54 protein-coding genes and 2 pseudogenes (2 of these 56 running past the window's edge) are annotated in these 57436 nt (G+C 55.0%); 23 read left to right on the forward strand and 33 right to left on the reverse strand.

Annotation, left to right across the window (positions count from 1 at the left end):
- Both NH395_RS14505 and NH395_RS14510 read left to right on the forward strand, forming a co-directional pair.
- Positions 1-4: the 3' portion of a tartrate dehydrogenase gene (locus tag NH395_RS14505; protein ID WP_253025835.1), read on the forward strand. Its footprint begins 1073 nt before the window's first position; the window shows 4 of its 1077 coding nt (coding positions 1074-1077); the start codon falls outside the window, past its left edge; its stop codon occupies positions 2-4.
- 183 nt (positions 5-187) lie between these two features.
- Entirely contained in the window at positions 188-1216 is a 1029-nt protein-coding gene (locus NH395_RS14510) for an SMP-30/gluconolactonase/LRE family protein (RefSeq protein ID WP_253025837.1), read from the forward strand.
- An 86-nt stretch (positions 1217-1302) separates the two neighbouring features.
- Here NH395_RS14510 and wrbA read toward each other — a convergent pair whose 3' ends face one another.
- The gene (gene wrbA / locus NH395_RS14515) at positions 1303-1902 is read right to left on the reverse strand and encodes an NAD(P)H:quinone oxidoreductase (protein ID WP_253025839.1); all 600 of its coding nucleotides are present in this window, start codon (positions 1900-1902) and stop codon (positions 1303-1305) included.
- A gap of 183 nt (positions 1903-2085) precedes the next feature.
- Here wrbA and NH395_RS14520 point away from each other — a divergent pair, with 183 nt between their 5' ends.
- From NH395_RS14520 to NH395_RS14550, 7 genes are all read left to right on the forward strand, one after another.
- Complete coding sequence (locus NH395_RS14520) at positions 2086-2526, forward strand: hemerythrin domain-containing protein (RefSeq protein WP_253025841.1); 441 nt, start codon at positions 2086-2088, stop codon at positions 2524-2526.
- A 240-nt stretch (positions 2527-2766) separates the two neighbouring features.
- Positions 2767-3756, forward strand: a complete 990-nt coding sequence (locus NH395_RS14525) for a succinylglutamate desuccinylase (RefSeq protein WP_253025843.1) — start codon at positions 2767-2769, stop codon at positions 3754-3756.
- A gap of 188 nt (positions 3757-3944) precedes the next feature.
- Positions 3945-4715 carry an ATP-binding cassette domain-containing protein gene (locus NH395_RS14530; protein ID WP_253025845.1) on the forward strand — a complete coding sequence of 257 codons (771 nt, stop codon included), beginning with the start codon at positions 3945-3947 and terminating at the stop codon, positions 4713-4715.
- A 15-nt stretch (positions 4716-4730) separates the two neighbouring features.
- Positions 4731-5435 carry an ABC transporter permease gene (locus NH395_RS14535; RefSeq protein WP_253025847.1) on the forward strand — a complete coding sequence of 235 codons (705 nt, stop codon included), beginning with the start codon at positions 4731-4733 and terminating at the stop codon, positions 5433-5435.
- A complete protein-coding gene (locus NH395_RS14540) occupies positions 5435-6166 on the forward strand; it encodes an ABC transporter permease (RefSeq protein ID WP_253025849.1) in 732 nt (243 codons plus the stop codon). The genes NH395_RS14535 and NH395_RS14540 overlap by 1 nt, the downstream gene beginning before the upstream one ends.
- 110 nt (positions 6167-6276) lie before the next feature.
- Positions 6277-7044: a transporter substrate-binding domain-containing protein gene (locus tag NH395_RS14545; RefSeq protein ID WP_253025851.1), complete on the forward strand. Its 768-nt coding sequence runs from the start codon at positions 6277-6279 to the stop codon at positions 7042-7044.
- Between the two features lie 185 nt (positions 7045-7229).
- Positions 7230-8009 carry a TraX family protein gene (locus tag NH395_RS14550; RefSeq protein ID WP_253025853.1) on the forward strand — a complete coding sequence of 260 codons (780 nt, stop codon included), beginning with the start codon at positions 7230-7232 and terminating at the stop codon, positions 8007-8009.
- Here NH395_RS14550 and NH395_RS14555 read toward each other — a convergent pair.
- From NH395_RS14555 to purE, 4 genes are all read right to left on the reverse strand, one after another.
- Entirely contained in the window at positions 8002-9243 is a 1242-nt protein-coding gene (locus tag NH395_RS14555) for a GGDEF domain-containing protein (RefSeq protein ID WP_253025855.1), read from the reverse strand. The two genes, NH395_RS14550 and NH395_RS14555, sit on opposite strands and share 8 nt — an antisense overlap.
- 125 nt (positions 9244-9368) lie before the next feature.
- Positions 9369-10979: a sensor domain-containing diguanylate cyclase gene (locus tag NH395_RS14560; RefSeq protein ID WP_253025857.1), complete on the reverse strand. Its 1611-nt coding sequence runs from the start codon at positions 10977-10979 to the stop codon at positions 9369-9371.
- A gap of 158 nt (positions 10980-11137) precedes the next feature.
- Positions 11138-12277, reverse strand: a complete 1140-nt coding sequence (locus NH395_RS14565) for a 5-(carboxyamino)imidazole ribonucleotide synthase (RefSeq protein ID WP_253025859.1) — start codon at positions 12275-12277, stop codon at positions 11138-11140.
- Between the two features lie 11 nt (positions 12278-12288).
- Entirely contained in the window at positions 12289-12804 is a 516-nt protein-coding gene (gene purE, locus NH395_RS14570) for a 5-(carboxyamino)imidazole ribonucleotide mutase (RefSeq protein ID WP_253025861.1), read from the reverse strand.
- A gap of 210 nt (positions 12805-13014) precedes the next feature.
- On the opposite strand from purE, the gene NH395_RS14575 reads away from it, so the two are divergent.
- Positions 13015-13287 carry an XRE family transcriptional regulator gene (locus tag NH395_RS14575; RefSeq protein ID WP_066321667.1) on the forward strand — a complete coding sequence of 91 codons (273 nt, stop codon included), beginning with the start codon at positions 13015-13017 and terminating at the stop codon, positions 13285-13287.
- 97 nt (positions 13288-13384) lie between these two features.
- On the opposite strand, the gene chrA is transcribed toward NH395_RS14575, so the two are convergent.
- Positions 13385-14581: a chromate efflux transporter gene (chrA, locus tag NH395_RS14580; RefSeq protein ID WP_253025863.1), complete on the reverse strand. Its 1197-nt coding sequence runs from the start codon at positions 14579-14581 to the stop codon at positions 13385-13387.
- A 68-nt stretch (positions 14582-14649) separates the two neighbouring features.
- Positions 14650-16335, reverse strand: a complete 1686-nt coding sequence (gene ilvD / locus NH395_RS14585; RefSeq protein ID WP_253025865.1) for a dihydroxy-acid dehydratase — start codon at positions 16333-16335, stop codon at positions 14650-14652.
- A 231-nt stretch (positions 16336-16566) separates the two neighbouring features.
- Between ilvD and NH395_RS14590 the strand changes: the two genes are divergently transcribed.
- A complete protein-coding gene (locus tag NH395_RS14590) occupies positions 16567-16881 on the forward strand; it encodes an addiction module antidote protein (protein ID WP_253025867.1) in 315 nt (104 codons plus the stop codon).
- A gap of 83 nt (positions 16882-16964) precedes the next feature.
- Here NH395_RS14590 and NH395_RS14595 read toward each other — a convergent pair whose 3' ends face one another.
- Entirely contained in the window at positions 16965-17483 is a 519-nt protein-coding gene (locus tag NH395_RS14595; protein WP_253025869.1) for an RES domain-containing protein, read from the reverse strand.
- On the reverse strand, positions 17480-17908 hold the full coding sequence (locus NH395_RS14600; protein ID WP_092826789.1) for a DUF2384 domain-containing protein: 429 nt from the start codon (positions 17906-17908) through the stop codon (positions 17480-17482). Before NH395_RS14600 ends, NH395_RS14595 begins: the two co-directional genes overlap by 4 nt.
- A 149-nt stretch (positions 17909-18057) precedes the next feature.
- On the opposite strand from NH395_RS14600, the gene recC reads away from it, so the two are divergent.
- From recC to recD, 5 genes are read left to right on the forward strand one after another with little or no spacing between them, the layout of a single operon-like run.
- A complete protein-coding gene (gene recC / locus NH395_RS14605; protein WP_253025871.1) occupies positions 18058-21642 on the forward strand; it encodes an exodeoxyribonuclease V subunit gamma in 3585 nt (1194 codons plus the stop codon).
- 54 nt (positions 21643-21696) lie between these two features.
- On the forward strand, positions 21697-22005 hold the full coding sequence (locus NH395_RS14610; RefSeq protein WP_253025873.1) for a nucleotidyltransferase domain-containing protein: 309 nt from the start codon (positions 21697-21699) through the stop codon (positions 22003-22005).
- The gene (locus NH395_RS14615) at positions 22002-22529 is read left to right on the forward strand and encodes a hypothetical protein (RefSeq protein WP_253025875.1); all 528 of its coding nucleotides are present in this window, start codon (positions 22002-22004) and stop codon (positions 22527-22529) included. The genes NH395_RS14610 and NH395_RS14615 overlap by 4 nt, the downstream gene beginning before the upstream one ends.
- A complete protein-coding gene (gene recB, locus NH395_RS14620; RefSeq protein ID WP_253025877.1) occupies positions 22526-26428 on the forward strand; it encodes an exodeoxyribonuclease V subunit beta in 3903 nt (1300 codons plus the stop codon). Before NH395_RS14615 ends, recB begins: the two co-directional genes overlap by 4 nt.
- A complete protein-coding gene (recD, locus tag NH395_RS14625) occupies positions 26425-28779 on the forward strand; it encodes an exodeoxyribonuclease V subunit alpha (RefSeq protein WP_253025879.1) in 2355 nt (784 codons plus the stop codon). Before recB ends, recD begins: the two co-directional genes overlap by 4 nt.
- Before the next feature lie 272 nt (positions 28780-29051).
- Here recD and NH395_RS14630 read toward each other — a convergent pair whose 3' ends face one another.
- The 6 genes and pseudogenes from NH395_RS14630 to NH395_RS14660 all read right to left on the reverse strand — a co-directional run bounded on the left by NH395_RS14630 (position 29052) and on the right by NH395_RS14660 (position 36466).
- On the reverse strand, positions 29052-32543 hold the full coding sequence (locus NH395_RS14630; protein WP_253025881.1) for a P-loop NTPase fold protein: 3492 nt from the start codon (positions 32541-32543) through the stop codon (positions 29052-29054).
- 66 nt (positions 32544-32609) lie between these two features.
- Positions 32610-32894 carry a hypothetical protein gene (locus NH395_RS14635; RefSeq protein WP_253025883.1) on the reverse strand — a complete coding sequence of 95 codons (285 nt, stop codon included), beginning with the start codon at positions 32892-32894 and terminating at the stop codon, positions 32610-32612.
- Entirely contained in the window at positions 32894-33214 is a 321-nt protein-coding gene (locus NH395_RS14640) for a DUF427 domain-containing protein (protein ID WP_253025885.1), read from the reverse strand. The genes NH395_RS14635 and NH395_RS14640 overlap by 1 nt, the downstream gene beginning before the upstream one ends.
- A 378-nt stretch (positions 33215-33592) precedes the next feature.
- A pseudogene (locus NH395_RS14645) lies at positions 33593-34584 on the reverse strand (cysteine synthase family protein).
- Positions 34585-34598: 14 nt separating this feature from the next.
- Positions 34599-35585, reverse strand: coding sequence for a hypothetical protein (locus NH395_RS14655; protein WP_253025891.1), 987 nt, complete (start codon positions 35583-35585; stop codon positions 34599-34601).
- Complete coding sequence (locus tag NH395_RS14660; protein WP_253025893.1) at positions 35579-36466, reverse strand: DMT family transporter; 888 nt, start codon at positions 36464-36466, stop codon at positions 35579-35581. The genes NH395_RS14655 and NH395_RS14660 overlap by 7 nt, the downstream gene beginning before the upstream one ends.
- Before the next feature lie 134 nt (positions 36467-36600).
- On the opposite strand from NH395_RS14660, the gene NH395_RS14665 reads away from it, so the two are divergent.
- On the forward strand, positions 36601-37524 hold the full coding sequence (locus NH395_RS14665) for a LysR family transcriptional regulator (protein ID WP_253025895.1): 924 nt from the start codon (positions 36601-36603) through the stop codon (positions 37522-37524).
- Between the two features lie 737 nt (positions 37525-38261).
- Here the strand turns inward: NH395_RS14665 and NH395_RS14675 are convergent.
- The 14 genes and pseudogenes from NH395_RS14675 to NH395_RS14740 all read right to left on the reverse strand — a co-directional run bounded on the left by NH395_RS14675 (position 38262) and on the right by NH395_RS14740 (position 48505).
- Complete coding sequence (locus NH395_RS14675) at positions 38262-38999, reverse strand: hypothetical protein (RefSeq protein ID WP_253025897.1); 738 nt, start codon at positions 38997-38999, stop codon at positions 38262-38264.
- On the reverse strand, positions 38996-40639 hold the full coding sequence (locus NH395_RS14680; RefSeq protein ID WP_253025899.1) for an RNA-directed DNA polymerase: 1644 nt from the start codon (positions 40637-40639) through the stop codon (positions 38996-38998). The genes NH395_RS14675 and NH395_RS14680 overlap by 4 nt, the downstream gene beginning before the upstream one ends.
- Positions 40640-41140: 501 nt before the next feature.
- Positions 41141-41410, reverse strand: a complete 270-nt coding sequence (locus tag NH395_RS14685; protein ID WP_253025901.1) for a DUF427 domain-containing protein — start codon at positions 41408-41410, stop codon at positions 41141-41143.
- A 115-nt stretch (positions 41411-41525) separates the two neighbouring features.
- A pseudogene (locus tag NH395_RS14690) lies at positions 41526-41735 on the reverse strand (alkylphosphonate utilization protein); the annotation flags it as partial.
- Positions 41736-42150: 415 nt separating this feature from the next.
- The gene (locus NH395_RS18495; RefSeq protein ID WP_253025903.1) at positions 42151-42285 is read right to left on the reverse strand and encodes a zinc ribbon-containing protein; all 135 of its coding nucleotides are present in this window, start codon (positions 42283-42285) and stop codon (positions 42151-42153) included.
- Positions 42286-42462: 177 nt separating this feature from the next.
- Positions 42463-42996 carry a hypothetical protein gene (locus NH395_RS14700; RefSeq protein WP_253025905.1) on the reverse strand — a complete coding sequence of 178 codons (534 nt, stop codon included), beginning with the start codon at positions 42994-42996 and terminating at the stop codon, positions 42463-42465.
- Positions 42997-43079: 83 nt separating this feature from the next.
- Positions 43080-43559, reverse strand: coding sequence for a hypothetical protein (locus tag NH395_RS14705; RefSeq protein ID WP_253025907.1), 480 nt, complete (start codon positions 43557-43559; stop codon positions 43080-43082).
- 156 nt (positions 43560-43715) lie between these two features.
- Positions 43716-44243, reverse strand: a complete 528-nt coding sequence (locus NH395_RS14710; RefSeq protein ID WP_366066001.1) for a uracil-DNA glycosylase family protein — start codon at positions 44241-44243, stop codon at positions 43716-43718.
- 78 nt (positions 44244-44321) lie between these two features.
- The gene (locus NH395_RS14715; RefSeq protein ID WP_253025911.1) at positions 44322-44657 is read right to left on the reverse strand and encodes a hypothetical protein; all 336 of its coding nucleotides are present in this window, start codon (positions 44655-44657) and stop codon (positions 44322-44324) included.
- Positions 44658-45195: 538 nt separating this feature from the next.
- Positions 45196-45840: a hypothetical protein gene (locus NH395_RS14720; protein ID WP_253025913.1), complete on the reverse strand. Its 645-nt coding sequence runs from the start codon at positions 45838-45840 to the stop codon at positions 45196-45198.
- 105 nt (positions 45841-45945) lie between these two features.
- Positions 45946-46368 (reverse strand): GIY-YIG nuclease family protein, encoded by a 423-nt coding sequence (locus NH395_RS14725; protein ID WP_253025915.1) that lies wholly within the window; start codon positions 46366-46368, stop codon positions 45946-45948.
- Between the two features lie 215 nt (positions 46369-46583).
- On the reverse strand, positions 46584-46907 hold the full coding sequence (locus tag NH395_RS14730; protein WP_253025917.1) for a DUF427 domain-containing protein: 324 nt from the start codon (positions 46905-46907) through the stop codon (positions 46584-46586).
- Between the two features lie 117 nt (positions 46908-47024).
- Positions 47025-47360, reverse strand: a complete 336-nt coding sequence (locus NH395_RS14735) for a zinc ribbon domain-containing protein YjdM (RefSeq protein WP_253025919.1) — start codon at positions 47358-47360, stop codon at positions 47025-47027.
- A gap of 95 nt (positions 47361-47455) precedes the next feature.
- The gene (locus tag NH395_RS14740; protein ID WP_253025921.1) at positions 47456-48505 is read right to left on the reverse strand and encodes a DUF2235 domain-containing protein; all 1050 of its coding nucleotides are present in this window, start codon (positions 48503-48505) and stop codon (positions 47456-47458) included.
- A gap of 443 nt (positions 48506-48948) precedes the next feature.
- On the opposite strand from NH395_RS14740, the gene NH395_RS14745 reads away from it, so the two are divergent.
- The 6 genes from NH395_RS14745 (at position 48949) to NH395_RS14770 (ending at position 55228) form a co-directional block, all read left to right on the forward strand.
- Positions 48949-49686 (forward strand): FadR/GntR family transcriptional regulator, encoded by a 738-nt coding sequence (locus tag NH395_RS14745; protein ID WP_253025923.1) that lies wholly within the window; start codon positions 48949-48951, stop codon positions 49684-49686.
- 195 nt (positions 49687-49881) lie between these two features.
- The gene (locus tag NH395_RS14750; RefSeq protein WP_253025924.1) at positions 49882-50832 is read left to right on the forward strand and encodes a tripartite tricarboxylate transporter substrate binding protein; all 951 of its coding nucleotides are present in this window, start codon (positions 49882-49884) and stop codon (positions 50830-50832) included.
- 85 nt (positions 50833-50917) lie between these two features.
- Positions 50918-52456 carry a tripartite tricarboxylate transporter permease gene (locus NH395_RS14755; protein ID WP_253025925.1) on the forward strand — a complete coding sequence of 513 codons (1539 nt, stop codon included), beginning with the start codon at positions 50918-50920 and terminating at the stop codon, positions 52454-52456.
- Positions 52453-52908: a tripartite tricarboxylate transporter TctB family protein gene (locus tag NH395_RS14760; protein ID WP_253025926.1), complete on the forward strand. Its 456-nt coding sequence runs from the start codon at positions 52453-52455 to the stop codon at positions 52906-52908. Before NH395_RS14755 ends, NH395_RS14760 begins: the two co-directional genes overlap by 4 nt.
- A 12-nt stretch (positions 52909-52920) precedes the next feature.
- A complete protein-coding gene (locus NH395_RS14765) occupies positions 52921-54087 on the forward strand; it encodes a mandelate racemase/muconate lactonizing enzyme family protein (protein WP_253025927.1) in 1167 nt (388 codons plus the stop codon).
- 79 nt (positions 54088-54166) lie between these two features.
- Positions 54167-55228, forward strand: coding sequence for a tartrate dehydrogenase (locus NH395_RS14770; RefSeq protein WP_253025928.1), 1062 nt, complete (start codon positions 54167-54169; stop codon positions 55226-55228).
- A 329-nt stretch (positions 55229-55557) separates the two neighbouring features.
- On the opposite strand, the gene NH395_RS14775 is transcribed toward NH395_RS14770, so the two are convergent.
- The 4 genes from NH395_RS14775 to NH395_RS14790 all read right to left on the reverse strand — a co-directional run.
- Positions 55558-56109: a GNAT family N-acetyltransferase gene (locus tag NH395_RS14775; protein WP_253025929.1), complete on the reverse strand. Its 552-nt coding sequence runs from the start codon at positions 56107-56109 to the stop codon at positions 55558-55560.
- Between the two features lie 227 nt (positions 56110-56336).
- Positions 56337-56477, reverse strand: coding sequence for a type II toxin-antitoxin system RelE/ParE family toxin (locus NH395_RS18500; RefSeq protein ID WP_253025943.1), 141 nt, complete (start codon positions 56475-56477; stop codon positions 56337-56339).
- 254 nt (positions 56478-56731) lie between these two features.
- Positions 56732-56992 (reverse strand): GFA family protein, encoded by a 261-nt coding sequence (locus NH395_RS14785; protein ID WP_253025930.1) that lies wholly within the window; start codon positions 56990-56992, stop codon positions 56732-56734.
- Between the two features lie 142 nt (positions 56993-57134).
- Positions 57135-57436, reverse strand: partial view of a GNAT family N-acetyltransferase gene (locus tag NH395_RS14790; RefSeq protein ID WP_253025931.1) — the 3' portion only. 130 nt of this gene lie beyond the right edge of the window; 302 of the gene's 432 nt are visible here — the last part of the coding sequence; its start codon lies beyond the right edge, outside the window — the gene reads right to left on this strand; its stop codon occupies positions 57135-57137.

Consider the following 57436-nt stretch of genomic DNA (forward strand, 5'->3'; position numbering starts at 1 on the left):
CTGACGTCGTCATGGCAACGTATTTGCGTAGGCGTCCACTTACATAGCAACTGGCTGCCCGAACAAGCTCAACCGGGCAGCCAATGTATGACTTCCACATCTTTATGTTCTACATTTTCCTGAGAGCGCGTGAAGCCTGCTTCACTTCGCTCATAACAAGTTCTCAAACAACAATCAGGACAATGCTATGAAACTCGGACGCCGTCAGTTTCTTTCGGCAACGGCCACCCTGGCCGCCGTCAGTACATCACCTCTGCTCTTTGCCTGGCAGACCGCAAAAGGCCCCACCCCGGAGCGTTATCCCATCGATGCCTGGCAGGTCGAGGATCCACGTTTTAGTGATTACATGATTTTCAACAGTCCTCTGGAGCGACACTGGAGCGGAGGGCTTTGGGCAGAAGGACCCGCATGGAACGCCATCGGTCGTTATGTCGTGTTCAGCGACATCCCCCGTGCCAAGCAGATGCGCTGGGACGAAGCCACGGGGCAAGTCAGCGTTCTAAGGGACAATGTCGGGCACTCCAACGGCAACACCTTCGATCATCAGGGCCGACTCATCGCTTGTGAACACTACCCCTCACGCGTTCTGCGCTACGAGTGGGATGGCAGCACCACGGTGCTCGCCGAGCGCTTTCAAGGCAAGCCACTCAACGCCCCCAATGATGTCATTGCCCTACCGTCAGGAGGCGTGATTTTCACCGATCCAGGCTATGGTGCTCACTTCGACTATGAGGGTAAAAAACGCGACCTGGAGCTCGACACGGCGATCTATTACGTCGATGACAGCCTCGATGAGCCCATCCTGCTGACCAGTGACATTCATAAGCCAAACGGTATCGTAATGACACCGGATGGCGAGGGATTCTACGCAAGTGACAGCGCGCCTACCCACTTCGACGAGCCCGCGCGCATCATCCGCTGGACGCTCGGCGAAGACGGCCGCAGCGTCAGCGACCGGCAAGTAATCGTGACCAGCGAAGACACGATTTTCGACGGCATGACGTGCGATGTGGATGGCAATATCTGGTCAAGTGCCAATGGTGGAGAAGGTATCGATGGCGTCGTGGTCTTCTCCCCGGAAGGCACCTTGCTCGGACGTGTCTTGCTGCCCGAAGTCTGTTCGAACGTGTGTTTTGCGGGCCAGGATCGTAACCGGCTATTCATGACCGCCAGCCAATCCGTCTACACCATCTATACGGCAACGCGTGGTGCGTAGCCAATGGCTATTTGTTTCTATTGATGACTAAAAAAGCCTCGCCGGATAATTCCGACGAGGCTTTCTTGTGTCACAGATGCAAACGATTAGCTTGCCAGCTTGGCCGCGATGCCTGCGACATGCTCACCCTGGAAGCGGGCAATTTTCAGCTCGCGATCATCCGGCTGGCGAGAGCCGTCACCACCGGCGATGGTGGCAGCGCCGTAGGGCGTACCGCCACTTACCTTGGAAATATCGAACTGCTCTTCGATACCATAGCCAATCGGCACGATCACCATGCCGTGGTGGGCTAATGTGGTCCAGGTAGAGGTGATGGTCATTTCATCGCCACCGCCGGTGCCGGTAGAGGTGAATACGCTGGCCACCTTGCCACGCAGCGCGCCATTCGCCCACAGCCCACCGGTCTGGTCGAGGAAGGTACGCATCTGACCGGCCATGTTGCCGAAACGCGTTGGCGTGCCAAAGATGATGGCATCGTAATCGGCAAGCTCCTGCGGCGAGGCTTCAGGCGTCGTGAAATCCTGCTTGCCACCGGCATTCTTGAAGGCATCTTCCGGCATGGTTTCGGGCACGCGCTTGACGGTAACCTCAACGCCATTGACGCGCTTGGCACCCTCGGCGACAGCCGCCGCCAGCGTGTCGATGTGACCATACATGGAATAGTAAAGCACCAATACTTTCGTCATTGCTCACTCCTTTGCGCTGCAATCAGTGATGTCTGAGTAGATAGGTACAACATAACCTAATGGCACGTATAAAAAAGCGAATGTTTTCGACCGCGAGAATCGATTTCATCGATGCTCTGCCATTTGCGCTTTCGTCATTCGCTGACTAGTTTTATTTCACCCCCCGCATCCATGGAGAAAGGAATGACAATTTTTGAAGCCCTGCGTAAAGATCATGATATTCAGCGTGACCTTCTGGCGCGCCTGGTGGAAACCCATGGCGATAGCGATGAAAGGGAGCAGCTCTACAAGCAGGTTCGCGCGGAATTGAAATTTCACGCCAATGCCGAAGAACGCGCGCTTTACATTCCCATGATGGACGTTGACCTGACCCAGGAAAAAGCCCGCCACAGCGTGGCTGAGCACCACGAAATCGACGAAATGATCGAGTTGCTCGACGACACCGATTTCAGCGCAACCAGTTGGCTGACCCACGCCAAGAAACTCCAGCATCTGGTCACCCATCACCTGGATGAAGAAGAGCACGAGGTCTTTCAGCTCGCCGGACGAGGCCTTGAAGATCCGCAGAAAACCGCGCTTGCCGAAGAATACAATGAAGAAATGCAGCGCCAGCGTTCGGCTTGACCATTGAGAGGATCGATAACGCCCGAGTTGCACAGCAAGTCGCTTCCGGGCGTTTTTTATCGGCAATCTTTCACGATGCCACCGCGCTTTTTCATTCGAACGACGCCAAGGGTTGCCGGTCAAGCGGAAGATGGTAAAGGTAGGCCACGTTTATCAGCTTGTTGCACTGCCAATGACACAACACAACGTTACCCGGCGAAGTTCTCTCTCTGGCGCTGTTACCCGCCACGAGGTGCCAGCATGCTAGGCGAGTGGCTGGACTGGACCCTCGACGATCAGCGCGATACGCCCCGCCAAGGCAGTTTTGCCAGCGGTCGCTTCGACATCAGCGCGCCCGGCGTTCTGCGCCTGACGCCGCACCGTCAACGACCCGATGCGCACGCCTGTATCTTTTCAGCCGCCATTCACGGCAACGAAACCGCCCCTGTCGAGCTGATAGGTGTCTGGCTGAGTGAGCTGGAAGCCGGAACGCTAACGCTCGGCGCCCCGGTGCTGGTGATTCTCGGCAATATTCCCGCCCTCAAGGCCCAGCAGCGCTTCATCCACACCAACCTCAACCGGCTATTTGAGCGCGGGCTCTCTGCCAACGGCGACGAACCGGCCCGAGCACGCCAGCTGATGACCGAGGTTGATGACTTTTTCAGCGACAACGCTGCATTACCCAAGCTCCACTACGATCTGCACACGGCGATTCGCGCCAGTCTCTACCCCCGCTTTGTCGTGGAGCCCTATGGGGATAGCGACACACACGGCGAACAGTGGCAGTGGCTGGCCGCTGCCGACATGCAGGCCGTTTTGCACCAGCACCAACATAGCTGGACATTCTCCCACTACAGCAAGCATTATCACGGCGCTCAATCGTTTACTTTCGAGCTCGGCCGGGTAGCCCCTTTCGGGCAGAACGACATGGCGTCGCTCACGCCGATGCTGGTACTGCTGGGTCATCTCAGCGAAGGCGCCGAGCCGACAAAAAGCGATATTGAGTCGATAACGTTTTATCGCGTTCAGCATGAGTTGATGCGTCACGGCGACAATTTCACGCTGTGCTTCGACGATGACACCCCCAATTTCACCCGTTTTGCGCCTGGAACCTGCCTGGCCAACGACAGCCAAACCGGTGAATATCGAGTGGGCGATACCCCACTCCACGTGGTATTTCCCAATGCCAATGTCGAAATTGGGGCACGCGCCGCGCTCTTGGTGGTTCCCTGCGCGCCACCCACAGGATGAAGGGATGACAACAACAATCCACTGGCGATGATCACCCGCTTGGCGTTGTCTACGACTAACGTCGAGCCACTAAAAACACCAGGAGAACGTGCATCCGCCGTTTAGCCTGATAGAATCGCCCCTTTTTTCGCGCCAGCCGCCATCAACATTCACTGTTGCCGCGGCAACTCAGTATTGGAGCCAAGCACATGGCCGCTACGCCTATTCCTCTTGAAGTGCGACATATAAAAAAACGTTTCGGCGATACGGAAGTTCTGAAAGGCCTTTCCCTACAGGCCCATAAAGGGGATGTCATCACCCTTATCGGGGCATCGGGGTCTGGCAAAAGCACCTTCCTGCGCTGCATGAACCTGCTTGAACAGCCTGACGAAGGCGACCTTTACGTGCACGGCGAACAAATCCGCTTCAAGAACACTCGTCGTGGCCGCGAGCCCGCCGACTGGAAGCAGGTGGTGCAGATGCGCGCCAAGCTGTCGATGGTGTTTCAAAGCTTTAATTTGTGGGCCCACATGACGCTGCTCGAAAACATCATCGAGGCGCCGATCCATGTACTGGGCAAACCCAAGAAGGAAGCCATCGAGCACGCCCATGCGCTTCTCGAAAGGGTCGGACTGACGGCCCGCGCCAATGCCTACCCGGCGCAGATGTCGGGTGGCCAGCAGCAGCGTGGTGCCATTGCCCGTGCGCTGGCCATGGACCCGGAGGTCATGTTGTTCGATGAACCCACCTCGGCGCTGGACCCCGAATTGGTAGGCGACGTCCTCAAGGTCATGCACGGCCTGGCCGAAGAAGGCCGCACCATGGTGGTGGTCACCCACGAAATGAGCTTCGCCCGGGACGTCTCCAGCCAGGTCATTTATCTTCATGAAGGAAGGGTGGAAGAAGCGGGGCCGCCTGAAGAACTCATCGGCAACCCTCAATCTCCCCGCCTGCAGCAGTTCCTGGCCCCTAAATACTGATTCGCGAGGCATACTATGCTTGATCATCATGGTTACGGCCCGCGCTTGCTGGAAGGCGCCGGCGTAACGTTGCAGCTAGCGTTGTTATCACTGCTTCTCGCCGTGGTACTCGGGCTTATCACTGCCAGCGCGAAGATGTCGCGCAGTTGGCTTGCTCACCGTATCGCGACGCTCTACACCACCGTTATCCGCGGCGTTCCCGACCTGGTGCTGATGATGCTGCTGTTTTTCGGCGGACAAATCGGCGTCAACATGATCACCGACTGGCTCTATTATCAATTCGATATCGATATTTTTATTAATATCAATGAGTTTGTTGCGGGTGTGGTGACCATCGGGCTGATTTTCGGCGCCTACATGGGCGAAACCTTCCGCGGCGCCTTCATGGCGGTCGATCACGGCCAAATCGAAGCCGGCAAAGCCTATGGCATGAGCAATTCACTGGTATTCCGGCGGATCCGCTTCCCACAAATGATGCGCCACGCTCTGCCCGGCCTGTCCAATAACTGGATGGTATTGCTAAAGACCACGGCGCTGGTCTCGGTCATCGGACTTTCCGACATGGTCCGAGTGGCATCCGAGGCCTCCAAGGCCACCCGCGAGCCGTTCACCTTCATGATTGTGGTGGCGCTCATTTATCTGTTGATCGCCAGCGTCTCGGAGTGGATATTTGTCCGCCTGCAAAAGCGCTATGATATCGGGTACGGGGAGTCAGACTAATGGAATCCCTACTCAACTGGCTGGAAACCCAGCTCGCCGACAACAGCATTTTCACCCTGCAAACGCTGTCGCACTATGGCGAAGGCCTGACGACCACCGTCCAACTCGTCTTTCTCTCGCTGGTTATCGGGCTTATTGCGGCGGTGCCACTCGCTATTGGTCGCGGCTCCAGGCATGCCTGGATCAAGTGGCCCATCTTTGCATACACCTATGTCTTTCGCGGTACCCCGCTGCTCATCCAGCTCTACCTGATTTATTACGGCGTGGTGTTCGTTGACGGCATTCAGGAGACCTGGCTGTGGGTCATTCTGGAAGATCCTTTTGTACCGACACTGATTGCCTTCACGCTCAATACCGCTGCCTACACGACCGAAATTTTTCGGGGCGCCATCAAGTCCACCTCGAAAGGCGAAATCGAGGCTGCGCGGGCTTACGGCATGTCGCCCGGTTTGACCATGCGTCGCATCATCATTCCCAGTGCCTTCCGCCGCGCCCTGCCCGCCTATGGCAATGAAGTGATTTTCATGCTCCACGCCAGCGCGATCGCAAGCGTGGTCACCATCATGGACCTGACCGGTGCGGCACGCTTTGTCTATGCCCGTTACTATGCGCCCTTCGAGGCCTTCTTGTTCGTCGCGGCCATTTATCTGTGCCTGACCTTTGCCATTCTATATTTCTTCCGCCATCTGGAGAAAAAACTGCTGGCCCATCTACAACCCCAAACAGGCTAGTGTGAAACAAACGTTGGTTCATACGTCGACAAAACATTGTTGTCGGCGCTAAGCTGACGAAGGTTATGTTCCTCACCATACGGTGAATTGCGTCCATCAGGAGACTCATAATGAAAAAAGTCCTAACTCTTTCACTACTTGGCTTGGCGATTGCCGCGTCCAGCGCCCAGGCACAGGATTACGAAGAAGTGCGCATCGGCGTGGATGTTCCCTACGAGCCAATGGAATACCGCACACCTGACGGGGACCTCACTGGCTTCGATATTGACCTGGGCAACGCCCTTTGCGAAGAAATCGGCGTTAGCTGCGAATGGGTCGTTCAAGGCTGGGACGGTATCATTCCGGGCCTGCTGTCACGTAAATACGATGCCATCATGTCGTCCATGACCATCAACGATGACCGTCGCGAGCAGGTACTGTTCTCCGACCCTTACATCACACCGCCGTCCGCCTGGTTTGCGCCTGAAGGTACCGAGCTTGAAAGCATCAGCGAGGAAGCGCTCACCGGCATGACCATCGGTGTGCAGCGCGGCACCCTGCAGGATAACTACGTCACCGACATGTACGGCGATGTAGCGGACATCAACCGCTACGCAACCGCCGACGACATGGTGCTGGACATGGAGTCCGAGCGTCTGGACATCCTGTTCCTCGACTTCCCGGTAGGTAAATCAACCCTGCTGGATAGCGAAGAAGGCGATTACACCGTTGTCGGCGAGATGCTAACCGAGCCGAAAGAATACTTCGGCGACGGTTTCGGCATTGCCTTCCGCCAGCGCGATGAAGCCCTCGCCGAGCAGTTCAACGACGCCCTTGAAACCCTCCGCGAAAACGGCACCTACGACGAAATCTACGCACGTTACTTCGAAGCAGAGTAAGCAACCGCCCCTCCCTGGGATGCTGGGGAGGGGTTTCTACTTTCAGCAAGATCTTGCCTCTACAGCCTCCTACCGACATTCATTTAGCCCTAAATGAACCGACGCCTTATCTATCGGTCTTTGCATTAGCAGCATTTACCCCATTATTGCTAAATCCAACTTGGCGTCATTCACAGGGAGGTACTATGGCGGTTTCAGCGAGACCCTCGTCACACTGGACGGGCTGGGCGCAATGGCTCGCCCTGCTCACCATGACGCTGGACCATGTATCGCGCTATGTAGTCCCGGATGGCTGGGGGATTGATTGGGTGGGATCATCCGTTGGCCGCATTGCCTTCCCACTGTTTGCCGCGATGGTCGCCTGGCACGGCCTGTTCAATACGCGCAACCCGATACGTTACGCACGGCGCATGCTGATTATCGGGGTGATCGCGCAGCTACCTTACATGCTGATGCCGCGTGAATCCGACGCCTTCATCCTCAACATCTGCTTTACCCTGGCTTCAGGCCTGACACTGGGTTCACTGGTACGGTTGGGGTGGCAGCATTATCAGCAGGAAAGCATTCACTTTGGCTGGCTGCTGGGGGGTGCCGCGGCAGGGGTTACCCTATGGTATCTGCTCGGCTTTTGGGTCGAGTATCACCACTACGGGTTACTATTGATTCCCTTGTTGATGTTTGCCATGCAGGCGTTGAACGACGCGGAGGGTGATTTTTCAGCGCGGCTCTGGTCGGGGCTGGCGGCCTTTCCGGCCTTGTGGATAGCGGGCCAGATGAATGCTTCCGACATGGCCAAGTCGTTTACGGTAGGCACCTGTATTGTCGTGCTGGTGATTGCCGCAGGCGCCGCACAGCGCATACCCACCCTCCAGTGGACCATGCCCAGGCGCTTATGGCTGGCCTGGTACCCCGGTCATTTCGCTTTGATCGCGCTGTGGCTGCTGGTCAGTGGCCAGCTCAGCTAGTCGAATCGTCATTGGGTGAACGGAACCGGGCCAGTTTTTTGGCTTCCTCCAGCATCCACGGCTGATAGCGTCGACGCTGCGCGCGGCCTCCCATTTTGGCTTGGTACATGGCCAGGTCGGCTTCTTTCAATAACTCGTCATGCTGACAACCACAAGATTGAAAACAGGTATAACCAATACTTGGCGTTACATCTACCCAGTGGTTATCCAGTCTGTAAGCGCCCGAAAGCGCATGCTGGATCTCCTGCATATAAGCTTCAGACCAGTCGTCCAGCGCCTTTGCCGTGGGGGTGTTAGTCAAGGCCAGTAGTACGAATTCATCACCGCTGAGTCGAGCGGCCATATCACCTTCGTGTAAACACCTCTCCAGGCGGCGCGCCACCTGGATCAGCAAATCGTCACCGGCAGCGTGGCCAAGCGTATCGTTGATCAGCTTGAAACGGTCCAGATCCATGAACAGCAGCAGGCCACTGGCGTACTTTTCATCGGTGCAAAGCGTCTCAAGCCGCTCGATGAACATGCGCCTGTTTGGCAGGTCGGTTAATTCATCGTAGTAGGCCTGGTGGTAAATCGTCGCTTCCCGGGCAGCCATGCTGACCCGCAGTGAAATATTGTCGTGAATGATCATCCCCAGGCGCCGACTGGTGACAATCAACAATCCTAAAAACACCGTCATTATGATGCCCATCATGGTATGGGTAGGCACCTCGGACGTCACGAAACTCCATTGCAGAGGCAGTGCAATCGGCAATATGAATAAGAGTACTATCCACCAAATAGCCGAAATCATAGTCACGCAACCGGCTGCCACACCCGACAGGATGATCGCCAGCGCCGCGACATATTCAGGTCGCTCGGGTGAAAACATAAGCACACCGGCAGTTCCCCAAACGCATCCGGCCACAAAGACGGTGAACGCGAACCCGAATATCCATTTCGGGTGCGCTTGTGATGATGCGTCGGACTGCAGAAACAGGGAAGCCAGACGCAAGCGAACCAGGGAGATGGCGATAATGGCCACGAGCCAACTGATTAAAACGGCGGGGGCGACGACCTCCCACATAATGCTGACTAACAGCACTGCCCCTAGAATACCGGCGTAGACGGGCTGCCACAGATTGTTATAAAGGATGCGCACTTTTTCGCTGGTGAGAGCCCAGTCCTTATCGGGATCTTCACCCTCAAACCGGCGCCGCAGACTCGATAGGATCGCCGCACTAGACAACTGTGGCATTTAAAAATGTCCCCCTACATTGCCGACTTGGCTATCGCGCCTATTTTTTAATCGGCCACTCTACCCTTTTAAGGGATTTGCGAATGCTTGGCGATAAAATCTGGTGTCTGGATTCAACGGGCAATTCAACTCGTCGATTCGCTAGCAGGCGCTTGGGAATTGGCCAGCCGTTGCACTTCATCCAGCATCCATGGCTGGTAGCGGCGGCGCTGCGCGCGCCCTTCCGTCTTGGCCTGGTACATGGCCAGGTCGGCTTCCTTCAGCAGTTCACCATGGTCGCAGCCGCTGGCCTGGAAGCAGGTGTATCCCATGCTCGGTGTCACCTCAACCGAGTGACTTTCCAACCGATAAGGCGCTGACAGGGCTAACTGGACGGCCTGCATATAGTCTTCAGCCCAGTCATCCAGCGCCTTGGGCGTGGTGGTATGGGTCAAGGCCAAAAGCACGAACTCATCACCGCTCAGCCGTGCCGCCATATCGCCTTCATGCAGGCAGCCACTCAGGCGGCGTGCCACCTGGACCAGCAAGTCGTCACCGGCAGCGTGGCCTAGGGTATCATTGATCAGCTTGAAACGGTCCAGATCCATGAACAGCAGCAGCCCGCTGGCATACTGATCATCAGCGCATAGCGTTTCCAGGCGTTCAATAAACATGCGCCGATTGGGCAGATCGGTCAGCGCATCGTAGTAGGCCTGGCGGTAAATGATCGCCTCGTGCTGCTTGCGCTCGGTGAAATCTTCAATCATTGCCACCCCACCGACCATTTCCTGGCGAGCACTATGCACCCCGTTGAAAAAGGCGCGCAGCGGCGTGCCTACAGAAGCGTTGGGGAGTCGATAAGTCCCCTCGTAGTAGCCGGTGCCCTGGCTCAAGGCGTCGATGACCGCCCGGGCAACCGCTTTATCCGCACTTGGCGCCAGCATGCAGTAACCAATCAGCTGACCACGCTCAACGCCAAGAATCTCCAGTAGCTTGCCGTTACAGTCGGTAATGGTGCCCTGATCGTCGAAGTGCAGCACGCCAAGCGGCGACTGATCAAAAATCGACCGGTAGCGGTCTTCGCTTTCCATCAACTGCGCCTCGCGCGATGCCATGCTGACGCGCAGCGAGATATTATCGTGGATGATGCGGCTCAAACGGCGGCTGGTCACGACAATCAGCCCCAGGAATAGCGTCAGCATCGAGCCAATCAGTAACGACAGCGACGATCCAAGCAGAAAAAACTGCAGCATCAGCGGCAGCATGATGGGCAGAACAAACCCCAGTGCCACCCACCAGATGGCTGAAAGCGTTGTCACCCCACCCGCGGAGATACCGGCAACCACAATCGAAAGCGCCGCCACCTGACCAGGGTGGTCCCCGGTGAACAGTGCAAAGCTGCCTAGGCCCCATACGACACCCGCGGAGATGGCGCCCATGCTAAACCATCGCAGCCAGCGTTGGCGCCGCTGCTCCAAGGCCGGTAAGCGATGAAAGCGATAGGCCAGACTAAGGCGCAAGCCCGAGACTAGGACTAACAGTGCCAACCAGCCGCTTAATTTCCAGTGCGCCACGACCGGCCAGAGCGCAGCGACTAACAATATCCCAGCCAGCACACTGGCAAGCACAGGCGACCACAAGTTGTCATATAACAAGCGCACTTTTTCGCTACGCAGGCTTTTCAATGTGACATGGTGGTCACGCTTAAAACGGCTTCGCAGGCCTGACGCGATAGCCGCATTAAAAGGCTGTGGCATTACAAAATCCCTTGAAAATTGCCGAGCTGGCTTGCCTGCCAGTCTTATTGACGAATCAGTCTCACCCTTTTTAGCCGATTTTCTAGTGCTTTGCGACTGAAGTTAGCGATTGGCGCGTCTGCGCACAAAAAAGCCGCCTTGAAAGGCGGCGATTCGGCTTAAAGCGTTGATTCAAAACTCCACGAGACAGGCGGCGCTCCCGGCAACAGGGCCTGGCAGGCACGCACTTTTTCAAGCAGCTCGGCGTGGGTATCCGCCACGATATTGAGATGCGCCAGCTTACGCCCGGACCGCTCGGTCTTGTCGTAACGGTGCAGGTGGGTATTGGACAACGCCAACAGCGCCGCGCTGTCGCCCTCCTGTCCGATGACGTTGACCATGCAGGTGGGCGCAATCGCCTCAGGGCTGCCCAAGGGCAGGCCCTGCACCGCCCGCAGGTGGTTTTCAAACTGGCTGGTCACTGCACCGTTCATGGTCCAGTGGCCCGAGTTATGCACCCGTGGCGCCATTTCATTGGCCAGCAGGCTGCCGTCGCGCGCCTGGAAGAGCTCCAGCGCCAGCACACCCACGTAGTCCAGCTCATCAAGCAGCGAGCGAATATAGCGGTCAGCGGTTTGCTGAACGCTTGCGTCGATATCCGGCAGCGGCGCGACCGAATAGCGCAAGATGCCATCCACGTGCTGGTTTTCCGCCATGGGGTAGAACACCACCTCGCCATCGCGGCTGCGCACGGCAATGATCGACACTTCACGGACGAAGTCGACAAAGGCTTCGACAATCAGCTGGCGGTGGCCGATATCGCGCCAGGCGTCACCTGCCTGTTCGGGCTGTTTGAGCACCGCCTGGCCTTTACCGTCGTAGCCTTCAGTGACGGACTTCGCCACCACCGGGCAGCCCAGCTCGCGGGCGGCGGCTTCAAGCTGCTCGGCACTCTCGACGATGCGGTAAGCGGGCGTGGGAATTCCCAGGTGGTCAAACAGGGCCTTCTCTTCCACCCGGTTCTGGCATACTTCAATGGCGCGGCTGCTGGGGTACACCGGCTTGTGCTGTTCAATGTCGCGCACCAGTTGAACCGGCAGGTGCTCGAATTCATAGGTCACCACGTCGACCTTTTCAAGAAATGCCGCCAGGTGCTGATTGTCAGGGTCGACGATCACCTCGCCAATACCCGCGCTAGGGTTACCCGTGGTATCCAGGAAGGTGAAGCGATTGCCCAGCGGGTAGCCCGCCAGGGCCAGCATGCGGCCTAATTGGCCTGCGCCCAGTACACCGATATTACTTGGAATGGTAGACGTCATCGCAGGCCTCCTTATTCGGCTTCCGGGTCGGGGCGTGGGTCCGGGTTATCGAGCACTTTCTGGGTCTGTTCGGCGCGGAACGCGTCCACCGCATTGCGCACCTCGGTGTCCTGCAAGCCGACGATCTGTGCCGCGAGCAACCCTGCATTGGTCGCGCCCGCCTTCCCAATCGCCAGGGTACCGACCGCAATGCCGCCCGGCATCTGCGCAATCGAGAGCAGCGAATCCAGACCTTTCAGCGACTTGGATTCCACCGGCACACCCAGCACCGGCAGCGGCGTTTGTGAGGCCACCATGCCCGGCAAGTGAGCCGCGCCGCCCGCGCCCGCCACGATGACTTGCAGGCCGCGCTCGGCAGCGCCCTTGGCATAGTCGAACAGCAGATCAGGTGTACGGTGCGCCGACACGACGCGGGTTTCATAGGCCACGCCCAAACGCTCCAGCATGGAGACGGCGTGTTCCATGACCGGCCAATCCGATTTGGACCCCATAATCACACCCACTTTGGGTGCGCTGTTCGATGACATGCCATCACTCCCCGGCCCGTGGCCTTATCAATACGCTCAATATACCCTGCCTCATGCAAGCGGACAGGCGAAAAATTAAGGGGTTAGTCTACCAGAGCCAGGCCCTTTGCGGGGGGCCTTGCGTACCATGAAATTTTCCTCAAAAAAGGGATTGAAATGCCCCTCGGTTGGCGGCATTGTGTCTTTGTCATTTCAGACTGATGGAGCCTCATGAGTACGGCACGCTCAACTGCCCACGCGGATTTGCACGACCCTCCGCGAAGCAGCCCTGACCTCGATGTCAGGGAACTCGAAAGACGTACGCGCTTGATGCGTATTATCACGCGCCTGATTGCGGTATCAGACATGGGAAGCCGTGAAATCGCCCGCCGAGCGGGGTTACCCGTTCAGAAGGTCAGCGACCTGCTCGCTGGAAAGCTTGAGCACCTTAACGTGGATGAACTTCACGTTTTGCGTCGCACCCTGGAAGTGGAGGTGCCATAGCGAATAGATCCTTTACCTCTCCTATCGGATTATTTTTTATCGCTATCACCGGCCGCCCTTGAAGCGGCCGTTTTTGTATCCGCTTTATGCAACAGTATCAGGGCGCAATCAGCACGCCCCCCATTGCCACCACGATCACCACCGCCCAGGCAGGAAGCTTCCAGACGGTTAACAGCAGAAAGCCGGTAAGCGCCAGCGCAAACTCGGGAGCGCCAACAATCGCACTCGTCCATACCGGATCATAAAGCGCCGCGCCCAATATCCCGACCACGGCCGCATTGGCACCACGCATCAGCGCCTGCGCCCACTGCCACTGACGAAAATGGTTCCAGAACGGCAGTACACCCACCAACAGCAGGAACCCCGGTAGAAAAATCGCCAGCAGCGCAAGCGTCGCGGTCAGCAAGCTAACGCCTGACGGTATCAGCGCACCCAGATAGGCCGAAAAGGTAAACAGCGGCCCCGGGATCGCCTGAGCCGCCCCGTAGCCGGTCAAAAATTCGTCGGCGGAAACCCAGCCCGACTGCACCACCTCGGCTTCAAGCAGCGGCAACACCACGTGACCACCGCCGAACACCAGCGCGCCTGAGCGGTAAAAGGCATCGGTGATATCCAGCCAGGCCGCCATGCCCGCCAGCAGCGGCAATAGAATCAGCAGCCCGCCAAACAGCACAAGCGTGATGATGCCGACCTGACGCGACACCGGAAAATGCAGCGGCTCGCTCTCAGCAGTCGCGGCCACGCCACGGCACAGCAACAGCCCGGCGATGCCCCCCAGCACAATGGCGCCCACCTGACCCAGCGGCCCGCTAATGGCGACAACGGCAAAGACGGCGGCCAGCGCAATACCCGCACGGGTAGGATCCGGGCAGAGATTGCGCGCCATGCCCCACACGGCGTGGGCGACAATCGCCACCGCCACGACCTTCAAGCCGTGAATGATGCCGCTGGCGATGGGGCCCTCCAGCACCGCGGCACCAAACGCAAACAGTACCAGCACGATGGCCGACGGCAGGGTGAACGCCAGCCAGGCCATGGCCGCCCCCCAGGGCCCGGCGCGCATCAAGCCAAGCGCAAACCCCACCTGGCTGCTTGCCGGGCCGGGCAGAAACTGGCATAGCGCGACGAGGTCGGCGTAGGCGCTTTCCGTCAGCCACTTCCGGCGCGCGACAAATTCGGTACGGAAGTAGCTCAGATGTGCCACCGGCCCCCCAAAAGAGGTGAGCCCGAGCAGCAGAAACGCCTTGAAGACTTCGCTGACCCGTGACGTGTTGGAGTTCGCTTGCGCCGTCATTGAAACGTTTCCTTTACGCCAATAAAAACGCCAGGTTAACCCTGGCGTTTGACATGCTCATGACAGTACTAGTCGTCGTTGTCGGTGACCGCCCCGGTGCTGGCGGAGCTGACCAACCGTGCGTACTTGGCCAGCACGCCACGGCGGTAACGCGGGGTCGGCTGCCGCCAGGCCGCCCGACGGCGGATCATCTCATCATCGGAGATCGCCACCTCGATAGTATCGGCCACCGCGTCGATGGTGATGGTGTCGCCGTCTTCCACCAGCGCCAACGGACCACCCTCAAACGCCTCGGGGGACACGTGGCCCACGACGAATCCGTGGCTACCGCCGGAGAAACGGCCGTCGGTAATCAGCGCCACGTCGCTGCCCAGCCCACGGCCCATGATGGCCGAGGTAGGCGTGAGCATTTCGCGCATGCCGGGGCCGCCCTTGGGGCCTTCGTAGCGAATCACTATCACGTCCCCGGCCACGACGGTGCCGTCATTGATGCGCGCCTGGGCTTCTTCCTCAGAGCCAAACACCCGTGCCGAACCGCTGAACCGCGTGCCTTCCTTGCCGGTAATCTTGGCCACCGCACCTTCCGGCGCCAGGTTGCCATGGAGAATACGCAGATGGCTTTCGGCTTTAATGGGGTTACCCAACGGCGCGATAATTTTCTGGTCCAGCGGGTAGGGCTCGACGTCGGCGAGGTTTTCCGCCAGCGTCTTGCCGGTGACCGTCAGGCAGTCACCGTGCAGCAGGCCTGCGTCGAGCAGGATCTTCATCAGCGGCTGAATACCGCCAATCGCCACCAGCTCGCTCATCATGTAATGGCCGCTGGGGCGCAGGTCGGCGACGACCGGCACGCGCTTGCCGATCTCGGTGAAGTCCTTGAGCGACAGCTCGACGCCGATCGTGCGGGCCATGGCAATCAAGTGCAGTACCGCGTTGGTCGATCCCCCCAGCGCAATGACCACGGTCACGGCGTTTTCAAACGCCTCGCGGGTCATGATGTCGGAAGGCTTGATATCGTTGGCCAGCAGCGCCAGCACGGCTTCGCCCGCCGCCTCACAGTCCTCGCGCTTGTCGCGGGAAATGGCGTTCTGGGCCGAGCTGCCTGGCAGGCTCATGCCCAGGGCTTCAATCGCCGAGGCCATGGTGTTGGCGGTGTACATGCCGCCGCAGGAACCAGGGCCGGGAATCGCCGTTTCCTCGATGTTCTTGAGCTCGATCAGGTCGATATCGCCGCGGGAATGCGCCCCCATGGCCTCGAAGACCGACACGATATCGGTATGCCCTTCGCCGGGCATGATGGTGCCGCCATAGACAAACACGCTGGGGCGATTGAGCCGCGCCAGGCCCATCACACAGCCGGGCATGTTCTTGTCGCAGCCGCCGATGGCCACCAGGCCGTCAAAGCCTTCGCAGCCCGCCACGGTCTCGATGGAATCGGCGATCACCTCGCGGGACACCAGCGAGTACTTCATGCCCTCGGTGCCGTTGGCGATGCCATCGGAAATGGTGATGGTGTTAAAGATAACACCCTTGCCACCCGCCGCGTCGGCACCATCGCGGGCATGCTCGGCCAGCTCGCCAATGTGGCTGTTGCAGGGTGTTACCATGCTCCAGGTCGAGGCAACGCCCACCTGGGGCTTTTTGAAATCCTCATCATTAAAACCCACGGCGCGCAGCATGGCGCGGCTGGCGGCTTTGCCTGGGCCATCGACCACGGCAGAAGAATGACGGCGGGAATTGTTAGAAGACTCAGTCATGGGGAAATATCTCTCAGCATTGTTCACGGTATCGGCATAGCTTGGCGATATATCGCGCATCCCGCAAGATGTTCATTTAAAGCGCCTTAACAGTATGCTGATTATTGCTTTTTCTTATCATCAAGTGTAAACCAAAGTTGACACTTTCAGCACTGCCAACTATAGCTATCAGCCAGCCCCGCGACATCGAACAGGCCAAAGCCATTGCCACGCAATGGAAGGAGTAATTCTATGACCGTTTCTAACGTCACTTTCAGCCACTACGATACTGCCGATTACCTTCAAACTGAGGAAGATATTGCCGCTTATCTGGACGCAGTGATGGAAGAAAATGATCCAGCACTTCTCGCAGCCGCACTCGGTGATATCGCCCGTTCGCGCAACATGAGCCAACTGGCCAAGGACGTGGGCATCAGCCGCGAAGGTCTCTACAAAGCCCTGTCTGGGGAAGGCAATCCGGCATTTTCAACCATCAGCAAGGTCGCTAACTCCCTAGGGTTGCGCCTATCCATCGAACCGCTTTCACGGCCAAAAGCACATAGCTAACGCGCTTATCGCGCCTCCAGCAAGACCAGTAACTGCTTTAAAACATCGCCAATCCTTAGAGGAATATCTCAAAATACAAGCAATTACTCCCAGGAACGAGCATCATGAGGCAGATCACCGCGCGGATCGTAGGCTTCTAACACATCACTTTCTGCTAGATTATCGGTATAGAGCACAAGGTTCATACCTGACGGGTTTGCTAAAGAAGGAAACAGAACGCCTTTCGCCCCATGTGCTAACGCCATATCGCCTAATAGCCAGCAAGGTGGCTCAATACGTTCATCGAACCAAAGCTTGCGCCAGTCGCAATAAAGTTCCTGCCAGAGTGAATCCCATTGCATGCTATAACCGTTACGAAAATCGACAAGCTGAGTAACGCTTATTGTATAGCTGACGATTAGGCCTGGCGGCATCAAGGCAGACAGCTGCTTGTACTCGGCCAGCGCAGTTTGATCATCAAGCGACAAATATAATGCAGCCACGCCCGGACGGTTTAATCGACCACCATGCTCTTTCGCTCCAGCACCGCTAGTGGGCGAAAATGCCCACTTTGGCACATGCACACGATAGGCCTGAGTCTTTATCGCAGGCAGTACAATCATCCCACCACGCCAGCTTGTAACGCTTTAACATACCGAAGAAGGTCATCGGCGCGGCCTTCGCTCACTAATTGCTCAGGCGTTTTATAATCAAAGGCACCGATAGGCTCATTTCGGAACCAAAACAACGCATCGTGGAAATCACCATTAATATCAGCCGCCGCACCCAATACCCTGAGTGCATCACGAAGGAAGCGTTGAAGCTTCTCTGCGCCCTGCGCTCTAGAGATGGTTGTGCGATGCACGTGCGCGTGACTGGCCAACGTTTGAATATCCATGCTCAGTGCGCTGGCAAACAGCTTAGGATTGATGAGTGGTTGGCCTTCTTCACGAGCGACGCCTTTCAAGTCAGCAAGAAAGCGCGCAAAGGAGTCTGGCGCTTGATAGCCCATCGGTTCGCTATGTGATTCTTCTATTGCCGTCGCCATGAAAGCCTCCCGCTGCGTTTATGCAGCCAAAAAACAACATATATTCATCATAGCAGTTAAAAACCAAGATGCTAACGCATTGAGCGTTGGCCAACTACTTATGGCACCATACCCCTAGCCACCACTACCGCCGTGAAGGAACCTCGCGCATGCCCGCCAATTCGCTGCTTTCGCCAACATCGCTAACACCCGGCTTCATGGTGGTGCATGGCAATCGCCTGGAAGATTTGCGCGGGCTGGCGGTGGAGTGGATGCGCCTGCACCCGCTGGGGCCGCTGGAAAATGAAACCATTCTGGTACAGAGCAACGGCATCGGGCAGTGGCTGAAGCTGGCGCTGGCGGAAGACCCGGACAACGGCGGCGCGGGGATTGCCGCAGCGCTGGACGTCATGCTGCCCGCGCGGTTTCTGTGGCAGGCCTACCGCACGGTGCTGACCCATGTCTCACAGCATGAAGACGCCGTGCCGGAAACCTCGCCGTTCGATAAATCCCGGCTGGTCTGGCGGTTGTTACGCCTGCTGCCGACGCTTGCCGGACGGGAGGTCTTCGCCCCGCTGGCACAGTTCCTGGAAGTCGACCGCGACCAGCGCAAGCACTACCAACTGGCCGAGCGGCTGGCGGACCTCTTCGACCAGTATCAGGTCTACCGCGCCGACTGGCTGGACGCCTGGGCCAACGGCGAGGATGTGCTGATCACCGCCCGCGGCGAAACCCGCCCGCTGGAAGACCACCAGCGCTGGCAGCCCGCCCTATGGCGCATCCTGCGCGAAGACGTGGCCGCCACCCAGGGCGATGCAGGCCTCGACAGCAGCCGCGCCCAGGTGCATCGGCGCTTTTTGAAGGCCACCGAGCAATTGGACGGCCAGACCTGCCCACCGGGGCTGCCCCGGCGGCTGATCATTTTCGGCATCTCGTCGCTGCCCCAGCAGACGCTGGAAGCCCTGGCGGCGCTCTCGCGCTGCTGCCAGGTGGTGCTCTGCGTGCACAACCCCTGCCAGTACTACTGGGCGGATATCATCGAGCACAAGGACCTGCTGCGCGCCAGCCGCTACCGCCAGCGGCGCAAGACCGGCATGCCCGAAGCGCTGGACGTACTGGGCACTGGTGATGCTGACGATGCCCTGCACCTCCACGCCCAGCCACTGCTTGCCGCCTGGGGCAAACAGGGCCGCGACTACCTGCGTCTGCTGGATGAGCACGACGACACGGGGCACTACCAGACCCTGTTCGAACAGCAGGCGCTGCGCATCGACATGTTCGAGCCGTTCTCCGGCGAGCGCGGCTGCCTACTCAGCCAGTTGCAGGACGACATCCGCGAGTTGCGCCCGGTGGCCGAAACCCAGACCCACTGGCCCGCCCTCGACCCGGCGGATGACTCCCTGGTGTTTCATATCGCCCACGGCCCCCAGCGGGAGGTCGAGATTCTCCACGACCAGCTGCTGGCCGCCTTCAGCGCCGACCCCGACCTGCGACCGCGGGACATCATTGTCATGGTGCCGGACATCGACCGCTACGCGCCGCACATCGACGCGGTATTCGGCCAGCTTCAAGGCGACGACCCGCGCTTCATCCCCTACACGCTTTCCGACCAGGCCAGCCGCCATCGACTGCCGATGATGATCGCGCTGGAAAAGCTGCTGCGCCTGCCGGAGCTGCGCCTGTCCGTGAGCGACCTGCTGGACCTGCTCGACGTGCCCGCCCTGCGCCAGCGCTTCGGGCTGGAAGAGCGCGACCTGCCGGTGCTCGAACGCTGGATGGAAGGTGCGGGGATTCGCTGGGGGCTCAACGCCAAACAGCGCGAAACCCTGGAACTGCCCGGCGGGCTCAGCCAGAACACCTGGGCCTTTGGCCTGCGCCGCCTGCTGCTGGGGTATACGGTAGGAGAAGGTAATGCCTGGCAGGGCATCGAGCCCTTCGACGACATCGGCGGGCTGGAAGCGGGCCTTGCCGGCCCTCTGGCGACGCTGCTGGAAAAGCTCGAAGCCACCTGGGAGACCTTCCGCCAGCCCACCGATGCCGCCAGTTGGGTCGAGCGGCTACGCACCCTGCTGGAAACCTTCTTCCTGACCGACGACGCCCAGGAAAGCGTGATGCTCACCAAGCTGGAAAACGGCCTCCAGCAACTGCTGGAAAGCAGCCGAGAAGCCCAGTTGGAGGGCCCGCTGCCGCTTTCCATGGTCCGCGAACACTGGCTGGCGCAGATCGACGAGCACAGCCTTTCCCAGCGCTTTCTGGCCGGGGCGGTGAACTTCGCCACGCTGATGCCCATGCGCGCCATCCCCTTCAAGCGCGTGTGCCTGCTGGGCATGAACGACGGCGAATACCCCCGCTCCCAGCCGCCGCTGGACTTTGACCTGATGGGCAGCGACTACCGCCCCGGCGACCGCTCCCGCCGGGAAGACGACCGCTACCTGTTTCTCGAAGCGCTGCTCTCCGCCCGCGACCAGCTCTACGTCAGCTGGGTCGGCCGTAGCCAGATCGACAACACGCCGCTGCCGCCCTCGGTACTGGTCGGCCAGCTGCGCGACCACCTGGCCGCCGGCTGGCACTTTGAACACGGCGCCCCGCTGCTAGACACGCTGACCACCGAACACCCGCTGCAACCGTTCAGCCGCGCGTATTTCCAGGATGGCGACGACGCTGGGCGACTGTTTACCTATGTTCATGAATGGCGTGGGGCCCATGTATGGCGAGATGAGCACGCGCCGCGTGCCCCCCAGGCCGCCAAAGCGCCGTTACCCAAGCCGGAAAACGCGCCCTCCAGCCTTAATCTCGGCCAACTGGGTGGCTTTCTGCGCGAACCGGTGCGTACCTTCTTCAATACTCGGCTAGGGGTGTATTTCGAGCAGGAAGCCATCGCCGAGCTGGACGCCGAACCCTTCGCCCTGGACGGCCTGCAGAACTGGCAGCTGCAGGACCGGCTCATCGCCGCCCAGCGCCACGCGGTGGACAACGGCGAGCCACGCCTGGAAGCCCTCGACGCCCAGCTTGAACGCTTCCAAGGCCAGGGTGTGCTCGCCATGGGCGCCTTTGGCGAGCGCATGCGCAACGCCCTGGCCGAGCCCATGGACGACCTGTTCAGCGCCTACCAGGACGCGCTGGCCCAGTGGCCCATCGCCTTGCCCGCGCCGGAGCCGGTTCGCGTAGAAAGCGCTGACGGCATCGTGCTGGAAGACTGGCTGAACGAGCTGCGCCAGAACGAGGCCGGTGACCGCTGCCGCCTGCTGCTGCTCAGCAGCAGCCTGATCAGCCAGGGCAGCGGGCGCGGCCAGTACCGCTGGACCCACCTGCTGCGCCCATGGGTCGCCCACCTGGCGGGCAACCTCAGCGGCCCGATGACCACCCAGCTGCTTTCCAAGGCGGGCAACATCGCGCTGGACCCCATCGCCGCCGACACCGCCCGCGCCCACCTGGACACCCAGATGGCCGCCTGGCAAGCAGGCCTTGAAGCCCCGCTACCGCTGGCCCCCCAAGCGGCGTTTGCCTGGTTGACCAAGCTAGGCACGCCGGAGATCGCCGAAGAAAAAGGCCGGGAAAGCGACGCCTACGCCGCCGCCGAAGGCGCCTATGACGGCGGCCGCTTCCAGACCGGCGAAGTCGCCCAAAGCGCCTACCTCGGCCACCAGTGGCCCCGCTTCGAGCGCCTGTTCAACGAGCAAACCCAACACGGCCACCGCTTCGTTACGCTCACCGAGGCGCTCTACGCCCCGCTGTTTTATGCGGTAAAGGGTTAGACTCGATACAGTGCTAGACTTTATCAACAGGCTCAAAGGAAAGGAGAGGCCTCCATGCGACTCACTCAATCACAGCGCTCCACTATCGTCTCTGGTGTACGTGAGTTCATTGGGCCGTCCGTCAACGTCCACGTGTTTGGTTCGCGTCTGGACGACACAAAGCGAGGCGGTGATATCGACCTGCTACTGATCTCCAAGACAGCGATTTCTCTGCTTGCCTCAGCCGAGCTCAAAATGGCGCTGGAGGAGCGGCTACAACTCCCTGTGGATATCGTGACCTACGTATCGACGGATGAGCCAACGCCCTTCCAGGCGATAGCCCTGAGCCAGTCGACGTCAATTGATAGCGAGGAAGCAGCATGAGCCAGGACGTTCTCAGCGATCAGCAACGTTATCTTGCGCAATTACTGGAAGCGATTCAGCGCTGCGCCTGGTTTCTGCAACAGTCTCGCAACAAGGTGACTTGGCCGATTGACGGAGAGTGGCTGGCAGACCACAAAAAAGATGTGGAATTATTTGAAACACTTGCCGCCCTCAATGAACGATTTGCCAAGCTGCAGGATTCCCTGGCATCCGCAATGCGACACAGTGCCTTGCTTGCGGGAGAGTCCACCGAGAGCTTTCTCAAGGTACTTGCGCTGTTTGAAAAACAAGGCGTGATTGATGCGACGAGTGACTGGCAGCGCTGCCGCGCTATCCGCAACATCGCCGCCCATGACTACTCAACGCACTACGCTCAGATAGCAGAACACTTCAATCTGCTGAATGAACTCTCCGACATACTCCTGCATACGTCTCGAAATCTGGTGGCCTGGTGCGCTGACCAACTCCAGATTCGTCCTGCAAGCCAAGATTTCTCCACTGAGTTTGACAATATTTTCCTATGAGTCAGCCCGCACCACTCGATCCATTACGTCTCCCCCTCCACGGCAGCCGCCTGATCGAGGCCAGCGCGGGCACCGGCAAGACCTTCACCATCGCACTTTTATACGTGCGCCTGGTGCTGGGCGGCCAGCACAGCGAAGACGACACCGCCTTTGTGCGACCGCTGACGCCGCCGGAAATCCTGGTCGTCACCTTCACCAACGCCGCCACCCAGGAACTGCGCGAACGTATCCGCAACCGGCTGGTAGAAGCCGCTGCCGTTTTTCGTAAGGCACCTGACGCGAAGGGAGCAGGTCACGGAGAGGGTCTTTTTCCAGGGATGGAAAAAGTAGCGCCCAGGGATGGGTTCACAGCGCCCTCGGAGTGGCCTGCTTCCGAGCCTTCGGACGACCCGCTCCTCCTCCAGCTCCGCGACCAATACGATGAAGCGACTTGGCCAGCCTGCGCCCGCCGCCTGGAACTGGCCGCCGAATGGATGGACGAAGCGGCGGTTTCCACCATCCACAGCTGGTGCTACCGCATGCTGCGCGAGCACGCCTTCGACAGCGGCAGCCTGTTCTCCCTCGACCTGGAAAACGACCAGCACGAGCTGGAACAGGAAGTGGTGCGCGACTACTGGCGCACCTTCTACTACCCGCTGGACGCCGAGGCACTGGGCCACATTACCCGCTACTGGAAATCCCCCGACGAGCTGCACGCCCAGGTCGCCCGGCTGCTCGCCGAAAGCGAGGCCCTCGGCAGCCAGCGCCCCGACCCGGCGGAGACCCTGAGCGCCGCCGAGGCCGAACGCCAGGCAACGCTCAGCACCCTGAAAGCCCCCTGGCCCGCTTGGCTGGACGAACTGGTGCCCGCACTGGAAGACGCCGCCAAGCGCAAGGCCTTCAAAGGCCAAAGCTTCAACGCCAAAAGCCGCGCCAACTGGCTGGGCGCGCTGCGCGAGTGGAGCGAAAGCGACCTGGAACGCCCCGCGCTGACGCCCGCCGCCTGGAAACGCCTCACCCCGGAGGGCATGGCCGAGATCTGGAAAGACGGCGCGCCGCCCTGCCCACAAGCCTTTGAAGCGCTGGCCGAACTGCCTGATGCACTCAAGGCCCTGCCCGAACCGCGCAACGACCTGCTGATTCACGCCGTGCAATGGTGCAAGGTGCGCCTGGAACGCGAGCAGGAACGCCGCGCCGAAATGGGCCCCAACGACCTGCTCAGCCACCTGGACCGCGCCCTGCAAGGCCCCAACCGTGAAGCCCTGGCCGCGCAGATCCTGCGCCAGTTCCCCGTCGCGCTGATCGACGAGTTCCAGGACACCGACCCCATCCAGTACCGCATCTTCAACGCGGTATTCGAGGTCGCCAAGCCCCGCCGCGACGCCGCCATTCTGCTGATCGGCGACCCCAAGCAGGCCATCTACGCCTTTCGCGGCGCGGATATCTTCACCTACCTGCAGGCCCGCCAGAACACCGCCGGCCGCCACGTCACGCTGGGCACCAACTTTCGCTCCAGCCGCGCCATGGTCGAGGCCGTCAACCACTGCTTCGCCTACGCCGACCGGCAACCCGCCGGGGCGTTTCTGTTCCGCGAAGAAGGCGGCGACAACCCGCTGCCCTTCCAGCCCGTGACCGCCAAAGGCCGAGACGAACAGCTGATCCACCAGGGCCAACCGCTGCCCGCCATGACGCTCTGGGCGCTGCCAAGCGATGAGGCGCTTTCCAAAACCGCCTACCAGACCGAAATGGCCGAGCGCTGCGCCTCGCACATGACCGAACTGCTCAGCGCCGGGCAACAGGCAGAAAGCGGCTTCCAGAAAGACGACAAGCTCACACCGCTCAAGCCTTCCGACATGGCGGTGCTGGTCAACGGCCTGCAGGAAGCCCGCGCCATTCGACTGGCGCTGGCCAGCCGCGGGGTCAAAAGCGTTTACCTCTCCGACCACGACAAGGTATTCAGCTCCCCCATGGCCGGGCAGGTAGAGCGCTGGCTGCGTGCCTGCGCCGAGCCGCTGGCCAGCTCCCGCCAGGCCGAAGCTCACCTGCGCGCCGCCCTGGCCACGCCGGTGCTGGGTCTTACCCTGGCCGACCTGGACCACCTGCAACAAAGCGAGCTGGCCTGGGAAGCGCGGGTCGAGCAGTTCAGCCACTACCACCGCCTCTGGCAGCGCCAGGGCGTGCTGCCACTGGTCCGCCGCATGATGGTCGACTTCGACATTCCCGCCCGCCTGCTGGCGGCGTTCGAAGACGGTGAGCGCTTGCTAACCGACCTGCTGCACCTGGGCGAACTGCTCCAGCAGGCAAGCGCTGAACTGGACGGCGAGCACGCGCTGATTCGCTTTCTGTATGACGCTATCGCCGACCCGGAAAGCCACGGCGACAGCCACAAGCTGCGCCTGGAAAGCGACGCCGACCTGGTGAAAGTGGTTACCATCCACAAGTCCAAAGGGCTCGAGTACCCGCTGGTGTTTCTGCCGTTTATCGCCAACCACCGCCCAGTCAGCGACAGGGACCTGCCGCTGCGCTGGCACGACGCCCACGGCAACCTGCAGCTCAGCCTGAGCGCCGATGAAGACACCCTGGCCACCGCCGACCGCGAGCGCCTGGGCGAAGACCTGCGCAAGCTCTACGTGGCGCTCACCCGCGCCCGCCACGCCACCTGGCTGGGGTTGGCGCCGCTCAAGGGGCTGGAAAACAGCGCCATCGGCCACCTGATCAACGGCGGCAAGACCCTCGACCCGGAGGCACTCACCGCCAAGCTGGATGAATTGGTTGAAGGCAGCAACATTCGCGTTGATGCGCCCCCCGAGCCCACGGCGCTGCGCCTTGCGCCGCCCCAGCAAACCACCACCCTGGGGTACGCCCGCACGCCCAAACGCCCCGCCAAGGAACACTGGTGGATTGCCAGCTACTCGGCGCTGCGCCTTTCCGGCACGCTCACAGCCCCCGTACCCACGCCCCTGGAACCCACCACCGCCCAGGAAGCCACGGCGTTCGAGGTGCTGGACGAACCCCAAGATATTTCGCTCATGCCTGATGACATGGAAAGTCTTCGAGCGAAGGCCAGTCTAGGCAATCTTTCGCGAGAAAGCGGAGTTTACGAGGGGGTAAATGAGCATTTCGAGCGAAAGATTAACAACGAATGGCCGAGCGCAGATACTTTCCATCTGCACAAGTTTCCGCGTGGCCCCGGCCCCGGTACTTTCCTGCACGGCTTGCTGGAATGGGCGGGCAGGGAAGGCTTTGACACCGCCGCGACCGACAGCGCTGCCCTTGACGATATGCTCTGGCGACGGGTGCAACTGCGCGGCTGGCAGGCATGGCAAGAACCACTGGCCGGTTGGCTCACCACACTGCTGACCACGCCTTTACCACTGAACCACAGCGACAGCGTGCCGCTCACCGAGCTTGGCAGCTATCAGGTGGAGCTGGAGTTCTGGTTCGCCGCCAAACAGGTCAATACCCAGGCCATCGACGCTCTGGTTAGCAAGCACTTACTGCCTGGGCTTGAACGGCCCGCGCTGGACGCTGACACCCTCAACGGCATGCTGAAAGGCTTTATCGATCTGGCCTTCGAGCACCAGGGGCGCTTCTACGTGCTGGACTGGAAATCCAACTATTTGGGGCCAGATGACAGCGCCTACGAACCCGAGGCCCTGCGCCAGGCGCTGCTGACCAAACGCTACGACCTGCAGGCCGCGCTTTACCTGCTGGCCATGCACCGGCTTTTAAAAGCGCGCCTGCCCAACTACGACCCGCACCAGCACCTGGGCGGCTCGATGACGGTGTTTCTGCGCGGCAGCCGCAGCCCGGGGCGCGGCGTCTTTGCCGAGCCCGCCCCGGTTGAACTGATCGAAGCCCTGGATGCCCTGTTCGCCGGTGAGCCGGTTTCAACCACGTCGCAAGAGGCCACGCTATGAGCCGCAAACGCACCAACGGCCACCCAGGCGACACCCAAACGTTTGACCTGTTCGACGACACCGCCGCCGAAACGAGCAAGGAAAGAGAGCCAAGCGAAGCGAGCGAGCCAACGTCCACGGGGGATACCACGCAAGTAAGCGCTCACCTTGCGCTAAGCGACAAGACCGAACTACTGGCACTATGCGAGCGCTGGGTAGCACGCGGCTGGCTGCGGGATCTGGACCGCGCCCTGGTGCGCTTCCTCGCCATGGAAGCACCGGACGCCCCGCCGCTACTGTTACTCGGCGCGGCGCTCGCCAGCCACCAGCTAGGCCGTGGCCATGTATGCCTGGATCTAAACGCCACGCTCAGCGCGCCGGACTTTGCGCTCTCGCTACCGCCGGAAGGCGACGATCTAAACGACCCGCCGCCGCTACCCAGCAAGGTGCTCGCCACGCTAACGCTCGCCGAGTGGCAAGCCGCGCTCAGCCACCCAATACTTGCCAGCAACGGCCCCGGCAATACCCCGCTGGTCGTCAGCCACAACGGCAACACCACCAAGCTCTACCTGCGCCGCTACTGGCAATACGAACAAACCCTGCACCAGGAAATCACCAACCGGCTCACCAGCGAAGAAGGCACCTGTAGGAGCCAGATTCATTGGTGGTCCGACACATCGGCGATGGGTGACGAACGTCACCCCGAATTACTCACCAACGCCCTAAACATCTTATTCAAACCAACCACCACCCTAGACTGGCAAAAAACCGCCTGCGCCCTCGCCTCACGCAACCGCTTCGGCATCATCACCGGCGGCCCCGGCACCGGCAAAACCACCACCGTGGTGCGCCTGCTCGCCCTGCTGCAAACCCTGCAACTGGCGGAAACCAATGCCCAACCGCTGCGCATCCGCCTCGCCGCCCCCACCGGCAAAGCCGCCGCCCGGCTGAATGAATCCATCGCCGGGCAGGTAAGCCTCTTGCCATTTGAGTCACTAGCTACCTTGTTGGAGCCCAATTCATTGGTGGTCCGACATATCGGCGATGATTGCGGCACAGAGGCCTTAAAAACCTCGATTCCAACCGAAGTCACCACACTTCACCGCTTGTTAGGCGCCCGGCCGGATACCCGCCACTTCCGCCACAACGCCGTCAACCCGCTGGCGCTGGACGTGCTGGTGATCGACGAAGCCTCGATGGTGGATATCGAAATGATGACCGCCGTGCTGCGCGCCCTGCCCGCCCAGGCGCAGCTGGTGCTGCTGGGGGATAAAGACCAGCTCGCCTCGGTGGAAGCCGGTGCCGTACTGGGCGACCTGTGCCGCCGCGCCGAGGCCGCCCACTACACGCCGGAGACCGCCCAGTGGCTGGAAAACGCTACCGGCCAGCCGCTGCCAACGGACTACATCGACGCCCAGGGCCAGCCCCTCGACCAGGCGATTACCATGCTGCGGGTCAGCCACCGCTTTAACGAACACAGCGGCATCGGCCAACTGGCCCAGGCGATCAACCAGCCAAGCCACGCCCAGAGCGACCAGGAAAAACACCAGGCGGTGAACAAGGTACTGCGCCACGGCTACCCGGACCTGCACCACCTGACGCTAACCGACGACGCCGCGCTGGATAAGCTGGTCATTCACGGCAGCCCCGATAAATTCATCAACGGCGGCGAAGGCCGCACCGACCACAACGGCGCCCCCATCGCCCCACCCACGGGCTACCGCCACTACCTGAACGTGCTGAACACCCAGCGCCCGCGGGGTGAATCGTTCGAGGAAAACACGGACGCCTACAACGACTGGGCAAGCGCGGTGCTCAGCGCCTACAGCCACTTCCAGCTGCTATGCGCGCTACGCAAAGGCCCGTGGGGAGTAGAAGGTTTGAACCTGCGCATCGCCAAAACGCTGCGCCACGAAAAGCTGCTGTACGGGAATGATTTCACGCTGGAAAAAGGCTGGTATGAAGGCCGCCCGGTGCTCGTCACCCAAAACGACTACGGCCTGAAACTGATGAACGGCGATATCGGCATTACGCTAGCAGTGCCCGACCCGCGCACACCGGGCAAATCGCTACTTAGAGTCGCCTTTCCCACCAGCGACCCGGAAAAACCCATCCGCTGGGTACTGCCCTCTCGCCTGCACGCGGTGGAAACCGTGTTCGCGATGACGGTTCACAAATCCCAGGGCTCGGAGTTCAAACACACCGCCCTGCTGCTACCGCCCACCATCAACCCCATTCTCACCCGCGAACTGGTCTACACCGGCATCACCCGCGCCCGCGATTGGCTTACGTTGGTCGAAGCCAAAAGAGGGGTGTTGAATGAGGCGGTGAGTAGGGAAGTTATGAGGGTGAGTGGGTTGGGGAGGTTGTAATCAAAACCGACATTACCGTTGGTGGTGGTGAAAGTTTCTCGGCCATAAGCTGTCGTTCGATGACCAGACTCCCGCAGCGCTACAGCTTTCCCGAAGCGTCGATGTGATGTGCGTCGGCGGCAATGATCTTCGCCATAACTAGAACACATGCATTCTCACAGCCGCAGACCATTACGGTCATCAGGAACAAAGCGAAACTTCTTAAAATAGGTGATATCCACTCATGGCTGAATGTCATCTACCGCGCGTGATAATTTAAGATAAACTTTGTGCTAGTCACTTGATTGAAACCAAAACGCTGGATCAAATAATGACTTCGCTTTCTTCTTGCCGTAAATAGCTTCGCTCACCTCACGAAGCAGTTCCATATCTTCTTCGGTATCCTTGAAACTCATCCAAGCACCCTCAAGCATGCTTGTGCTGCTCTGCTCCGCCGCATCCTGATAGTCTTTCAATCTGGTATAGCCCATATTTATAAATATAGTTAGCGCTTGCCTGTTGCGCCCTTCTAGGGCAGGGCTGAGCAAGTTACGAACAACATTGTCCTTCTCGGCCTTCGAGATTCGGTTCCCGCTATGAGCAACATCGGAGACAAGTAGAGGGAATAGATACATTGCGGCTTCAAGAGATGAAGGCGTAACCCCTGATATCTTCTCACGCAACGTTCTCCAGATTTCCTCATGGTAGTTCGCATCTATTGCCTTAAGCAATGTATCTAAAGAACCTTGGGCTGCTTCAATTTCTACCTGCCCCGAAAGCACTTCATTGACCACATCTACGAATGGCCTTCTGAAATTACCGGCATCCAGCTTACAACCCGACAAATTCAACTTTTCAATCAGAATGGAGGTCGTATGGTCCATATGTCTGATGAGTTCAGGCCATGCATCAGAATCAACAGATTCAAGAAGATGATTGACATGATTGTGAAGTGTTCCCCATCCTCCATCCGCAAGAGTATAAGTTGCCTGCAAAAAATTCTTGGGCAAATCTTCTAATGTTAGCTCTTCGATTTCCTCACTATTAAAACTTTTGGCGTACTTCCGAAAAACTTCAGTCAAATTTTCTGCAACAAATAGATCTTCTAGATAGGCAAAGTTAGAGAGTAAATTTTTAAGTTTTAGGTACGGTGGGATGCTTCCAAAGAACATTTCAAGAACAACTTGTTCTACCGCTTTGTGCCCCCGGTTATTCTTTCCGAAAGAAATCCAAGCACTGGCCTTCCTGGCTTCAATTGTTCGACGCGAAATAAGCTTTACTTGGCTGACCTCAAGCTCTACTCCGCCTTCCCAAATAGCCTCAAAAGACTCAAAAGCATCTGAGCTATCGGCTAGGCGTTGGCCATTAGAGTTTCGTTTTGTTGGTGACCTAAGTGACTCTCCCAGCTTATCATGTGCTAAAAACAACAAGTTTGCTTGCGCAACTTGGCTTGGTTCAGTCTCGCCGCCACCAACATTTCTGAAGAAATTACCATCTGTAAGCGCGCTATCAAGATTTATTTCACTTCGCCGCGTTTCTTCGACGTTCTGAAACGTCATCGCGACTATTTCTAGCAGATCGCCCACATGCTCTGACTTCGCATCATCCGATTTTATTGCGGCTAAAGAAGCATTTGCGATACTGAGCCATTCTTCATCTGCCAGAAGGTTTTCTGAACTTAACTGATGCAGAGCCGATATCCCCAATTTTGGAAGCTTTACAAACTGCTCTTCAAAATATTGAGTTTCTCCGGAAGTTTTAATACTAACATCTTTGAACACCCCAAGGTTAAAACCAGCGTCGTAAATTTTTGAACTTAAACCAAAGATATATTCTGGTGAACTTGGCACCGTTTGAACGCCAAGTGCGTTTACGATATCATCCTTAGAGTCCAAACGAACCAACACAGCATTCGTCGCCTCCAAAAAAGAGGCAAGATTCTGACCATCTTTAAAACCGTTTGTTTCTTGTTGATGGATATGGATAAACACTGCATTAATTAAATGACTGACGATAGAAGGTCGTTCTTTCTCAGTCGCTATCCAAAACAGAGGAAGATACATACTGTATTCATCGGCATCTATGGAAATACTGTCCACACGCTCGAAGCCCCTTAGGAATACGCTTTTAACGTGAGCTTTCGCATCACCTTGATAGACTGCGAGCAATTCAGAGATATTTTTAGCTGCTGTTCCAAACTCTCCTGTACTTCTCCATTCATCGACATTAGCTTGAACCACATCATCGATACGCAAATCAAAACCAGGTGCAGACGATAGCTTTATGAGCTGGTCAGGCTCTTCGGCTATAATAGCTTTTTCTATCTCGTCATCTAACAAAATTTGAAAAGCGAGGTCTTCATGTACGTTAAAGACTATAGCCGCGAGGTTTTGAATGAGCCTATCATCCGCAGCCAAGCCTACTATTTTTGGATCGAGGCGGTCTTCAGCATTCAGAGCCAGGGGGGTCTCTGTCAGTAAGTCTTGATGAGCAAGATATGTAGCAACCGTAGGTAGCCTAAATTTGCCATCATGAAGCTCGTAAAGGCCGCTTAGATCGTTAACAAAGGAGACAATTTGGCGTGGTGTGGTTGTCCCACTCTCTACGTTCAAAAGTTCGCAGAATATACGGTAGGCACGAAACCTGTCATCGGATGATATCTGTTCAGGAAGCGCCTTTTCAAGTTTATCCGCAAAGAACTCCCGAGCATTTGAAAGTACAGGTGGAGATACTACAAGCACTTCATCAAATGTTTTTGAAAACAGTTCACGTGAGGCAAGACTGCTCAAAGACGTTTCACTTTTACCTTCAGCCGCTTCGCTTTCACTCACGTTCGATTCAATAAGTTTTCGATCATATGGAACTATGGCAAGGATATCGGTATCTGTATCTAAAAAAGGTAAATCGTGGGTTCTGGAAAAAATTGAACGAACTAGAGCCCAGTATTCCTTTATTTCCTTTTTAGGAAGCCTGTCTATATTATCCAACACCATTATAACCCTATCTTTTTCTGATTGGATCGCTCCTAATATCTCTCTCAAAGTTGCGTGAAATTCATAGTCATTTGGATCTACCTCTCGTACTCTTTGTGTAACTTTATGATCTTGGTGCTGCCTCGAACTGATTAGCAACATACGCGAAATAGCAGTTTTAAAGTCAGAGTACCGCTCTGAACCCGCCCCAATTTTGTACTTCCAGAAAGACAGAAAAAGTGTTCCAACAACAAATAAAGTCAGAATTATAAACGGGAATGAGTAGAGAAAAGCCAACGCATTTCCAGCTTGACTAAGATCATCGAATACTTTCCTGGCCCAAAAATAGTATAGCGGTAAAAAAGGCAGAAAAATCAAAACAAAAATCCCGTACCATTCTAAGACCGGATGATTGTTGGTTTCGATCTCTCGCGTCTTTCCTTGTACTTGCTTTTCTATTCTCTGCAACTCTTGACGCTTCTTAGGAAAGGTTATCTTAGCCCAAGTTATGAAGTGTTCTAAATATGATCGGCGAAATCCAGAGCCTTGAGATTTCCATATATCAAAAGTGAAGAAGTGGTAGGCTTTCTTACTTTGATCATTCTTTTCCGAGAGTTTTCTAGCGGCCATTTCGACCACGCTGGACTTACCGCTCCCCCAAGAGCCATCCAATCCAATTGCGCTGTCACCCTTGTCAAATTTAACAATGGCCTTCGACAATGAATGAGCTGTTCGCTCATGTCCTCCACCATGAAAAAGGTCCTGATTTGACGGGAAATCATCGATGATGTGACGGATAACTCTTTTATTCATTTTGTGCTCGATAAAAAGACTTAATTTTTACTCGTAGATCATGAGTAGGATGCAAGTATTCCAAATTCATAGGAAGTGGGCATTAAGCCTTGCCGTAGCGCTAAAGTGCCAACCAGTTACTGGCTTACTACTTATTTGCTGATACATAATCATTGGGCTATTGCAGAGGAAGGCTGTTTTTATCCCCTCGAGCTGGATTGATTTAGCTTGGCGCAACTGTGCCGACTGCTTAACTGCCGCTCCTGCTCTTGAGAGCATGCTGTTTTGCATCTTCGGCAAACGGCCGGCCTTTTTCAGACTTAACAATGCCGCAACAACGGTAACTGCCCACTTTGAGTCGAAAGGCGTCATTATTTCTCCTCCTTACCAAACGCCACCCTACCCGCAATCGTTTCCATCCCCTCAACCGGCTGTTCGTAGCTCCATGCAATGTCTTTGTTGTAACCCAGCGAGAAATACACCGTATTGCCTTTAAACGGGCAGTGGGTCGTCGTTTCGGAAAGCGTCAGCAAATCCATCCGCACGTGGTCGCGAGGAATGTAATGGCGTGGCGGGTAGCCGCGTTCGCGGAGTTCGAGGGCGTTGGTTGAGTCGGCTAGTAGCGTGCCTTCCACATGCACCTGCACGGGCTGGTTAATGGGGTGTAGCTCGATGCGTGGGGCATGTGGCATTAAGTTGTTCCTTGCGGCGATTTTCGCTCTAGTAAAATTAGCCTAGCAGCAAAGCTCGTTGAATCCCATGCTAGCCTCATCACACTTTAGGCTACGGGGATGATCTGAACCATGTTCATGGCCCGTTACCGCCCTGCCACCGCCCTTGCTTGATGCGAAAAACACTTGCTGACTACTGACCTGGCTGGAATGCCAGGATGGGCTAGCATTCATCACGATAATGCCCCGCAATAGCGAGGCGATTACGGTGAATAGTTTTGGCTTTAGGCGAATGCCGTCGCCTAAAGCTCCCTCATACGGCCATACTGGTTTGCCATGCATGCAATTAGGAATATTCCTATCCGGAGTTCTCCCCCTGGTGACCGACCCCCAAAAATCTCACAGTGTGCTCAAGGTACGCTTGGTAAAGCCGTGTGTATTCAACCATGCATCATTGTAAATCTTTGATACATATTTGCTCCCACTGTCCGGTAACACTGTGACTATCGTAGCGGGTGGCTTTAGCTGTTTTGCCAACTGCAAACATCCCCATATATTCGCGCCAGAGCTTCCTCCACATAATATTCCCTCTTTCGAAGCAAGCTGATGACACATTGAGAATGCATCCTGATCATTAAACTGGATGACGTCGGTGATAACCGAAAAATCCATACATTTTGCCAAATGATCTTCTCCAACCCCTTCGACATGATAAGAGGCCGCCTCACTTTCATCGACAACACCATCATGAAAATATCTATAGTAGATTGAACCAATCGGGTCTAACAACACGGCTTTAATATTGGGGTTCATCGACTGTAAGTAGCGCGCTGTACCAGAGATAGTACCTCCAGTACTTCCCGAGGCTACAAATGCCGTAATCGACCCCCCTAAGCTCGCCCAAATTTCAGGTCCAGTTGTTTGATAATGAGCTTCAGCATTAAGAGGGTTGTCGTACTGATTGAGCATAAAGGAGCCTGGAGTCTCGGCCTTTATACGTCGTGCAGTGGTAACATAATGATCCGTGTAACCTGGCTTCGCCTCAGTAGGACAGACCATTAGCTCTGCACCCAGGCGGTCAGCGTATCTTGTTTTTCCCGGCTGACTTTATCGGGCATAGTCAAAACCACACGATAACCGCGTGCAGAAGCGAGCATCGATATTGCCGCACCGGTGTTGCCTGAAGTATTTTCTATTATTGTTGCACCAGCAGACAATTCTCCGTTTAACTCAGCTTGGTTCAGTATAAACTCAACCATTCTGTCTTTTATGCTTCCTCCTGGGTTTAGATATTCCAGCTTCGCGAAGATCCGAACGCCGCTAGGTGCATCGAGATTAGTTAGTTCAACTAATGGTGTGTTACCAATAGCATCTTGTATTCTGTTTCCCATGAAAGCCTCCTAGCCTAGTAGCGTTTCACTGAGTCGAGAACAGCGACCGTATGCCCAACTTGGACACCTGACTTCATCGCTTCCAAGGCTTCCCATGCAGTCATTTCATGACGTGAAATCGCATGTTCAATCGCACGTGCCTGCGCGCCAGCTGCCACGTCCTCTATCGACTCGAATGTGTCTTCGAGAATTTGTGCTGGATAGAATCGGAACGGGCCAAACCCCTCCTGTTCCCATTTAGCATAACCACCGATAACTTCCTCTGACTCTGATTGTTTCTTCCAGGTAAATGTAAGTATTTCGCTTAAATAACCACACTCTTCCCCAAGACGTTCAATGACCTCCAACGGTATCCGCCCACCGATTGAGGACAGTACATGCCCTCCATCTCGGAGCAATGGGTATGCCTGCTTTAGCGCCAGGTAGTGAAGCGTAACAAGGTAGCGGTGTATAAAATCTGGGATTTCTTCTGAGCGATCAGCTATAAATGTCGAGCTAGTCTGTCCATCTTTCAAACTGCCATCATTATAGATAGGAATATTAGGAAGATTTTCATATATCAGATCCAACACAAACTGCTCTTCCTCCAATGGGTATAGTAAATCGCCCACCCCTGCATAGACGGTCAGATCATCACCCTGATGTGTATTATGGACGATATTATGGCGAGCTAATGACACTACATCTTCATGTAAGTCAGTTATTATAATATTGCGTGCTTTTAGAATCTCAACAGCTGCGAGAGCATCAAGTCCAGCGCCAGTACCGATTGTACAGAAATCCCTCACCTCTATACCTGTTTGTGCAAGAGCTAAGAATGCCGGGGCAGTTACACTAGCCACCCAATCGCTTCTTGGATCGTCTGCTTTAGGTGAATAACTTCTATCTGACAAACTGATAACGGCTTTGTGTCGAATCCTTGATGTGTTGTTCAAACGGAAGAACTTCGCTGTATCTATTTGCATTTGATTATGAGGTATCACTTTATTGGTACTTAACATTTTTTTGCTCTCCAGCTTGCCTGGGTGGTCAGGAGCAGCCCGAATACAATCAACGCAGCCCCAATGAAATCCGCCATACGCAACGACTCCCCTAGTATTAGATAAGCGAGTAGTACGCCGAAGAACGGATTAAGAAGGTGATAGCTCGATGCCGTCGAGGCACCGCTGATGCGGATCAGTACTAGCCAGAGGCTCATTCCGCCGATCGTCACGACAAGTACAAGATGTGCAATCGCTATCATCGTGGCGGTAGAAGGCGCGGCTAGTGGCTGCCCAAATACCATGGCCATAGGAAGAAGCGCGACTGCGCCCGCTATGGATTGCCAGAAATTAGCCTGCAAGACGGGAAGGCCAGCTCCCTGGCCACGGAAGAAGACAGTGCCACTCGCAAAGGCGAGCATGCCCCCGGCAGCCATGAGGATTCCCCACACATCAACCGGCATTCCACTAGCAACGCCTGAGATGACCACCACTCCCACTAAACCCAGCGCCGCGCCGAGTAACTTCATTGGGGAAAGGGGTTCTACGCCCCACCATGCCGCTAGCAAACTGGTTGCCAACGGTGCGCAACTGACGATCACGATAACGACCTGGGGGCGAACCGTTTGCAAGGCGGCAAAACTCAGCCCCAAGTAAAGGGCGTTGTTAAGCACGCCGAGTAGCAATCCACGTTTGATAGCGATGCGATCCCCATGAGTTGATAACCGAAAGCCACCATAGCTAAGGCAAATGGGCAGCATCAGCAACGCACTCAATAAGAACCGGATGGTGAGCAGCGTAAAGGGATCAAAATCAGTCAGCGCAATGGCACCGGCAATGAATGCCGAACTCCAGACGATACTGAAAATGACCACCAATCCAGTTAATGCGAGATTGTTCATGCAGCCCCCTAAAATCTCCAGCTTGCTTTTCACCACAACCTTCAACCTGATGATGGATGGGAAGTAAGAACAGTGGAAATTAATTATTAGGCATGCATAATTATATAAACTGATATTAAGCACAGAGGTGAAGCGTGTTTAACTGCCAGCCATCCCCCTTAGGTGATAGACGAGTCACCCTGGAGCACCTACGCGCTTTTGTACTGTTGGCCGAAGGCAATGGTTTTCAGCAGGCGGGACTTCAGCTGTATCGTAGCCAGTCGGCGGTCACACAAAGTCTGAAGCGACTAGAGGAAATACTAGGTTGCAAATTACTTGAGCGTCGCCAAGGTCACATACTTGGCTTGACGGCAGACGGTGAGCGTTTTCTTCCCGCCGTCAATGAGATACTGGCCCGTACGTCTGAGGCGGTGAGTGCCATGCAACAACCCGAAATCGCCGGACGCTTGCTGATTGGTGTTCCCGATGATTTCAAGGTAGTGGATCTACACGGCGCTATTTCCCGGTGCGCCGAGCTAAACCGCAATCTGCGCCTGGAAGTTGTCTCTGCGCTCTCCTCGCAACTGCTCCACCAGCTCGATAACAGCGGCCTTGATCTCGCCATCTTTAAGTGTGTGGGCGGCTTCACGCCAAGCGACCAGCGCTGGCAGTGCAATTTGCTGCGGCGAGAACCTCTCCATTGGGTGGCTGCACAACGGCATGATTTTGACAGCATGTCTGATATACCGCTTGTTATCTTCCCTGATGGGTGTTGCTACCGTAACGCGGCGCTAACTGTCCTGGACCGGCACCATAAATACGGCTATAGCGCTTATACCAGCGCCTCCTATGAAAATGTTCGTACCGCTGTATCAGCAGGCCTGGGCATCGGTGTTCTTCCTGCCAGTGCGCTGGCTGAAGACCACATTATTCTAGGCAAACAGGAGGGATTTCCGGAGTTACCGAAGGTGGAACTCTTGATGGTTCAGGCATCACAAAAGCGTGCCACTCAGCAACTGGCGGACTTCCTTACGCTTTCGTCGGCAATGAAATCTCAACAGGTTAGTGAATATCGTTAATCTGGAATCTCAGACAGACTGAAAGCCTAGTTGTTGTGTTGGCGATATCGGCATTACTCTCACCGTGCCGGTTCCGTGCACACCGGGTAAATCATTACTCCGCGGCACATTCTCGACCAGCGACCCGGGAAACCCATCAGATGTGTAATGCCATACCGCCTACATGCGGCCGAGAACATATTGCCAATGACGGTACCAAATCCCAAGGCTCAGAGTTCTTACGCACCGCCCTACAACTACTGCCCACGCCCAACCGTCTCTTCCCAGTAAGTTGGTCTACACCGGCATCCCCCCGCACGCGTATGGCTCACGCTCATCGAAGCTAAACGCGGGATTTTGAATGATGCATCAACGAAGAAAGTGATGAGGGTGAGTAGGATGGGAAGGTTGTAATCAAAGCCGACATTACCGGCGCTGGTGGCGACAGCGACGGTTTTCGGCCAAGATCGGATGTTCAGATGATCTTGATATAACGCCCACCTCGCGCGTTGGTTTTGGTCCGCGACGCGGCGGAAATCCGTCGGCGGTCCGAGAACCCTTCAATAGTGTTGCACTTGGAAACCTGAATCCGAGGAATTTAGACCGCCATGTATATCTTAAGTTTCAATTGGACCCGCCTTTAGAATAGTATTGGCTCCATCATAGTGAGTATCTACGGCTTACATTAAGGCTAAACCTTAATTAGCTTCTAGCTGATAAAACCTTCGATGTTTCCCAGAATTTAAAAGCGAAGGAACTTACGCATCTGGCAGCTCAATAAAATTATTTTCAGTGACAAAAAGAAGAATTTGATGGTACAGATCAGAAGGTTGAAGTGCACTTATATCATCACAAATTCGCTCAACGTTTTCTTCGAAGACCATTCCCATTCTTGGATTATATAGCTCGACCTTGCTTATTACATAAGGTGACCTGCTATAATGGTTCAGAGAAAGATATACCAATAACTGCCTTATATCATTGACGCTAAAATTTCTAAATCCAGCTTTAACTTCAATCAAAGAATCGGCCAAAAGAATATCTCCTTCTGCGCTATTCAAGAACCCCATTCCTTCAAACCTTGGCGAAAAGGTTATGTTAGTCGCACCTGCTGGAAAATATTCAACCATATGAATAGCAATCGAACGAATATCATTTAGCTCGCCTTTTAAGAGAGGAAGGTTCATGGAGTTTCCATGACTAAATATTTTCAGCTCACTCTCGCAATCTTTTGCTAATTTATCAAAAGTGACATTGGAAAATATTGCCCCAGAACTAACCTCATCTTTCGATAACTCTCCAGTCTTTACTAGTCGGAAGATCTCGAATGCAATTGTATTACACAATGCGACATTTTCATTTCTCACTGGTCTTTCTGGTGCATAAAGTGATTCCACCATTGCTTCATTCACCAATCGTATATAGTTATTGGCATTTGGAAGTAACTGAGACCAAAATGAAGTAAACTTTTTAGAGAAGGTAGTTTCGGAAATCATAAAGCAGTCTCCAGATCTTTTTTACCCACTCGCTCAGCCGCCCAATCTCGGTAAAGAAGCTCTATTGAATTAAAGTTCCTCTTGTTATGTTCCCGCCAGTGTTTGCCTTCATCGCCTAAAAAATATGATGACAATATAAATGTTCGCCTTTGACGCGCATCCATTGTAGAAAATGTTTTCTTTATATCAGAAAGCCAGTAATGCGCTTTCCATTTAGTCATCACTTGAGTGACCAACTGACGGATAAGAACACTATCAGAGTGCTCGCGATAAAAAATAAGAAGAATTTCCTCATTCTCAGCGGAGTGCTCCTGAGCGAGCAACTTTATAAGGTAGGCAACATTAATATCTGTCTTTAAAATAAAAGACTTATCACTTACAAGCCCCCTTACTACTGAACGGACCTCTGATTTCGTGTCTTCACTCAGTCGGCTCCAGTTGGTTATAGCAACTTGCATTATAGTCGTATATATAGGATAAAGGTCATTAAAATTATTAGAAATTACTTGGAAAGCACTTGAAAGCTGTCTGTCATCTGTAGCCGCGAAGGCTTTGATCAACTGCCGACTGAAAGATTGATTTATCTTCGACTTTTGAAGCTCCGAAGTTAACATACCAAGAAGATCAAACCCAGCTAGTGATTGCTTGATTCCTTCATATTGCTCATCAGCATTCGGAGAATATGGGTCGTACCTTATTGGAAGACTCATAAATTTGGCTTTCATCGGGGATTTTTCGTCTTCGTCAACTCCTTTGAGTCTTGCCTTTGTAATGTTAACAAACTCATCCTTGGACATGATATTCGTTTTATGTTTCTGGAGTGTAAGTCCTTCATTCTCCATCAACTTGCGACTCAAAAAAGCGAGAGCTGAGTGTGCCTCTTCCTTCGATTTGCAAAAAATAACATAATCATCAACATATCGTTTGAACTCAATTCTATGGAGCTTCATTATTCTATCTACAGAATCAAGAATTAGTTCTGACAGAATCCTAGAAGCCGCGCCGCCGACGGGAAGACCATATGAGTTTGTGCCCGAAAAATACTGGACCAATGCTTTTATCTTAGAAGATATATTTTTTCCTGAGTCCAGCCTGTCTAAGGCATTCTCAAGGCGATGATGATAAATACGAGTATAAAAATCCGCGATATCACAAACAACAACATGTGATACTTCATCGTCTTTTTCGCACATATCTAGACTATCAGACTGAAACTTTCTCCAGCTGATATCTTCTGAGTAAAGAGAATGCTTATCAACATCTAAAGATATACGATAGGAATAAACGTATTCCGAAGGCAGCCTCTGCTCTTCAATTTTTTTAGCCAAACTTACAACCAATCCAAGAAAGTAAACATTCCAGATAGGATCAATTTGCGTTGCCCACCTAAAACCGTAATACCCAACCGTGGAACAACAATCAACATTTAACGGGGGGAATGAATTTAGTGAATTGCTAAAATTAGAGTGCACGTCTTTAAATAATTCTAGTATTTGGTTTTCACAGTCATCAAGCATCCTTGTTTCTAACGGAAACGGAAAGATATCCGTATCGCCAAACCTCACAATATTTCTAATGGCAAATCGAATAGAAGTCTCGAAATCACCTTGCTCGAGTTTATTTCTGTTAAGCTTATCCATAACTCTCCCCCTTAATAGCATAAAAATCTAAAAACTAGCCACCTAAAATTGATTTTTTCGAAAGCCAAAATCACGAATGAAGCTAAAAGTAAACACTACCTTCATTTTTATTAATTTTCGACGAAACATATCAAAACAGGTAGTAAACGAATCACAATGATACGTAATATACTTTTAGTTTGAGGGTATATTATCACCCGTCTGGCTTCATCAGAATGCTTATCTCCAGTGCGTGCTCCTATAAGATGACCATCATAATCAAGATACCAATCTATTAAACCATGGAGCTTTGAGCTTTATAACGCAAGTGTCATATCTTTGCGCATACCCGGGTTCATCAGCACCATACCGATGGTTTCTATTGGCTATAATCCCACCGGCTTAATACCAAGAGCATATTTACATAACGCTCTCATGAAGTTGATATCCGCTCAAAGTCGAAAGACGTCATTCATTTGCTCCCCCACCAAACGCTACTCTACCCGCTATCGTTTCCATCCCTTAGATCGGCTGCACGTAGCTCCAGGCAATGTCTTGTTTATCGCCCAGCGAGAAATACACAGTGTTGCCTTTAAACGGGCAGTGGGCCGTCGTTTCGAAAAGGGTCAGCAAATCCATCCGCACATCTTCACGTGGGAAATACTGCCGTGGCGGGTAGCCGGTTTCACGGAGTTCGAGGGCGTTGGTTGAGTCAGCAAGCAGCTTGCCATCCACATGCACCTGCACGCGCTGGTTAACGGGGTGAAGCTCGATGCGAGGGGCATGTGACATTAAGTTGTTCCCTGCGGCGATTTTCGCTCTAGTAAAATTAGCTTAGCAGTTAACTTATGTTAAACACACCCTCGCAGCTTAGCTTTTAGTCGGTAGCGGTTGGTGGGATGGGGATTCAGGCCTTCTTCACGAACTGTGCAGTGACCATCATGTCGCCTGCGCCGTCGACCTTGCAGTCCAACTGGTGGTCCTTGCCTTCTTTGAGCCGTTTAATCACGGCTTTTTTGCCAATCTTGAGCACGAGGGAGCTGCTTTTCACTTTGAGGTCTTTTTTCAGCGTAACTTTGTGGCCTTCTGCCAGCAGGGTGCCGTTGGCATCTTTGATCATCGGGTAATGCTGATCACTTGCCATCGGGCTTTAAGTGTTCGTTGATACTTCCCGCCTTTAACATCATTGAGTACGCGTCTGCGAGAAGCCAGAGAACACGCCCTTGTTCCAGATTGCCTCCATCGAAAGCCTCACGAAAAGCCTCACGAGTAGCCGTCGATAGTGCTTGCCACATGGATGAGTAGTCTTCTCGTGCGGCAGTATTCAGTGCCTCATCCCAGCGTGATGATTCGAAAGCTTCTCGTGTTATAAGTGTATTGGTCGGATAGCGTGTCAACTTGGTTTCGCCTTGCTTGAGGGTGCCTAACGCAAAGCTAACGTGCCAGGTGGAGCGAAGCGGAACCCGGTTATGTTGAGCGGCGTGTTAGAGATCCCCCAGCGTACTGGGGGATCTCTGTACCTGCCCATGGGATCACGGCGTGAACTCTGTGCCGTGACATCGTGGGCATGGCGGCAGCGTATCGGTCTCATCATCAAGCCGCACCGTTTCTCCGCACTTATCACAAGTGTAGATGCCCTTTCCGGGCTGTTCACCAGTGGTGGACATGGCATTCCCTCCTCGTCGATGGCCCAATTAGGACGAATGCAAGGTGGGCCAGACTTGCATCCGTGTCGCGCCCATGGCGTGTCGGCATTAGTTGCTCTCTAACGCCGCTCAGCACGCGCGGCTACGAAATGGAGGCCGAAGCCGCAATTGTAGTAGACGTCGCCGTGACTGGCCTTGTTAGGGCTTTCCGTATAGGTCATGCTTTGCCTCTAGCGGAGAAAACATCATCATTTTGGCGTCTTCACTGAATCCGTACTTTGCGATCCTTGCCTGGCCGGAGTGACTGTGTGCCGAGGCGTCGACCCAGTTTACCTCAACGTCAAACTCGAACTCATATACCGGTGGGACTGAACCTTCTCGTGGTTTGCCTTTGTTTACGAAATTACCCGTCGGCATCTCTTGAAAAATGACTCTGCACTCCATGGCTTTGCCAGCTGATAGCAACATTGAAGAGCCATCGGTAGTTTCTAGCCTTTGAGAAAAATATGTCCCACTATTGTAGTCGGCATGCTGAAAACGTCCTTGGACCGAGGTGATCAAGATATCGCGAGTGCCATTATTGACAAGAGCAAACATCGGATTCTTGAACTCACCTAACTTGTCGATTCGGACAAGGTGTAATCTATCGCTGACTCTCAGCTGAACCCAGTAGAAGGTGAATACACTGAGACCCAGCGCTATTGCAGACAGGGATATTGATACGTATTCCATTCGAAGTCCTAACGCTTGCAGCATGCGCGCCTACGGAATGGACCAAAGGCGCAATGTAGTAGGTGTCGCCGAGCCTGCACTGGTTATGCGAGGCCAGAGTCAGCCTGATAGTCCGGGAGGATTCTCCAATTATCCTCAAATTCCGCGACATCCTTGATGTTGAGAATCGCCTGCGGAGAAGCGCCGCCTCCAGGACGGCGATAGTCGTGCCTCTCCATAAAAGCTAAGTACCGGGCGACGATCTTCTCTTGTATGTCGCGTTCAGTGCAGATGAAAAATCTTGCTCCGCTGATTCCCGCATCGCCCAGCCGCACCAAAACCCAGACCAAATTCGGATGTTTAAGCGGTTTCAATGGACCAATTGTTTGACGATTATCTGCGCCGATATTGTGGTCGCACCACTTATCGATCGAGGACTGAACCAACGCACCCTTCGTACTCGCTTTAATCTGAACAGGAAATGACCTGAGAGATTCAGAGTGAACCGCTGTGACATCAAAGCCGGGAACGTTTCCAGAGTATGGAGAAGCGTAGTAGCCAAGCGTACCCAGTACTGCCGACACTAGGTGCTCCCCAACCTGTCCCGTTAATTTATTCGATACACCCGATGCCATACTCTCAACTATTCCTTAGCGCATAACGCTTGCAGTATGCGCGCCCACGGAATGAAGCCGAAGGCGCAATGTAGTGGGCGTCGCTGTGCCTGCACTTGTTAGCTTTCACCACGCCGAGTCCAAATCAGCATTTTTTACCCCTCCTGTGGGATGACGACGCACGTCTACATCAAAGGTGAGGTTAAGAACCTTGCGTAGATGCGTTATCACCTCCTTGGCGGCATCTCCAAAGCAAATAACACGATCGTATTTCTTTTCACGTAAGATTACCGCCAACCTGCCCGAGCAGGAACATACGGCCAATTGATGGGGCCTAGCATCCCTCTGATCGCTTTTGACACCGGGGTAACACTGAACAGCATTAACAATATCGAAGTCTTCTCGTCGCTTGTTCTTTCGTTTCCATGACTGAGCAATCCTGGCTCCGGCTGCGCCACCTTGTTTTTTCGTCGGTTGTAATGGAGCACCCACGCGCCATTCCTCGATTCCAGGGGCTTCCGCAACGATCAATATTCGTGAGTTGTGACATTCAAGCTCAACAGGCGGATCATCACGACGAGTCTGTCTCTCGGGCGAAAGGTGTTCTTGCCTAAGGTATGGGCATTTCAGACAATTTTCAGAATCGTAAGGCATAGGTTTTATCGCTAACGCCTAAGCTCAGTTGCCGTCCGAAGCGCAGCAGCGCTTTGGGCGGTCAACTGCAGTGATTTGTTAGTTTCTATCTGAATTGCGAAACGTCTCACACTGAGGTGGTTCAAGCTCAAACCAATCGAAAGCGAAGACGTCTTCGCGGTCGACGTTGACTTCTTCGAGCGTCGACAGACCCGAGCTTGGCATTCCGGTCTCGGCGTTGACTACCAACACTGTCAACGGCGGGTAATCGTTATCCTCGCAGAACCACATAATTGGCCCCAGGAACTGCGCCATAGTACCGGCGCCGCCAAATCCTAATATGTCGGCGACTTCGCCATAGGTGTATGACTTTCGTTCTCTCGCCGCACAAATAAGTAGTGACCAAATCTGACTTGATCGTTGATATCGGGTCATCGTCAATCCTATTTATTTACAGCTAACGCCGCTAAGCACGCGCGGTTGCGGAATGGAGGCGAAGCCGCAATGCAGTAACCGTCGCCGTGACTTGACTGTTATGTGGTTTGCCCCCGTTGACTTGATCTCGGGTCAACTGCAACGGAAGCAAACCATGTAAGAATCAGTTTTTGCAGCCGTTTTTGCCGCACGTGATCCTTTCATGCGATGAAACCCAGTGGCTGGAGTTGTCACGAGTATCGAAACCGCAACCAGTTTTACCGCCTTTGTTACCGCTGTGAACTTCACCTGTTGGTGTGTGCTTGACAGCCATCTTGAACCCTCCTCAAGGGTGCGAGCATTCCAGGATTACCCTGACCGATCAGTGTACAATTTATGTACACAAAACCAGCCTACACCCTGACCGATAACTGTTCAAGCATACAGCCTGTATAAATACACATAACGCCTTTCTAAGAGGCGTAAAATGCTTGGCTATAATGAGCGACGAAGGAGCGTAAGCCAAGCTTTTTACGTCCTTTTGAGCAACTTGTTAGGGCTACATACTCGGACCAAATGAGCGAGTAGGCGCCGGTGAAGGAGGCTCTGGTTTAATGTCTAAAGACTGAGACAAGACATCCACGTTGTCGAATGGAATCATATTTAAACATCCATCATCGGAAATGTTTAAAATAAATCCACCACACCCGTCAGTAGTTGATTTAGTTGCGGATGCTATAAAAGCTAAGTATTTAGTTAACTCATCATAGCTTAATCCGAAGTCATGTTCTCCACCTACAAGTGCAAGACAGAATTCATCCAAAGGGCAATAGCTGTCAATATCGTTATGAATAGTGCTGTAAGGTATAAACCCTAACCCACGCTCTAGCCCGAAGCCAAGAAAATGCGACTTGTTACTTAGAGCCAATACTTCTTCGTTTGCAGGCGAGTTTAAGCTTTCATTCAACAGCTTCTTGGCTTCTTTTTCGAGTTCCGTACTAACCTTATCAGGGTTTCTTTTAAATTCGAAAATGAAGCTCTTTCCTGACCAATTTATAAATAAATCATTCAGTTTTTGCTCATCAGGGGTTTGTTGTACAAGCTGAACAGACTTGTCTGATAAGCCTTTTTCCGTTTGTGCTGCTTGAAAACCAAGGGCAAAAATAAAATTCCCTAAATATACATTTTCGTATGGCTGTTTCACGATACCTCCAGTTATAGCCCTAACGCCGCTCAGCACGCGCGGCTACGAAATGGAGGCGAAGCCGCAATGGAGTAGGCGTCGCCGTGCCTGGCCTGGTTAGATCGGCTAAGTTCGATACACAGTGAAATTTTCCGTCAGAAGTCTGGTCTTTCCCGTCAATTTCATCGTTGTCTGATCAAATGGGAACGAGCTCACATACTCGGAGTTCTCTGGCGGCTTATGCTTAAAAATAAGCGCCGCTTCGCAACGATCACGATCGGAAGCACCGACACCTCCAAAATTAAAGCAGAGTTCCTCTCCAGACTTCAGATGTCGCTTCCAATCATTGTACCTCTCATGACCAGCAACTCGCGCATTAACATTTGCTGCCTCACCTATATATATCAGCTTGTTAATAGACACTGTCTTCTCAGACCTATTGTGCACACAACTATAGACGCAGTAGACCCCGGACTTAGCCGGCAAGCTGCCTTTGTTTTCGTCACGCCAATATCCATCAAAGTCCATGCTGTATGTTTGTGCTGCCATAGTTTTATCCTCCTCTCAGTATATCGATCTAACAGCCTATTAGACGGCGCGCTCTATGATTGATTGAACGTGCCAACACTTTTTCCCAACAAATGCAGCCTGTCAGGCTCTTCCAAGCCTATGATTCATTTGGCTATTAATTTCCATTAGGCTGTATATCCAAAATTCGCGCGCCTGCTGCATTTTCCAGCATATCTGCTTTGGGTCGAAAGACATCATTCGTTCACCTCCCCACCAAATGCAACTCTACCCGCTATCGCTTCCATCTCTTCAATCGGCTGCTCGTAGCTCCAGGCAATATCTTTATTGTCGCCCAGCGAGAAATACACCGTGTTGCCTTTAAACGGGCAGTGGGTCGTCGTTTCGGAAAGCGTCAGTAAATCCATCCGCACGTCTTCGCGCGGGAAATAATGCCGTGGCGGGTAGCCGGTTTCGCGGAGTTCGAGAGCTTGGGTGGAGTCGGCAAGCAGCTTGCCATCCACATGCACCTGCACGCGCTGGTTAACGGGGTGAAGCTCAATGCGTGGGGCATGTGACATTAAGTTGTTCCCTGCGGCGATTTTCGCTCTAGTAAAATTAGCCTAGCAGTTTACTTATGTTAAACACACCCTTGCAGCTTAGCTTTTAGTCGGTAGCGGATGGATTGGATGGAGGAGTTAGGCCTTCTTCACAAACTGAGCGGTGACCATCATGTCGCCCGCGCCGTCGACCTTGCAGTCCAGCTGGTGGTCCTTGCCTTCCTTGAGCCGTTTGATCACGGCTTTGGTGCCAATCTTGAGCACGATAGAGCTGCTTTTCACTTTGAGGTCTTTTATTAGCGTGACCTTGTCGCCTTCTGCCAGCAGGGTGCCGTTGGCATCCTTGACGGTGACCGCGTCTTCAGCGGCGGCCTCTTCGGGGTTCCATTCATGGGCGCACTCGGGGCAGATGAACAGGCTTTGGTCCTGGTAAACAAATTCAGACTGACAACGGGGGCAAGGCGGGCACGACATAGTAATGGCTTCTGTGGTTTGATTAGCGGCCTATGATACTGCGCCCTGGCGGCCTTGGCGAATGGAGCCACGCCGATCAAGGTTGCCTGCCCTGCCTATTGCTCCGGTGGGGACAGGTGGGCATCGGTCAAGGTGCGTGGGCGGTATTCACAGGTTGTATCGGCCCAGCGCTTCCAGACGCTGTCATCGATTGAGATATTGACCGCCGGTTTTCCTTGCATCCCTTGTGAATATTGTCGGTAGAATCGGCCGTCTTCTGCCTTTCCGATGCGTTTGAATTTGGCGTAAATCCCCCACAGAAATTCGGCGAAAGAATCTCTTGGTGCGGTCTTCCAGGCATCCTCGGCAACGTCGTATTGAGCCACTTTCAGACCCGCCATTTCCGCCTTGCCTAGCATCCAGCTCAGCGGTATGTCGGGCAGTGTGTCGTCAGCGCCATAGCCGCCGCCTACATTGGCGTGGGCGCCGATAAACCAGCGCTGCTCTACGTCACGGTTACCCGTTTTTTGCTTGCCATCCGTGCTGGTCCAGAGCGATGTGTTATAGGTCACTCTATGTTCATCCAGCGCCACCGCTTGGTAGGCATGATCGACAATGCTGGAAAGCTCTGTATCGTGCCAATCGTATTTGCTTTTAAACAGGGTGGTGCCGGGCACGCCCAGCGCGCCAACGGTATCCCATATGCCAATGAAATGAATCCTCGGCTGGCGGCTGTAGCGTTTCTTGAAATCCTTGCAAGCATCAGCATCCGGGTGCAGATTTTTGTCTCGATAAATGCTTTCGGCCTTGCCGAGCAAGCCTGGCGTGACCACGTGCACCAACCCGCATTTTCGTATCAGCCCCACCAGGCTTCTGGCCGTGTAGGCACCACGGCTGAACCCGAATATCCATATCTCATCGCCCTCCTGGTAACGCCTGCAAAGCCAGTCATAGCCTTTCCGTAAATGTTTGCTCAGCCCGAAACCGAAGGCACCGCCGCTGATGCGCCGAAACCTGGAGGTACCCACACCGGGGTCGTAATAGAACCGTTGCCTTACATCACCATCATAATCGTGGATGAGCCGTGTAAGACGATAAACATTCGTCTGGTCTTCTGGGTCGTTCCAGGTGCCATCAAAGAGCAGGATCAGTTTTTGTTTTGTCATGGTGTTCCCCATGATGATGCGCACTTGAACAGTGCTCATGACCGATGACGGAGGGGCAGCGGATGCGCTATATACCCCTGGGCATAGCGCATCCGATGGCCTCAACATTATGTAACTAACTGTAGTCGAAAATGCTTTCTGTCACCTGTTGATAGCCAATCCGCAAAAGCGCCCTCGATGCGGGCGCTCTTTCTATCTCGCTTTACATGGCATCCGCTCCCCATATTCCACTGATCGGCCGATGTCTCAGCGCTAAAGCCCATCGGGCTGGGCATCCATGCGTGGTTTTCAGGGAGACCGAACCCGCTATCGTTCGTTGCCGGGTTTTTCAGGTAACGATTGAACCGCGCTGAAGATGGAGGCCCAACACTTTGCTGTCGTATGCTGGTATTTAATAAACAGATTGAATAAACAGTGACGACCAACAGTTTTGGGGAAAGTGCATGCCTCCATCCATGGAAAAAGTCTCGCCAGCGCCCCCTTCCAGGGAGATGCCAGACGGCAAGGGCCAGAAGCTTAGCGACCGGGTTTACGGCGATATTGTAGACCGAATTATTCAGCGTGAATTCGGTGAGGGTGAGCGGCTTCCATCAGAGGAGCAACTGGCGTCCTATTACGGTGTGTCGCGTCCAATCGTGCGCGAAGCGTTGGCCAGGCTGCGCGATGATGAATTAATTCGCTCACAACGTGGGGCGGGAAGTTTCGTCCAGCGGCGACCCGAGCGTGCCATGCTTGAGTTCGCTCCGCTGGAAAGCCTGGCCGATATCCAACGCTGTTTTGAGTTCCGAGTCGCCGTGGAAACCGAGGCCGCACGACTCGCGGCCATCAAGGCAACAGACGAAGAACGTGTGGCACTGGCTCAAGCGCTGGCATTGCTTGAGCAACGTATCCGCGACAATGAGCTGGGCGTGGATGCTGATTTCAATTTTCATCTATCCATCGCTAACGCCACGCATAACCGGTTTTTCTCCGACACCCTGCTGTCGCTTAAGCCCGCCATCACGTATGGCCAAAACATGGCCCGCGGCCTGGGCTTGCGACGCCCAGAGCGTCATGTCCCCGAAGTACAAGTCGAACACCGTGATATCCACGACGCCATCCTTGCTGAAGACCCTGAGCGTGCCGCTTTTTGTATGCAGCATCACTTGAGCAGTTCGCGTCGGCGCGTCTTCGAAGGATAGGGATTTGACAACTTTTACAACTCGACTAGCTTGAACTGTAAGGTCGTTCACGCTGGCGAATGAGGGTGTGTAACGACCCCGTAGGACGCAGGCCGAGAAATATAAAAACAAACACCACGGTCCTGATTCGCGTCACTGCCCATAACGACGAAGAAACGTAGATAAAATAATACAACTACTTCGGAGCACCACTTTATGACATTTACCTACAAGACGCTCGCGATGTCCGTAACGGCAATCGCCACCATGGGCCTTGCCGGAATGGCCCAGGCTGAGTACCCGGAAGAAGACATCACCTACATCATTCCCTTCGATCCAGGCGGTGAATCCGATGTGACGGCGCGTTTCCAGGAGCCGATCCTGGAAGAGGAGCTTGGCGTGTCGGTCAACGTGACTCACCGGCCGGGTGGCGGGGGTGCCGTGGCTTGGAGCGAATTCCAGAACAGCGCTGAGCCTGACGGCTACGAGATCATCGGGGTCAATATTCCGCATATCATCGGCCAGCCGATCCAGCGCAATAACGCCGGTTACGAGACCGACGACTGGAGAATCGTCACCTTCTTCCACTCAACTCCCAATGCGCTGATCGTCTCCGACGATAGCCCTTACGACACGCTGGAAGATCTCGTCGAGGACGCCAAGGAGAACCCAGAGGCGATTACCTTGGGCGGCAGTGGTACCTATAGCGCTAATCACCTGGACATGCTGCGCTTCGAGAAAGCAGCCGATATCGATCTGACCTACATTCCCTTCTCGGGGACCGGGCCATTGAAGGGGGCGCTGGAAGGTGGCCATGTCGCTGGCATCTTTAACTACACCATGCTGGGCACCGAGATGGCCGATAGCGTCAAGGTTCTGGCAGTGGCCGCCGAAGAGCGCGTCAAGGCGCTGCCTGATGCCCCCACCTTCAAGGAGCAGGGCTACGACATCGTGGGCGGTGCTTATCGCGGCGTTGCGGTGCCCAAGGACACCCCTGACGAGGTGGTTGCAACCCTCGAAGAAGCCTTCGCAGAGGCCAACCGTCAGATCACCGAAAAACAGGAGCCGCTGGGCTTTGTGATGGAATACATCACCGGTGATGAAGTTGATGAGGTCATGGCCATGCTGCGTGAGGCCTACGGCCCCATCCTCGAAGAGGCCGAGTAACACCTTTCCCTCCGTGGGGCTCCTGAGTGGGCCCCTTTTTCTTGAACCATGATGGCCACACGCGTGGCCACTGGGAGGGTGACTCATGGAGATGTTACTGGAGGCGCTGACCTCCCTCCTTACCTTTGAAAGTATCTTCACAGTACTGCTGGGCGTCTCAGCGGGACTCTTCATTGGGTCCATGCCAGGACTGACGGCCACGATGGCGCTTGCCATGCTCCTCCCCTTCACGTTCTCAATGGAAGCTCTGCAGGGGTTGATCGCGCTGGGGGCGGTCTACATGGGGTCTATCTATGGCGGTGCTTTTACGGCCATCCTGATCAATACGCCCGGTACCCCATCGTCAATTGCCACCACGTTTGACGGCTACCCGATGGCACGTCAGGGCAGAGCCTATGAGGCCCTGGCGGCAGCGACCATTGCTTCAGTGGTGGGCGGCATCATCGGGGTCATCTTTCTATTGATTCTCGCGCCGCCGCTTGCCCGGCTGGCGGTTGCTTTCGGCCCCTCAGAAATGTTCTGGGTGGCGATGTTAGGGCTGACGCTGGTGGCCAGTCTGTCCAGCGACTCGCTCTTGAAAGGGTTATTGGCGGGTTGTATTGGCATTCTGCTTAGCACGATCGGGGTGTCGCCCGTCGGAGGAGAGAGCCGTTTCACCTTTGGCTATCCGCCGTTACAAGGCGGCATCGAGCTGATCGTCGCATTGATCGGGCTGTTCGTGGTCCCCGAACTGTTGACCATGGCGGCTGAGGGGCGCGGGGCATTGCCCGGTGGTGGCGAGCTGCGCAAGAAGGAGGTTTCCATCGCCAGGATCGCGCGGCATATCTTCATCAAGCCCGTCAACCTGATCCGCTCCTGCCTGATCGGGCAGATTATCGCGATCATTCCGGGGGCCGGAGGAAACGTCACCAGCCTGGTGGCCTACAACGAGGCACGGCGTTTCTCCAAGGATCCCAAGAGTTTCGGCAAGGGCAACATCGATGGCGTGGTGGCCTCGGAGTCGAGCAACAACGTGATGGTAGCTGGCAGCATGGTGCCGCTGCTGACGTTGGGCATTCCCGGAGCGCCTCCCGATGCCATCATTCTCGGGGTGTTGCTGATGCATGGCCTGCGACCGGGCCTCGACCTGTTCACCGAGTCTGGGGTGTTGACCAACGGCTTCATTCTCTCCATGGGGTTATCGGCGCTGATGCTGTTGCCGGTGGGACTGCTGGGCGGGCGCCTGATCCATCGTGTGGTCATTCGCACGCCTTATTATTTCCTGGTGCCGAGCATCGCCATGGTGACCATCCTTGGGACATTTGCATTGCGCAATAGCATGCTGGATGTAGGCATCATGCTCATCCTGGGCACGGCTGGCTACTTCTTGCGGCTGATCGGCATCCAGGCGGCCCCCATCGTGCTTGGCCTGATCCTGGGTGGCATTGCCGAACAGGGCTATGTGCAGACGTTGATGGCGGCGGTCGTCGACCCGATTCCCTGGCTGCGGCTGGTGAGCAATCCGCTTTCCATGGTGTTGGCCGGTATGGTGCTGCTGGGCGCAGCCACGGCACTGGTGCCCATATGGCTGGCCCGCAAGGGGCTTCTGGACAAGGTCGAAGAGGATAACGGAGGCTCGTCATGATCGTGCGCCTCAATACCGATATCGCCGCAGGTGCCCTCGGCCTGATTTTCGGTGCCGCGCTATGGTTCCCGCGGGCGGATATCGGCAGGCTGAGCATCATTTTTCCGCGTGCCGTCCTGCTAATCCTCACTCTCATTTCGGTCGCCCTGATCGTCAAGGGCTTCGTCAAGCCGAGTGGCCGCCAAGTCGAGATCACCGGCAGCCCACTGCGCCTGGTCACTGTGATCATCGGCTTCTTTCTATGGTGGGGCCTGGTCGACCTGCTGGGGTTTCTACTTACGACGCTGATCGCCTTCTTCGCGCTTACCTGGTACCTCGCCAGGGTCGAGACGGTGGTTAGCTGGCAGCGAATGCTGAAGTGGAGCCCCATCATTGTGGTGCTAGTCGGCGTCTTTTACCTGACCTTCACGGAGGTGCTCAATGTGCGCCTGCCGACGGGTCTTTTCTTTTAGTAGGAGTGATGCATGAAAATCACCGATATTCGTGAGGCGCGGGTATCAATCGCCTCGGACATTGCCAACGCCTATATCTCCTTCGCGAAGATGGATGTATCGGTCCTGGCGATCTATACCGATGTCTGGGTCGATGGCCGTCAGGTAGTGGGCTACGGTTTCAATTCCAATGGCCGCTATGCGCAGAGTGGCCTGTTGCGCGAGCGCTTTCTGCCTCGCCTTCGTGAAGCCGATCCCACGGCCCTGGTCGATGACAGCGGGGCCAATCTCGACCCCTTCCGGGTCTGGGACGTGTTGATGGCCAACGAGAAACCCGGTGGGCACGGTGAGCGTTCGGTGGCAGTGGGCATCATCGACATGGCGGTGTGGGACATCGTTGCCAAGACGGAGAACAAGTCCCTGGCACAGCTACTGGCCGAGCGTCATGGCGATGGTAAAGCCGATGCGAAAGTATCGGTCTATGCGGCAGGCGGTTACTACTATCCCGGTAAGCATGTCAGTGCCCTTAAAGACGAGATGCGTGATTATCTCGACCTTGGCTATACCTGCACCAAGATGAAGATCGGCGGGGTGCCCTTGGCCGAAGACCTCGAACGGGTCGAGGCGGCAATCGACGTCGTCGGTGACGCTTCACGCCTTGCCGTTGATGCCAATGGCCGCTTCGATCTCAGGACCGCGCTGGCCTTCGCGGAGGGCCTGGCCCCCTATGGGGTTCGTTGGTACGAGGAGGCGGGAGATCCCCTCGACTACGCCTTGCAGCAGCAACTGGGTGAGCACTATGCGCCCCCCATGGCCACCGGCGAGAACTTATTTTCTCATCAGGATGCTCGCAACTTGCTGCGTTATGGCGGTATGCGCGCCGACCGAGACATTCTGCAGATGGATCCGGCGCTCAGCTACGGTTTGGTTGAATATCTGCGCATATTAGAAGTACTAAAACAGCATGGCTGGTCACCGAGACAATGCATTCCTCATGGTGGTCATCAGTTTGCCTTGAATATTGCCGCTGGCTTGAAACTTGGAGGAAACGAATCTTATCCGAGGGTTTTTGCGCCATTTGGAGGCTTCGCTGACTCGACGCCTATTGAGGCAGGGAGCGTTGCAATTCCTGTGATGCCCGGTATTGGTTTCGAGGACAAACGAGAACTCATGAAAGTCTTCCATAAGCATCTCCACTGAACGTTGCGATGATCGACCTAGACGCTCGACCACAACAATTTACAACAACGTTGTCTATAAACAAGCAGGAGCTTCAGATATGCGCAGTCATCGTGTAGCCGTTATTCCAGGTGATGGAATAGGACTTGAGGTCATTGAGGCAGGCAAGCAGGTACTGGAAACGTTGTCGCACAAAAGCGCCGATTTTCAGTTTGAATTCGAAGATTTCGATTGGAGTTCTAAGCGCTACCTCGAGACGGGCGAATACATCCCGGAAGGCGGACTGGAAAAGCTTTCGACATTTGATGCTATCTACTTCGGTGCGGTAGGCAGCCAGGAGGTTCCCGACCATATATCGCTTTGGGACCTTCGGCTCGCTATCTGCCAGGGCTTTGACCAATATGCCAATGTACGCCCTGCCCGTGTGCTCCCTGGCGTGAATAGCCGCTTAAAAGGTGCTGAAACAATCGATTGGGTGATCGTTCGCGAAAATAGCGAAGGTGAATATGCGGGCAACGGTGGCCGTACGCATCGCGGGCATCTCGAGGAGGTCGGCACGGAGGTGGCGATATTTACTCGGAAAGGGATAGAACGCATTCACCGTTTCGCTTTTCAACTCGCCCAAAGCCGCCCGCGGAAAAAACTCACATTGGTCACCAAGTCGAACGCCCAGCGATACGGCATGGTGCTGTGGGATGAAGTGTTTTTCGAGGTTGCGAAAGAGTTTCCTGACGTGACGATTGATAGGGAACTTGTCGATGCAGCCACTACCCGTATGGTACTAAAACCCGAGACCATGGATGTTATTGTGGCGACTAACCTCCATGCCGATATCTTGTCGGACCTGGCCGCCGCTCTTTCAGGCAGCTTGGGCATTGCCCCCACTGCCAACCTTAATCCTGAGAGAGCGTTTCCCTCCATGTTTGAGCCGATTCATGGGTCAGCATTTGATATTGCTGGCCAAGGTATTGCCAACCCAGTGGGTGCCTTCTGGACGGCTGCCATGATGCTCGAACACTTAGGGGAGGCGACTGCCGCTGGGCGACTTATGGCGGCAATCGAGCGACTGACTGCCTCAGGTCTACAAACAATGGATCTTGGAGGTACTGCGACCACGCAGGATATGACCCGAGCCATCTGTTCCGACATCGAACAGCAATAAGTATATCGCCGTTGCTTCAAGAATGGCGTTCTTGAAGCAACTTAACGAAAATTCGTGAGTCCTGCTTAACAGTGCCTCTTATACTTCATTTTTATCGACGACATACAGCACCTTAGATCGCATGACGGATTCAAAGAAGCAAAAGTGACCTTCCATCTGTCTTACCCTGGCAAGGTGAAGCGGAAGACATTTTTTCTTACGAAAAAACAGTATTCAGCTCTGATGGGAATGGTTGCATCTGTCAGGTAAATATCCCCGACATAGACAGGAATCGGCCAGGAGCGGACCCTGGCGGGAGTTCTGATTAACGCATCGCTCAGCCGCCGCTTTCAGCGGTTGGCGGGAGCGCTTTGTTCGGTACTGGCTTGGTGCTCAAGACGCTTACCCAGGATGCAAAGGTTATACTCTTTGCCATCCATCTGCGCGACATTCGGAAGCCGCCCCCACTCTTGATACCCGAATGCCTGCAGCAGTCGAATGCTCGGTGAATTGTGAGCGAAGACATAACCGACCAGAATCTGTATGCCCAGCCGAGGCGCCAACTCTTCCGCTGCCTGCAACATCTTCTTACCCATAAGCCTGCCCTGGTGCTCTGGCGCGACGTAGATGCTTAGTTCTGTCGTATGTTGGTATGCCGGCCTGCCGTAAAAGTCTTCGAAACTGATCCACGCCACAACCTCGTCGCCTTGCTCGTAAACGAGAAGAGGCCTACGGTCTGGATTGTGTTTGCGAAACCACTCAAGGCGCGAATTTATGGTGACTGTTTCGGTATCAGCCGTCGAACGCCGAGTCGGAATTGCGGCGTTATAAATTTCGACGATTCTCGGTAGATCCTGCTCCACAGCAGTCCTTATACCCACCTTAACTCCCTCCTTCCACATGGCCTTGAAAACTGCACTATTTGATACACAAAACGCCCGCCATTACCGGTGGCAAAATCAGAGGAAAGCGGAGGTTTTGGCATCCGGTGCATGGCCTGGTTATGCAGCATGTAGCGGCTTGATTCGATCCACTTCTTACTTGACCGACTGAGCTGCCTTCCAAAGATCAACAGATCGCTGCGCATTCAGCCAACCCCGAAACGGTAAGGCCATAGTCATCACCCCACTCAGTGGGAGTCACACACTTCGACTCCATAAGCATCGCCGTCTTCAAAACAAAAACAGATACGCCACTGATCATTGATTGAAATTGCGTGCTGCCGCTGCCTGTTTCCGGACACTGGGTGAAGGCGATTGCCGGGCGGCACTTTCAAATCCTCACGCTGTACGGCCAGATCGATCCACGTATTCAAGTTTATCTAGCAGCTCTAGGTGCAACATCCGCAGGAAATTTCTTTGATTTGCCCTTGGAGAGTTCTTGGGTTCGTTTGTCAGCGAAGGGGTTGATAATGAGAAAAACGTATTGCGTCACGGGACACTTGTCAACATAGCCTGAAAATGACGGCATAAACGGCGTTCGATGGAGGCCCATCGGACCACCGTCACGAATTTAATGCACTGCTTATTTGATGGCGGTCCACGTTGGCAGCCCCTCAAACTTTGGCACTTCCCCTAACCGCTCATCCCAAACAGCCTTGCCGGATGAGAAGATATGCGCCGTAGGCAGCATCGTTATCTTAGAGTCCAGACATCCTACCGGAACAACAAGCAAACCCGCGACCTGGGTATTTGGCAATGCTGAACCACACAACTTACAAAAGCTCTTGTTATGACGAGTACCTGGAAGCGTAAAGGATCGCGCGCTTGCGGCATTTCCCAGCACTGCCGCTCAGTGTCAAAGACGTCATGCGCGCGCTCCCCGGCCGAACGCCACCCTATCCGCCATCGTCTCAATCGGCTTCACCACTTAGCTCCAGGCAATGTCCTGGTTTTCGCCCAGCGAGAAATACGAGGTGTAACAACGGCTAAACGTTCGGGTTATCCCCATTCACAAACGAATACAGCTTAATATCGGATCGACACATCCAGCCCTGGCTGACCCAGAATTGTTTGGCCGCTTCGTTCTCAGGGAGGATCATCAGGTGCGATTTCAGAATGCCCTCATGCTTGAGCGCTTCCAGGCAAAGGCTGACCAGCTGTGTCGCGATGCCATTGCGGCGGTGAGAATTCGCCACCGATAAGTGCTGTACATAGCCGCGCTTGCCGTCGTGGCCCGCCATGATCGTCCCCACCAGTTGCCCTTCTTCTTCCGCCACAAAGCTCAGGC

This window comes from Halomonas sp. Mc5H-6 (assembly GCF_024124705.1).
GTDB lineage: Bacteria > Pseudomonadota > Gammaproteobacteria > Pseudomonadales > Halomonadaceae > Vreelandella > Vreelandella subterranea.

What these genes read in the sequence shown, in the direction of transcription:
- NH395_RS14700 (WP_253025905.1), bottom strand. Translation starts at nt 42,996, where the DNA reads ATGGAATACGTATCAATATCCCTGTCTGCAATAGCGCTGGGTCTCAGT.
- NH395_RS14640 (WP_253025885.1), bottom strand. Translation starts at nt 33,214, where the DNA reads ATGCCACATGCCCCACGCATCGAGCTACACCCCATTAACCAGCCCGTG.
- NH395_RS14715 (WP_253025911.1), bottom strand. Translation starts at nt 44,657, where the DNA reads ATGACCCGATATCAACGATCAAGTCAGATTTGGTCACTACTTATTTGT.
- NH395_RS14575 (WP_066321667.1), top strand. Translation starts at nt 13,015, where the DNA reads ATGAGTACGGCACGCTCAACTGCCCACGCGGATTTGCACGACCCTCCG.
- NH395_RS14725 (WP_253025915.1), bottom strand. Translation starts at nt 46,368, where the DNA reads ATGGCAGCACAAACATACAGCATGGACTTTGATGGATATTGGCGTGAC.
- NH395_RS14655 (WP_253025891.1), bottom strand. Translation starts at nt 35,585, where the DNA reads ATGTTAAGTACCAATAAAGTGATACCTCATAATCAAATGCAAATAGAT.
- NH395_RS14555 (WP_253025855.1), bottom strand. Translation starts at nt 9,243, where the DNA reads ATGCCACAGTTGTCTAGTGCGGCGATCCTATCGAGTCTGCGGCGCCGG.
- NH395_RS14735 (WP_253025919.1), bottom strand. Translation starts at nt 47,360, where the DNA reads ATGTCGTGCCCGCCTTGCCCCCGTTGTCAGTCTGAATTTGTTTACCAG.
- NH395_RS14560 (WP_253025857.1), bottom strand. Translation starts at nt 10,979, where the DNA reads ATGCCACAGCCTTTTAATGCGGCTATCGCGTCAGGCCTGCGAAGCCGT.
- NH395_RS14760 (WP_253025926.1), top strand. Translation starts at nt 52,453, where the DNA reads ATGATCGTGCGCCTCAATACCGATATCGCCGCAGGTGCCCTCGGCCTG.
- NH395_RS14540 (WP_253025849.1), top strand. Translation starts at nt 5,435, where the DNA reads ATGGAATCCCTACTCAACTGGCTGGAAACCCAGCTCGCCGACAACAGC.
- NH395_RS14630 (WP_253025881.1), bottom strand. Translation starts at nt 32,543, where the DNA reads ATGAATAAAAGAGTTATCCGTCACATCATCGATGATTTCCCGTCAAAT.
- NH395_RS14600 (WP_092826789.1), bottom strand. Translation starts at nt 17,908, where the DNA reads ATGGCGACGGCAATAGAAGAATCACATAGCGAACCGATGGGCTATCAA.
- NH395_RS14615 (WP_253025875.1), top strand. Translation starts at nt 22,002, where the DNA reads ATGAGCCAGGACGTTCTCAGCGATCAGCAACGTTATCTTGCGCAATTA.
- wrbA (WP_253025839.1), bottom strand. Translation starts at nt 1,902, where the DNA reads ATGACGAAAGTATTGGTGCTTTACTATTCCATGTATGGTCACATCGAC.
- NH395_RS14770 (WP_253025928.1), top strand. Translation starts at nt 54,167, where the DNA reads ATGCGCAGTCATCGTGTAGCCGTTATTCCAGGTGATGGAATAGGACTT.
- recD (WP_253025879.1), top strand. Translation starts at nt 26,425, where the DNA reads ATGAGCCGCAAACGCACCAACGGCCACCCAGGCGACACCCAAACGTTT.
- NH395_RS14590 (WP_253025867.1), top strand. Translation starts at nt 16,567, where the DNA reads ATGACCGTTTCTAACGTCACTTTCAGCCACTACGATACTGCCGATTAC.
- NH395_RS14610 (WP_253025873.1), top strand. Translation starts at nt 21,697, where the DNA reads ATGCGACTCACTCAATCACAGCGCTCCACTATCGTCTCTGGTGTACGT.
- NH395_RS14675 (WP_253025897.1), bottom strand. Translation starts at nt 38,999, where the DNA reads ATGATTTCCGAAACTACCTTCTCTAAAAAGTTTACTTCATTTTGGTCT.
- NH395_RS14765 (WP_253025927.1), top strand. Translation starts at nt 52,921, where the DNA reads ATGAAAATCACCGATATTCGTGAGGCGCGGGTATCAATCGCCTCGGAC.
- NH395_RS14595 (WP_253025869.1), bottom strand. Translation starts at nt 17,483, where the DNA reads ATGATTGTACTGCCTGCGATAAAGACTCAGGCCTATCGTGTGCATGTG.
- NH395_RS14730 (WP_253025917.1), bottom strand. Translation starts at nt 46,907, where the DNA reads ATGTCACATGCCCCACGCATTGAGCTTCACCCCGTTAACCAGCGCGTG.
- NH395_RS14740 (WP_253025921.1), bottom strand. Translation starts at nt 48,505, where the DNA reads ATGACAAAACAAAAACTGATCCTGCTCTTTGATGGCACCTGGAACGAC.
- NH395_RS14755 (WP_253025925.1), top strand. Translation starts at nt 50,918, where the DNA reads ATGGAGATGTTACTGGAGGCGCTGACCTCCCTCCTTACCTTTGAAAGT.
- NH395_RS14565 (WP_253025859.1), bottom strand. Translation starts at nt 12,277, where the DNA reads ATGACGTCTACCATTCCAAGTAATATCGGTGTACTGGGCGCAGGCCAA.
- NH395_RS14660 (WP_253025893.1), bottom strand. Translation starts at nt 36,466, where the DNA reads ATGAACAATCTCGCATTAACTGGATTGGTGGTCATTTTCAGTATCGTC.
- NH395_RS18495 (WP_253025903.1), bottom strand. Translation starts at nt 42,285, where the DNA reads ATGTCCACCACTGGTGAACAGCCCGGAAAGGGCATCTACACTTGTGAT.
- NH395_RS14685 (WP_253025901.1), bottom strand. Translation starts at nt 41,410, where the DNA reads ATGTCACATGCCCCTCGCATCGAGCTTCACCCCGTTAACCAGCGCGTG.
- NH395_RS14635 (WP_253025883.1), bottom strand. Translation starts at nt 32,894, where the DNA reads ATGACGCCTTTCGACTCAAAGTGGGCAGTTACCGTTGTTGCGGCATTG.
- NH395_RS14680 (WP_253025899.1), bottom strand. Translation starts at nt 40,639, where the DNA reads ATGGATAAGCTTAACAGAAATAAACTCGAGCAAGGTGATTTCGAGACT.
- purE (WP_253025861.1), bottom strand. Translation starts at nt 12,804, where the DNA reads ATGTCATCGAACAGCGCACCCAAAGTGGGTGTGATTATGGGGTCCAAA.
- NH395_RS14550 (WP_253025853.1), top strand. Translation starts at nt 7,230, where the DNA reads ATGGCGGTTTCAGCGAGACCCTCGTCACACTGGACGGGCTGGGCGCAA.
- NH395_RS14510 (WP_253025837.1), top strand. Translation starts at nt 188, where the DNA reads ATGAAACTCGGACGCCGTCAGTTTCTTTCGGCAACGGCCACCCTGGCC.
- NH395_RS14745 (WP_253025923.1), top strand. Translation starts at nt 48,949, where the DNA reads ATGCCTCCATCCATGGAAAAAGTCTCGCCAGCGCCCCCTTCCAGGGAG.
- recC (WP_253025871.1), top strand. Translation starts at nt 18,058, where the DNA reads ATGCCCGCCAATTCGCTGCTTTCGCCAACATCGCTAACACCCGGCTTC.
- ilvD (WP_253025865.1), bottom strand. Translation starts at nt 16,335, where the DNA reads ATGACTGAGTCTTCTAACAATTCCCGCCGTCATTCTTCTGCCGTGGTC.
- NH395_RS14520 (WP_253025841.1), top strand. Translation starts at nt 2,086, where the DNA reads ATGACAATTTTTGAAGCCCTGCGTAAAGATCATGATATTCAGCGTGAC.
- recB (WP_253025877.1), top strand. Translation starts at nt 22,526, where the DNA reads ATGAGTCAGCCCGCACCACTCGATCCATTACGTCTCCCCCTCCACGGC.
- NH395_RS14775 (WP_253025929.1), bottom strand. Translation starts at nt 56,109, where the DNA reads ATGTGGAAGGAGGGAGTTAAGGTGGGTATAAGGACTGCTGTGGAGCAG.
- chrA (WP_253025863.1), bottom strand. Translation starts at nt 14,581, where the DNA reads ATGACGGCGCAAGCGAACTCCAACACGTCACGGGTCAGCGAAGTCTTC.
- NH395_RS14525 (WP_253025843.1), top strand. Translation starts at nt 2,767, where the DNA reads ATGCTAGGCGAGTGGCTGGACTGGACCCTCGACGATCAGCGCGATACG.
- NH395_RS14545 (WP_253025851.1), top strand. Translation starts at nt 6,277, where the DNA reads ATGAAAAAAGTCCTAACTCTTTCACTACTTGGCTTGGCGATTGCCGCG.
- NH395_RS14750 (WP_253025924.1), top strand. Translation starts at nt 49,882, where the DNA reads ATGACATTTACCTACAAGACGCTCGCGATGTCCGTAACGGCAATCGCC.
- NH395_RS14710 (WP_366066001.1), bottom strand. Translation starts at nt 44,243, where the DNA reads ATGCCTTACGATTCTGAAAATTGTCTGAAATGCCCATACCTTAGGCAA.
- NH395_RS14535 (WP_253025847.1), top strand. Translation starts at nt 4,731, where the DNA reads ATGCTTGATCATCATGGTTACGGCCCGCGCTTGCTGGAAGGCGCCGGC.
- NH395_RS14530 (WP_253025845.1), top strand. Translation starts at nt 3,945, where the DNA reads ATGGCCGCTACGCCTATTCCTCTTGAAGTGCGACATATAAAAAAACGT.